We start from the raw sequence: 55,372 nt of genomic DNA, 5'->3' as shown, positions 1-55,372 counted from the left end.
AAAGCCCCCTCCCGAAGGAGAGAGCTTCTGTCAACAATGTCTCGCTACATCAGTCAACGATGTCGCGACACATCACAATGTGCCCAAGGTGGGATTCGAACCCACACACCTTTCGATACTGCATTTTGAGTGCAGCGCGTCTGCCGTTCCGCCACTTGGGCCTTAGCAAAAGCGTTCAAATCAACGCTGTTACAAAGATCACGCTCCAGTTCCTGAATCACTTCCGAACCAGTGCGCGCAACTACTCTACATGCATATAGGCTGTTTTGTGGAACTGAAGCCCGCCTAGGGCTCAATATTCGCAAAATGTGGTGTATTTCACCCCTTTAAAGGAGTTTTTTGTGTCAGAACAGCCGGATACAACCCCCACCTCGCCCGCACGTCGCGTTATTGTTGCCGAGGATGAGACCCTGATCCGCTTGGACATCATGGAAATCCTTCGTGGCGAGGGCTACGACGTGGTGGGTGAAGCAGACAATGGCGAGAAGGCCGTGGAGCTCGCAAAGGAGCTCAAGCCCGATCTGGTCCTCATGGACGTCAAGATGCCCGTCATGGACGGCATCACAGCCGCTGAGATCATCGTCAAGGCCCGCATCGCCCCCGTCGTGCTCCTCACCGCATTCAGCCAGAAGGAACTCGTTGAGCGTGCCCGTGACGCCGGCGCCATGGCCTACGTGGTCAAGCCCTTCACCCCCGCAGATCTGATCCCCGCCCTCGAGATCGCCCTCTCCCGTCACGATGAGATCAAGGCCCTTGAAGAGGAAGTCTCCGACCTCCAGGAACAGTTCGCCACCCGCAAGCTCGTAGAGCGCGCCAAGAGCCTCCTGACCACCAAGATGGGCCTCACCGAGCCCGAGGCCTTCCGCTGGATCCAGAAGACCTCCATGGATCGCCGCCTCAGCATGCGCGAAGTCGCCGAGACCATCATCAACCAGGTCAACTAACTTGATGCGATTCCCCCGACACTGACAGGTGTCAAAAGGGACGGCGTTCGCGGTTGCGGCCGGTGTTAGACCACCAGCTTTTACCGCGAACGCCGTCCCTTTTGCATTTCCCTTAAAGTCCGACGGCGGCACCTACCCAACGCATCAAGCGAAGGGTGGGTGCCGCCGTCGTTCCCTAACGGCCTAGCCAATGCTAGGCGACCGGCCAGGGGCCAATCTTTTCGCGGTTGGCGCGATCGCCACCAACAGCCTTGCCCAGATCTGCGAGGTCGCCGACCTTGTGGACCTTGACCAGGTTGGTGGAACCAGCCTGTCCGGGAGGGGAACCGGCTGCAATAACAACCAGATCTCCCTCATTGACAAGGCCCTTCTCCAACAGCGTGGTGTCAACCTGCTCGGTCATGGCATCCGTGTGGGAAACCATGGGGACCAGAACGGGCTCAATGCCCCAGGCCAGAGCGAGCTGGTTGCGAACACTCTCAACCGGGGTGAACGCCAGGACCGGCTTGGACGGGCGCAGTCGTGACAGGCGGAAAGCCGAGTCGCCGGACTGCGTGAACGTCGCAATGTACTTGGCATCCAACTGCTTAGCGATCTGCACAGCAGCTGCCGTGATGACGCCGCCGCGGGTCTTCGGCTCGGAACCGAGCTTCGGGATCAGCTTCATGCCATCTTCAGCTTCAGCAGCTTCGATGATCCGAGCCATGACCTTGACGGTCTCGATCGGGAACAAGCCAACGCTGGTCTCGCCGGAGAGCATGACTGCATCCGCGCCGTCGAGCACTGCGTTTGCACAGTCAGAAGCCTCTGCGCGGGTGGGGCGCGGGTTCTCAATCATGGATTCCAGAACCTGGGTTGCCACAATGACGGGCTTGGCCCAGCGGCGTGCCATTTCAACACACTTCTTCTGTACCAGCGGGACATCTTCCAGAGGAAGCTCCACGCCCAAGTCACCGCGGGCAACCATGATGGCGTCAAATGCGTCAACAATGGCTTCCAGGTTCTCCACTGCCTGCGGCTTCTCGATCTTGGCGATGACCGGCACGCGGCGGCCTTCTTCATCCATGATCTCGTGAACGCGAGTGATATCGGCTGCATCACGGACGAACGACAGGGCCACAAGGTCCACGCCGCACGCCAGCGCCCAGCGCAGGTCACTCTCATCCTTTTCGCTCAAGGCGGGGACATTCACAGCAACGCCAGGCAAGTTAATGCCCTTGTTGTTGGAGACCTTGCCCGGAACAGTAACTTCGGTAACAACCTTCACGGCGTCTACGGCAGTGGCCCGAACGGACACCTTGCCATCGTCGATCAGCATGATGTCGCCAACCTTGACGTCCTCGGTGAGGGACTTCAAGGTGGTGGAGCAGATGTCCTTGGTACCGGGGACATCCTCGGTGGTGATGGTGAAAACATCGCCCACAGCAAGGGTGTAACCCTCGCCGTTGGCGAAGCGGCCCAAGCGGATCTTGGGACCCTGCAAGTCGGCCATGATGGCTACGGGCTTGCTCAGTGCCTCGGCTGCCTTACGTACGTTGTCGTACGTGTTCTGGTGCACGGCGTAGTCGCCGTGGCTCATATTCATGCGGGCTACGTTTACGCCCGCCTCCAGTACTGCAAGTGTGTTCTCATAGCTGGCGATTGCCGGCCCGAAAGTCGCAACAATTTTTGCGCGTCTCAATGTACCTACCTCATGTGTGGTTTTCAGCAGAAATCTTTGGTGACCTCGTAACAGCCTATCGCTTTGACGCTAGACACTCATAGCTGAATCGCTAGATGAGACAGGAGCAGGCAGGAACGTCTCCCCCATCAGGTGTTTATCGACGGCGGCCGCGCACGCACGCCCCTCGGCAATAGCCCAAACAATCAGCGACTGGCCGCGCCCGGCATCGCCAGCCACAAACACACCTTCACGGTCCGTCATGTAGTAACCATCACGGTTAATATTTGAGCGAGCATCCAACGTCACAGGCAGCTGGTGCACCAGTTCGGCAGATTCCGGCCCGGTGAACCCCATAGCCAGGAGCACTAGGTCTGCGGCGATGACGCGTTCGGTGCCTTCCTTGGGAACCCTGCGGCCACCAACAAATTCAGTCTCGGCAATCTTGATCCCGGTCAGGACACCGTTCTCGCCCAAGAACTCCACGGTGGAAGCCAGGTACGTCCGCTCGCCACCCTCCTCATGGGCGCTAGCCACTTCAAAGAGGTTGGGGAACGTGGGCCACGGCTGCTTGGCAGAGCGCTCAAGCGGCGGCTGAGCACCGATGGCCAGGGTGGTCACCGACGCGGCCTGCTGACGGTGTGCCGTACCAATGCAGTCAGCACCGGTATCGCCACCACCAAGAATCACCACGTGCTTGCCGCGCGCATCGATCTGCTCGATCTGTACATCTCCTGCCACAGCCTTGTTGCCCTGCACTAGGTAATCCATGGCGACATGGACCCCCTTCAGCGCACGGCCCGGAATGGGCAGCTCACGCGGGACTGTCGCACCAATGCACACCACGACGGCGTCATAGCGTCGGCGGAGCTCGTCCCACCCCAAGTCCTTGCCAATCTCGATACCGGTGCGGAAGCGCGTTCCCTCGGCCTCCATTTGTGCCACGCGGCGGTCCACGCTCTCCTTCTCCAACTTGAAGTCGGGGATGCCGTAGCGCAGCAGGCCACCAATCCGGTCATCACGCTCATAGACGGCAACAGTGTGCCCCGTACGGGTCAGCTGCTGGGCGGCTGCCAGCCCTGCCGGACCAGAACCTACGACGGCGACAGTCTTACCTGTGAGGCGGGCCGGGGGCAGCGGGTGGACCCAATCCTGGTTGAAGGCTTCATCAATGATGGAGACCTCCACCTGCTTGATGGTCACAGCAGGCTGATTGATGCCCAGCACACAGGAGCTTTCGCACGGTGCCGGGCAGAGACGTCCCGTGAACTCGGGGAAGTTGTTCGTGGCGTGCAGGCGCTCAATGGCCTCTTGGCCCTTATCGCGCCAGGTGAGGTCGTTCCATTCGGGGATGAGGTTTCCCAGCGGGCAGCCCTGGTGGCAGAACGGCACACCGCAGTCCATGCAGCGCCCCGCTTGAGACTTCAGCACACCCTTTTCCTGGGCTTCATAGACTTCCTTCCAGTCCATGATGCGGACGGGAACGGGACGGCGGGTCTGAGTGATGCGTTCGCGAGTGTTTAAGAAACCGTGCGGATCAGCCACCGGTGACCTCCAAAATTTTCTGCCAGACAGTTGCGCCATCCGGGTCTTCGCCCAACTCGGCTGCTGCCAAGCGGGTTTCCAAAACTGCTGCGTAATCGCGCGGCAGCACCTTCGTTATACGTGCCACAGTGCCGGGGAAATCGGCCAGCAAAGCTGCTGCCGTTTCTGATTCAGTCTCATCAAGGTGGCGTTGCAACAGTGCACGGACCAGGTCTTGATCCACAGCGTCGAGCGCCAAAAGCGTCAGTTCCCCGGAGTCCAGAGACACCTTGTTCACCTGGCTGGGCTCCAAGTCCAGCACGTACGCCGTACCGCCGGACATGCCGGCGCCAAAGTTACGTCCCGTAGGACCAAGGATCAGCGTGCGGCCACCTGTCATGTACTCACAACCGTGATCGCCGATGCCTTCAACCACAGCTGTGGCTCCGGAGTTACGGACCAGGAACCGCTCCCCCACAAGACCGCGCAGGAACATTTCACCGCTCGTGGCCCCGTAGCCAATCACGTTGCCGGCAATGACGTTCTCGGCAGCAACAAAGGGACTACTGCGGTCCGGGCGGACAGTGATCCGGCCACCGGAGAGACCCTTTCCAACATAGTCATTGGCATCGCCTAGCAAGCGCAGCGTGATACCGGCTGGCAAGAACGCACCCAATGACTGGCCGGCCTGACCTGTCAACGTCACATCAATGGTGTCAGGACCGAGCACGTCAATGCCGAACTGCTTGGTCACATGGTGGCCCAGAAGCGTCCCCACGGAACGATCCGTGTTGATGACAGGGACGCTAATCTTCACCGGCGCCCTGTCACTAAACGCCTCTGCGGACATGGTGATCAGCTGCTGGTCAAAGTGCTTTTCCAGCTCATGGTTTTGGTCCACCAGGTGGCGCACAGGTGCCTCGGCAGGAACACCGGCATCGGACAGGATAGGACTCAAGTCCAGGCCCGCCGTTTTCCAGTGATTCACCGCAGCCTTGAGATCAAGGACACTGGACTGCCCGATGGCCTCTTCGAGGCTGCGGAAACCAAGCTCGGCGAGCAATTCGCGGACTTCTTCGGCAAGGAACTCGAAGAAGTTGACCACAAACTCGGGCTTGCCTGTGAAGCGCTGGCGAAGTTCCGGATTCTGCGTGGCAACACCCACGGGGCAGGTATCCAGGTGGCAGACACGCATCATGACACAGCCGGACACCACCAACGGAGCCGTAGCGAAACCATACTCCTCGGCACCGAGCAACGCGGCGATGATGACGTCACGGCCCGTCTTGAGCTGACCATCGACCTGCACAACAACCCGCTCGCGCAGACCGTTCAGGCGCAATGTCTGCTGCGTCTCTGCCAAACCAAGCTCCCACGGCATGCCGGCATGCTTAAGGGAGTTCAGCGGGCTGGCGCCAGTTCCGCCGTCGTGTCCTGAAACCAGAACGACGTCGGCCTTGGCCTTGGTCACGCCGGAGGCCACGGTGCCAATCCCCATCTCGGAGACAAGCTTGACGTGAACACGGGCACTCGGGTTGGCACGCTTGCAGTCGTAAATCAGCTGCGCCAAGTCCTCAATGGAGTAAATATCGTGGTGCGGGGGCGGGGAGATCAAGCCAACACCAGGGGTGGAGTGACGCGTCTCAGCGATCCACGGGTACACCTTCTTGGCCATGAGCTGGCCACCCTCGCCGGGCTTGGCGCCTTGCGCCATCTTGATCTGGATATCTTCGGCGTTGGTCAGGTACAAGCTGGTGACGCCGAAGCGGCCCGAGGCAACCTGCTTGATGGCGCTGCGACGCTCCGGATCCAGCAGGCGCTCAACATCCTCGCCACCTTCACCGGTGTTGGACTTGGCGCCCAATCGGTTCATGGCGATGGCCAGGGTCTGGTGTGCTTCCTGGGAAATGGAACCGTAGCTCATGGCGCCCGTGGAGAAGCGCTTGACAATGCTGCTGACCGATTCCACCTCGTTCAGCGGCACCGGCGGGCGCACACCTTCCTTGAAGGTGAGCAGACCGCGGAAGGTCATGAGCTTGTTGGACTGCTCATCGACGCCCTCGGTGTACTTCTTGAAAATGTCGTAACGGCGTTCGCGGGTGGCGTGCTGGAGACGGAACACGGTGTCCGGGTTGAACAGGTGCGGTTCGCCATCACGGCGCCACTGGTATTCGCCGCCGCCCAGGAGCGGGCGGTGCGGAACGTCTACGCCGTCTACGGGGTAGGCCAGAATGTGGCGAGCCGAAACTTCCTTGGCAATGACATCCAAGCCAACGCCGCCCAGCTGGGTCACGGTCCCGGTGAAGTACGTGTTCACCACATCCTGCGACAGGCCCAGAGCCTCAAAGGTCTGTGCGCCGCAGTAAGAGGACACGGTGGAGATGCCCATCTTGGACATGATCTTCAGAACACCCTTGCCAAGACCCTTGATCAGGTTCTTCACGCCTTCTTGGGGCGTAACGCCTGTGACGTCCTCATTGCGGATGAGTTCTTCCACGGTTTCCATGGCCAGGTACGGGTTCACCGCGGCGGCACCATAGCCAACCAGCACGGCCACGTGATGAACCTCGCGTACGTCACCTGCTTCCACAACCAAGGAAACCTTGGTGCGGTTGGCGCTGCGCAACAGGTGATGGTGCACGGCGCTGAGCAACAGCAGTGACGGGATGGGAGCCCAAACAGCTGAGGAATCCCTATCGGAAAGCACAATGTACTGCACGCCACGGTTGATGGCACCGGAGATCTGCTCACCGATTTCGGAGAGCCGGGCACGCAAGGCGAGCTCACCGCCGTCGACCTTGTACAGTCCGCGGACCTTCATGGAGATCTTCTCGCCACCGGAACCATCGGCCGCAATGGGGGTTTCCATGTTGGCGATCTTGGCCAGGTCGTCGTTGTCGATGACGGGGAAGTTCAGCGCCAGCTGGGGCGCGGTGACCTTGTTGCGAGAGAGCAAGTTGCCCTGCGGGCCGATGGTGGTGTGCAGCGAGGTGACGAGCTCCTCGCGGATGGCATCCAACGGAGGGTTCGTGACCTGGGCGAACTGCTGCACAAAGTAATCAAACAACAGGCGAGGACGTTGCGAGAGCACGGCCACGGGGGTGTCAGTTCCCATGGCACCCAGCGGCTCGGCGCCAGTCTTGGCCATGGGACCCAACATGATCTTGAGCTCTTCAGTGGTGTAGCCAAACGTGCGCTGGCGGTGCAGCACAGACGAGCTGGTGTGGATGACGTGCTCGCGCTCGGGCAGATCAGCGAGCTGAATGGTGTTTTCCTTGGCCCAGCGCTCGTACGGCGCAGCCGCAGCCACCTCTGCCTTGACCTGCTCATCGCTGATGAGCTGGCCTTTGTCCGTGTCAAGCAAGAACATGGTGCCAGGCGATACGCGGCCCTTTTGCACGATGGTTGCCGGGTCCAAGTCCAGGACGCCAACCTCGGAAGCCAAAACGACCAGGCCGTCATCGGTAACCCAGAATCGGGCAGGGCGCAGACCATTGCGGTCCAAGGTGGCGCCCACTAGGTTGCCGTCGGTGAAGGACACTGCTGCGGGGCCATCCCACGGTTCCATCATGAGCGAGTGGTATTCGTAGAACGCCTTGCGCGCCGGTGCCATCGTGGCGTGATTTTCCCAGGCCTCGGGGATCATCATCATGACGGCCTCGGTGATGGGGCGGCCGGAGAGCCACAGCAGCTCCGCTACCTCATCGAAGGAAGCCGAGTCAGAGGCTCCGGGGGTGCAGATCGGGAACAACTCTTCGGGGGTATCGCCCAGCAGCGGGTGAGACATGGTGGACTGGCGGGCGCGCATCCAGTTGCGGTTGCCCTTGACCGTGTTGATCTCACCGTTGTGGGCAATGGCGCGGAACGGCTGAGCCAGCGGCCATGACGGGAACGTGTTCGTGGAGAAGCGTGAGTGCACAATGGCAAGCTTCGTGGTGAAGCGGGGATCGGAGAGGTCCGGGTAGAACGGCTCCACCTGAGCGGTGGTGAGCATGCCCTTGTAGACAATGGTCTTGGAGGAGAATGACGGGAAGTACACGCCGAACTTTTGCTGGGCACGCTTGCGCAAGCGGAAGGCCTTGCCATCAAGGACGTTGGCGCTGAGGATGTCCAGCGGCTGTGCCGGCTCCGTCTCTAAAGCAACAAACAGCTGGCTGAAGTACGGCATGCAGGCCACGGCGCTGGCACCGACTAGGTCACTGACAATGGGCACTTCGCGCCAGCCGAGGACGCGCAGTCCTTCGCTCTCGGCCAGAGCTTCAAGGCCGGACTTTGCTGCTGCCTGCTCAGCGGATTCTGTGGGGAGAAAGGCGGTACCCACGGCGTAGTTGCCTTGTGCTGGCAGTTCGATGCCGGACACGGCGCGGAAGAACTCATCGGGAATCTGCGTCAGGATGCCAGCACCGTCGCCGGTACCTTCGTCAGCGCCAACGGCACCGCGGTGTTCCAGGTTGCGCAGGGCGATAAGCGCCTTCTGCACGATGTCGTGGCCCGGGGTGCCGCGCAGCGTGGCAACGATCGCCAAACCACAGGCGTCTTTCTCAGACTCAGGACGGTAGAGTCCTGCCTGCTCGGGCATGCCGGCAAAGCGAGTGAACGGTGAGATGGCCTGCGGCCGGTGGGAGTCATGTGCTGGGTTCAAAGTCACGACGTGGATGTCCTTCCCATAATTGGGCGTTGGTGGGGACGTCTCTGGCCCGTGCTCCGCGATGCGGATATTCCCAACTCGATGAATAGTGCAAATGCACAATGAACATAGACTTCTTGGGCCGGTTATTCTGTGCAGCGGTTTTTACTATAACTCCGCAGGAATCAGTCAAAACAACAAATCTTACATAATGGACTCACATGCAAGATCAGTAATATTAATTCCGATGCGCATCTCGGTAAAGAGGACAACTATGGCGACTCTGCGGGAACGCATGGTGGTTACCACCGAGTTACAGCCGGTGATGGGCCGGGCACCAGAGCCGTCACTGAGCCGAGCTGCTGGTGCAGGGTTTCGGTGGGCTTGGGGGTTGGCTGCGCTGCCGAGGGCGGGTCCTCGAGCCCAATGAAAAAGGTGGCCCCGAAATATCGGGGCCACCTTCGCTATGGAGCTATATCGATCCAGGGATCAGTTCATCGACGCTTAGTCTATGGGCGCTCAGTTCGCGGACGCCACGTCAGTTCTTAGTGAGCGCCAGAAGCAGCAGCCATGGAATCTAGGAATCCTTGACGGATGCGTCCTTGTCCACAGCTGCATTGCTTGACTCGGGCGTGCTTGGCTCGGGCTTGACCGAATCAGTCTTGCTTGGCTCTACCGTCACAGACTCTGACTTCACCGAGCCGGAGGTACTCAAGTCCTTCGCCGCAGATTCTGTCTCAACAGATTCAGTCCTGGGTGCCACTGTTGTAGCAGGGGCACCCGCCGTAGTGGAAACGGTGGGGGTCTCCGTTACCGGCTTTACCCCCGCTTTACTGGACGATTGCTTCGGGGCTGACGTTCCGGCGTCGTTCTTCACGGCGGCCTTTGCCTCACCTTCTTCAAGGGCGGGCTCGCGGCCGGGGAGGAAGACGGAATCGTCGGACTTACCGCGACGCAGCATTCCAATCACGATGAACGCCACCAGCGCAACCACGAAGACGATGATGCTTGTCCACACGTTCAGGCGGGCAGTGATACCGAAGAAGGTGATCTGCTCGGCGGTGTCAATGCGGAGCATTTCAATCCAAACGCGGCCGGCTGTGTAAATCATGGCGTAGAGCAGGAAGAGGCGTCCGTTGCGCAGCTTCAACTTTCGGTCCAGCAGGAGCAATACCGCAACGCCGGCCAGGTTCCAGAGGCACTCGTACAAGAACGTGGGGTGGAAGAGGGTATCGGGGCTGAAGCCCACCGGAACGAATTCCGGTGAAACGCTCAGGCCCCACGGCTGCGTGGTAGGCCCGCCGAACAGTTCCTGGTTGAAGTAGTTGCCCCAGCGACCAATGGCCTGAGCCAGCAGAATACCGGGAGCAGCGGCGTCAATGAAGGCCGAAATCTTCACATTTGCACGGCGGCAACCAATCCAGGCACCCACCACACCGAGCACTACGGCGCCCCAGATTCCCAGGCCACCCAACCAAAGCTGTGGGATCAGGGAGAGATCGCCGGTGCCGTCGTAGCCCGGGCCAAAGTAGGCGTCGGGCGAGGAGAACACATGGTAAAGCCGACCGCCGATGATGCCGGAGGGGATGGCCCAGATGGCAATGTCCCAGATGGATCCCTCGGGCCCGCCGCGGCGCTTCCACCGGCGGTCCGTCAGCCAGAGGGCCGCCACAATCCCCGCAAGGATACAGAGGGCGTAAGCGTGGATGCGCAACGGGCCAAGGTCAAAGCCGGACCAAGTGGGTGCCGGGATGGACGCCACCACGGCGTTACCCAGAGACTGCTGTACAAGTGTGGAGATCACGAGGTGGCGTTTTCCTTTACGGGTGTGGACGGGGTGTCAAAGCCGGAACTCAATTCCTTGGCCAGCGCACCCACGGCGGGCACACCGCCGTCGCGCAGGGCCGCCACCAGGGCAGTTCCCACAATGACGCCGTCGGCATAGGCTGCAATCTCGCGGACGTGTTCAGGGCGCGAAACGCCCAGACCAACGCAGACATTTGCGGCGCCGGCGTCGTGAGCGGCGGCCACAACGGCCTCAGCAGCGCTGGAGACTGAGCTCCGGGCTCCGGTGACGCCCATGATGGAGACGGCGTAGACAAATCCGCGCGTCGCCGCAACGGTCTTCGCCACTCGCTCGGGGGTGGACGACGGAGCAACCAAGAAGACTCGGTCTAGTCCGTACTTATCCGATGCGGCGAACCATTCGGAGGCCTCGTCAGGAATCAGGTCAGGCGTGATGAGTCCTGCTCCCCCGGCCTCGGCCAAGCGCCGTGAGAACTCATCGACTCCCATGCGCATGACAGGGTTCCAGTACGTCATGACCAAGACGGCAGCATCGGTCTCGGCAGTAATGGCTGCCACCACGTCGAAGACGTCCCCAACATGGAAGCCGTTGTCCAGAGCCTGGGTGGTGGCTGCCTGAATAACGGAACCATCCATGACCGGATCCGAATACGGGATACCGATCTCAATGATGTCGGCGCCATTGCGAGCCACAGCAATGGCGGCGTCGATGGAGGTCTGCTTATCCGGGAAACCCGCGGGCAGGTAGGCGATCAAGGCCTTGCGGCCGGCAGCCTTGGCGCGTTCAATGGCCGCCTGAGACTTGCTGATGTACGTCACAGGAGCGTCGGGGCCGCTAGTGCTTTCACTCATTGCTGGCATCCTCTGCATTGATATCCATGGCTTCTTGACCCTGGGCTTTTTCGCCCTGCGCCTTTTCGTGCTCTACACCTGCGCCGTGGGCGGCACCCTTGGCACTGCGGGTGGAGAGCATGGTGCCCTTGACGTTGCCGTCCTCATCCAGCAGACCGAACCAGTCAGCCGCTGTCTGGACGTCCTTATCGCCGCGCCCTGAGAGGTTCACGATGATCACCACGTCTTCGGGCTTTTCTGCATCAGCTGTGAGGCGCTGACCAATCTTCAAAGCACCGGCGAGTGCGTGAGAGGACTCAATGGCCGGGATGATGCCTTCCGTGCGGCACAAGAGTTTGAACGCATCCATGGCTTCAACATCTGTGATGGCCTCGTAGCTAACCCGGCCAAGATCAGCCAAGTAGGCGTGTTCCGGGCCAACACCCGGGTAATCCAAGCCGGCAGAGATGGAGTGTGACTCAATGGTCTGGCCATCTTCGTCCTGCATCAGGTAGGAACGTGCGCCGTGGAGCACGCCCGGGCGGCCCAGCGTGATGGTGGCCGCGTGGCGGCCCGTCTCAACGCCGTCGCCAGCGGCTTCAAAGCCATAGATCTTCACAGCAGCGTCATCCAAGAAACCGTGGAACAAGCCGATGGCGTTGGAGCCACCACCAATGCACGCGCACACGGCGTCGGGCAAGCGGCCAATCTGATCGATGATCTGACCGCGGGCCTCTTCACCAATCACTTCATGGAAGAAGCGCACCATGGCGGGGAATGGGTGCGCGCCGGAAACGGTGCCGAGCACGTAGTGGGTGTTCTCAACGTTCGCAACCCAGTCACGCAGGGCGTCGTTGATGGCGTCCTTGAGGGTCTGGGAACCGTTGGTCACCGGCACCACTGTGGCACCTAGCAGCTGCATACGCGCCACATTGAGCGCCTGGCGGCGGCAATCTTCTGCACCCATGTAGACAACACATTCAAGACCCAACAGGGCTGCAGCGGTTGCACTGGCAACACCGTGCTGACCGGCACCGGTCTCGGCAATGATGCGGGTCTTACCCATGCGCTTGGCCAGTAAAGCCTGACCCAAAACGTTGTTGATCTTGTGCGAGCCGGTGTGGTTGAGGTCTTCACGCTTAAGGAAGATCCGGGCACCACCAGCGTGCTCGCTGAAACGTTTGGCTTCTGTCAACAATGACGGGCGGCCCGAGTAGTTCTTGTTCAATTCCGCAATCTGCGCCAGGAATTCCGGATCGATTTTTGCTTTTTCGAACGTCTCTTCAATTTCATCTAGAGCCGCGATGAGCGATTCAGGCATCCAACGGCCGCCGTAGCTGCCAAAATACGGACCGGGAGCGTGCCGCAGCGAATGCTCCGGTGCTGAGCCTTCGGGGACCGAGCCCTGCAGGAATGCTGTTGCCGGATCCACCATGTCAGCGGGATCCTGTGACGAAGCTGCTGGCGCTTGAGCCATCAGTTCCACCGTCCTATTCTAAGAATAATTGTGCACTGAAAGTCGTTGGTGCTGGCGGCCGGTACGCTATGCGCTCAGACCGCAGCCATACAGGCAAACGGGCCCGCCCTGCGCGGACGGGCCGCAAAACTAACGGGTGCTGATGACCTTGGCCCCAGCTTTTTTGAACTCCGCGATCCGCTCCCGAGGAGTGGAATCCGTCACGAGCGCCTCGCCCACCAAAATGGCGTGGGCACCGTGCGCTGCATAATGTTCGACGTCGGACACGTCGCGGACACCTGATTCGGCCACCACGATCGGCCCATTGACAATGTTCCCGTGGGGAATACCGCCGGACAGTGCGGCGAAAACGCCGCGGTCCACATCGAGGGTTTTCAAGTTGCGCACGTTGATGCCAATGATCTTTGCATCAACTGCCACGGCCCGCTCAATTTCCTCTGCGGTGTGCGTCTCCACCACGGCGTTCATGCCCAGCTGGTGGGTCAGCGCCAAGTAGCTGCGCAATTCTTCATCGCTCAGGGCCGCCACAATGAGCAGCACCAGGTCCGCACCGTGGGCTCGGGCTTCCCAGATCATGTACTCATCACAGGTGAAGTCCTTGCGGAGCACAGGGATATGCACAGCGGCACGCACGGCATCGAGATCGGCCAAGGATCCGCCAAAGCGGCGCTCCTCCGTCAACACACTGATGATGCTGGCGCCGCCATCCTGGTACAAGGTAGCCAGAGCAGCCGGATCAGAAATCCCAGCCAGATCACCCTTTGAGGGGCTACGGCGTTTGACCTCGGAGATCACCTGCAACTCCGGGCGCACAGCCTTGTCACCACCGAGGGCAATCCAAGCGTCAAGCGCCGGAGCCACATGCTTCACGCGCTCTTGCAACTGCTCCAGGCTCACACGCTCTTGGCGTGCGCGGAGGTCTTCCCGAACACCGTCAATGATGTCCAGCAGAACACTCATTGCTAGTGGCCGTTGTTCTGCAGCTTGCTTCCGCCAACACCGTAACCGGCGGCCTTCAAGACCGGGCCCAGGATGACGCCAACAGCAATGACAGCCACGCCGATCCAGAACACCAAGGTGGCCTCTGCGCCAATGACGAAGGCAATGCACGCTACAAGGGCGCCAACCAGCATGACGAGGACGCTACTCCAGGCTGCCGGACTGTTTCCATGGCCCAGTTCTACGCTGTGGTCGACGTTCTCGTACACGGATACTGCTGCAGACGGCTTGTTGCTCATGGTAAATCTCCCTATTTAACGCGGATACTAAAAATACATTCTGCCATTAGTTGCCCGCGGAATCCCAAAGCTGGACAACCCGCGGACTTGTGCCGTGATTAGGCCGTAGGGTCCTCGCCACGGCTGAGCTGATCCCAGCTGTCGATCTCGTCAACTGGCTCGGTTGACTTCGCTGCGGATGGATCCTTTGCAGCGTCATATTTGGTACGAACGGTCCATGACCGACCAAGCCAGAACACCAGTACCGCTCCGATCGCCAAGATGGCAGCGGCAACAGCCGCCAGGATCGGGAACACTGTAGCTGTGGCCTGCGAGGGGGCACCTTCGATCCCGGTGGCCGCACCCACCTCAGACATTGCGGCAGTGACGGGATCTGCCACGATGGCCAGCGCCAACGCGATCACCCCCACTGCGCTGAGGAACACCACTGTTGAGGTGATGAACCGGGCAACACGTCCGGTGATGGTGATGGCCAGAGCACCTGCAAGCGCCACCAATGCCAGCGCGGAGACAGCCACGGCAGCTTTACTTCCGGGGATATCCAGATCGGTCTGGGCCACTTCACCCTGGGCAATGGCCACATGAATCCACGTTTGCGTGGTGGTGCCGAAGACAGCCAGTGCTGTGATGATCAGCAAAAGCACCAGAGTCGATTTACGCTTCCAGGCCGGCACCTTCTTGGCAGTGGTGTGGGGCTTGGCCGGGTCAAGAGCCGGCGGCTGCGGGTTCACGGATTCGGAACTGACGGGTTGCGGGAGGACGGGCTTGGGCGTCACTGCGTCGGAGCTCATAGCGCCTCCCCCATGCTCTCGTCCAGAGTGCGTAATGACGCTGCGGCGTAGACGGCCCGCAGGGGTGCTGCGGCCTTGTTCACCGTTTCCATGGCTTCGCTTTCATTGACTGAGTCCGCCACGATCCCGCCACCGGCCTGGACATAGGCCTTGCCGCCGCGCAGCAACGCTGAGCGGATGGCGATCGCCATGTCCATGTCACCGGCGAAGTCGATGTAGCCCACCACACCGCCGTAGACACCGCGACGGATGGGTTCCAATTCATCCAGCAGGCTCAGGGCTCTGGGTTTGGGAGCACCGGAGAGGGTGCCAGCTGGGAAGGTTGCGGCCAAGACATCGTAGGCGTTCTTGTCCGGGCTCAAGGTGCCTACCACTGTAGAGACCAGGTGCATGATGTGGCTGAACCGCTCAATTTCCATGAACTGGGTGACATCCACGGTTCCCGGGACGCAGACCTTGGAGAGGTCATTGCGGGACAAATCCACCAGCATGAGATGTTCGGAGCGTTCCTTCTCATCGGCGAGAAGGTCCTTGGCCAGCCATTTATCGTCTTCGGTGGTGGCCCCACGGGGGCGGGATCCTGCAATGGGGTGGGTGATGACTTCGCTGCCCAGAACGCTGACCAGCGCCTCGGGTGAAGAACCAACAATGGAATACGGTTCACCGTTGGCATCTTCAAAGCTGAACAGGTACATATACGGGCTGGGGTTGGTGTTACGCAGAACCCGGTACACATCAAGCGCGCTGGCCTCGCAGACCATTTCAAAGCGGCGCGAGACCACCACTTGGAAGACCTCGCCATCAACAATGGCTTCCTTGGCTATATCCAGGGCTTTGAGGTACTCATTGCGATCCCACTGTTCGGCAACGCTATCGGCAAAGCTGGCGGCAGGCACTTCAATAACCGACATGGGCTGGGCGACAGGCTGGCGCAACTGGTTCACCATGGCATGGATGCGGCTGACGGCATCATGCCAGGCCCCATCGACGTTCTCATCGGTGCCGTTGGCGTTGATGGCGTTAGCAATCAACAGCACGGTGCCTTCATTGTTGTCGTGGACAGCCATGTCGGCAATGAGGTTCAGGGCAAGCTCGGGCAAGTCCAGATCATCTGGCGGCGGTGTGGGCAGCTTCTCCCAGTGGCGCACCGATTCCCAACCGACAAAGCCAACCAGGCCAGAGGTAAAGGGCGGCAGTCCGGCAAACCGCTCCGTGGCCAAGAGCTTCAGCGTCGCCTCCATGGCGGCCACCGGGTTCCCACTCAAGGGCACGCCTACGGGAGGAGTTCCCTGCCAGATGGCCCCGCCATCGTGCGTGGTCAAGGTTGCGCTGGAACGCACACCAATGAAGGAATAGCGGGACCAAACCCCGCCCACGGCAGCGGATTCCATCAAGAAGGTGCCGGGGGCCTCGGCGGCCAGGGCGCGGTAGAGGCCGATGGGCGTTTGCGCGTCGGCCAAGACCTTCAAATGCACGGGGATGACCCGGCGGGTGCGGGCCAGTTCACGGAATTCCGTCAGGGAGGGGCTGATGACACCTAGATCTTGCATGAAATGTTTGGCTTTCTTGACTCAAGCGGACGGATGAAGCAACTTCTTGCTGGCTTAGTTGCGCTGGGGGCTAGTCGCGCTGGCCAACCACGGCGTGCAGCCCGCGGCCATCAAAGCAGGTGCGCGTGCCGGTGTGACAGGCGGCGCCCACCTGGTCCACGGTGATGAGAAGCGCGTCGCCGTCACAGTCCAGCGCTACAGACTTCACATATTGGACGTGCCCGGAGGTATCACCCTTGCGCCAGTATTCCTGCCGTGAACGGGAGTAGAAGGTAACGCGGCCCGAGGTCAGGGTGCGACGCAAGGCCTCATTGTCCATCCAGCCAAGCATCAACACTTCCTGGCTGTCGAACTGCTGGATGATGGCGGCAACCAGGCCGGCCCCATCATGCTTGAGCAAGGCGGCGACTTCTGCCGACAATTCTGCACCCTTTTCAGGCATGGGCGCGGCGGACGAGGACTGGGGATCTGGACTTTGCTGCATCACAGCCAATTCTAGTGCCTCAAACCCTTGACAAGGGTCATTGCGGCACGGCGTCACGGCGGGAGGCGCGCGGTGGCGCTAAGCCACTGGCGGAAGTTCACGGTGCGGCATGGCCAATTATGAATGCGGGAGCCAAATTGCGGCGGTTCACAATGCCATCCGGGGCCAATACATGCTAATTTCACAAGTGATGCAATTTGTAGAACCATCCCGCGAAGTACTTGCCGAGACCCTGCTGGCCGCCGGTCCGGGAGCACCCACGCTCTGTGAAGGATGGCTAACCCAGGATTTGGCCGCTCACCTCTACCTGCGCGAACACAATCCGCGCGTTGGGCTTGGCTTAGTCCTGAAGCCTTGGCGGAAGGCAACGGAGCGTGCCACTGCAGAATTGGCTGACAGATCCAAGACTCCTGAAACGTTTGCTGCCCTCGTGGAGAAGTTCCGAGCAGGCCCACCCAAGTTGTCACCCTTTGCGCTGAAGTCAGTGGAGCAGCTCGCCAACCTGACCGAATTCTTCATCCATACCGAAGACGTCCGCCGCGCCTCGGACCGCTGGGCCCCGCGGACCCTGGACCCGGGCTATTCGGAGGCGCTCTGGGCGGAATTGCTCAAGCGCGCAGCCTTGATGTACCGCGGCGTGGATCTGGGCATTGTGCTGGTGAACCCGGCAGGCCCTCGCCATGTTGCCAAGCGCGCGCCAGTTTCGGTGGCGATCATTGGCGATCCCGGCGAACTCTTGATGCATGCCAACGGACGCACGGGCCACGCTCTTGTCACCTTCGAAGGCCAGCCGGACGCCGTCGCACTTCTGCGCACCGCAGACGTGGGACTCTGACTCCCGCCGCTTCTAAAGTTTTGACGCATGGTGGGCCCGCGCCGTTTCCCGGCTTGGGCCCACAAGTGTATGGCAGTGCTAGAAACTGCGGTGGTAGCCGAGCTCATCACCGCTGCGATTGGCGGCCTTGACGTCAGCCGTTGGGTCCGACTTGGACCGTGTGCAACTGGGCGTACCGTCCGGACCTTGCCAGAAGTTCCTCATGGGTTCCGATCTCCACAATTTGCCCCTGTTCCAGGACCACGATCCGATCAGCTTGCCTGATGGTGGAGAGCCTATGAGCGACGACGAGGGTGGTACGCCCCTGCATCAGACGACCAAGTGCGACCTTGACGAGTTGCTCCGATTCCGGGTCCAGTGCGCTGGTGGCCTCATCCAGAAGCAAGATGCGCGGGTCACGCACAAGTGCCCGAGCAATCGCGAGGCGTTGACGCTGCCCTCCCGAAAGACGCGCACCCCGCTCTCCGACGATAGTGTCCCAGCCGTCGGGCTGAGACAGGACGAAATCAAGGACATTGGCATCCTGCAAAGCTAAACGGATGCGCTCATCGTCGAGGTGCGGAAGGCCATAGGCAATGTTGTCGCGGATGGTGCCCTCAAACAGGACGGACTCCTGAGGCACCACAGAAACGAAGCGGCGGACTGTTCGCATATCCAAGAGCTGCATATCAACACCGTCCAGCAAGATGCGCCCCTTGGTGGGGCGAACGAATCCAAGAACCAGATTCAGCAACGTTGACTTACCCGAACCGGACGATCCAACAAAGGCTACCGTCTCCCCAGCACGGATATCCAGGTCAAGTTCATGGACGGCGTCCACCTCGGAATCGGCATACCGCTGACTCACCCCATCCAGCCGCATGTTCCCGAGAACTTCTTCGACCGGCTGCTTACCTTCGTTCTGTTCAATGTCTGGATCCTGAAGCACCTCTGCAATGGAACGCACCGACTCAAGACCACGGGCTCCCACCGGAATCAGCATGAGCAGTTGAGTCAATCCCTGCGTCAGCAAAGCGAAGTAGGCTGACAGCATCACGACCTGACCGGGGGTGATCGGCAGGAATCCCGTGAGTGAGAATACTGCGGCCAACATAAGGCAACCCACCCCTAGCAGTTGCATCGCCACCCAAGAGATCGATGCAACGTGGCCGTTGAGCATATCCAGATGAAGTCCGGCACGGCGGACACCGGCAGCACTACTGGAGACCCGGGTAACCGCGGTCTTTTCCAGGCCATGTGCCCGTGTCACAGGAATCAGTGACGCCATTTCGCCAACCCGAGCCGCAAAGCCTTCAATCTCCAGACGGAACGTCTCATTGCGCGAACGTGATCGGTTGCGCATCCCAAAGCGAATACCGATCGCAATCGGCACGGTGAGGGCATAGACCGGCAGGAACTGGGGCACAGCTATTGCTGTCATCGTAATGGCCCCCGTCATGACCATGACCGCGGACAACAGTGGGTGAGTCACCTGTTGAAGCATCAACTCGACGTTCTCGACATCACGTACCACTTTGGTCTGCACAATCGAGGAGTTCATCCGAGTGTGATACCCGATCGACAAGCTCTGCAAACGGGCAGCCAGAACATTTCGAAGCTCGGACCCGGTGTCGCGGACTACTGTCATGAAATTGCGGGTGTAAATAATGTGGTTCGGATAATTCTGGATCAGCAGCACCGCGGCAAGAAGACTCCACCACAGCACCGATTGCACCGGCCCACCAACGGTCACGATGTCAATAATCGCCGCAGTGATCACCGGAAGGAACCACAGGGGGACTTCCTTCAGAGCAAAGGCAAGAACTGCCGCGGCCATCCGCTTGGGGCGTCTGGACAAGAGTCCAAGTACGGATCTGATCGGAGAGGCACCGTTGACGACGGAAACCGGACGGGAAAGCGCTTTCTTTGGCATGGGACTACTCTAGCAAGTGAAGTGCGCACCGCCATGGTCACACTGCAATCGTGGGCTTAACGAAATTGTGGGCCCGCACCGATTCTCGGCGCAGACCCACACGTGTATTGCGGTGTTAGCAAACTGCGGTTCTAGCGGACCTCGTACCCCGCAGCGCGAATCGCGGCCTTGACATCGGCAATGGCACTGTCCGGTCCGAAATGGAACACAGACGCGGCCAGCACAGCGTTGGCACCCGCGGCGACGGCCGGAGGGAAATGCTCCGGCTTACCCGCACCGCCTGAGGCAATGATGGGGATGTGCACGGCCGCGCGGACCAAACGGATCAGCTCCAGATCGAAGCCTTCCTTGGTGCCATCGGCGTCAATTGAGTTCAGCAGGATCTCCCCCACACCACGATCGGCAGCCTCCCTGGCCCACTCGATCGCATCAATGCCTGTGCCCTTGCGCCCGCCATGAGTGGTCACTTCAAAGCCCGACGGCGTGATCCCGCCCTGCGTGCGGCGCGCATCTACGCTCAGCACCAGAACCTGTGAGCCGAAGCGCTGGGTGATCTCATCTATGACGGCCGGACGGGCAATGGCCGCGGTGTTGATCGACGCTTTGTCCGCGCCATAGCGCAGGAGCTTATCGACGTCGGACACCTCGCGGACGCCACCACCCACCGTGAGGGGGATGAAGATCTGCTCGGCGGCACGGGAGACCACATCAAAGGTGGTCTCCCTGTTGCCGGAGGATGCAGTGACGTCAAGGAACGTCAACTCATCCGCCCCAGCGCGATCGTACCGCTGTGCGAGCTCAACGGGATCCCCGGCGTCGCGCAGGTTTTGGAACTTGACGCCCTTGACCACGCGGCCGGCGTCAACGTCCAGGCAAGGGATGACTCGGATGGCAACACTCATGGCATGTACCTTCTGTGACTGAAGTTATGGGACGGCGCTGGGAATGGACTAGATCCGGCAGGCGTGAATGTTGCTGACCAAGATGGCGCGGGCGCCCAGATCGTAGAGTTCATCCATGATGCGGTTGGTATCCTTGGCCAAAACCATGGACCTCACGGCAACCCAATCGGTGTCACGCAACGGCGATACGGTGGGTGATTCCAGGCCGGGAGTCAGCGCCGTGGCACGGTCCAGAACCGTCTTGGGGGCATCGTAGTCAAGGAGCACGTACTGGCGTGCAACCAAGACGCTGTGCAGGCGGCGGATCAGAACTTCCAGGCCGGGAGGCGGGGTGACGCCGCGGCGGCCAATGAGCAGCGCCTCAGAGCTCAGAATGGGCTCACCGAAGATTTCCATGCCAGCAGCCTTGAGGGTGCTGCCGGTTTCTACGACATCAGCAATGGCATCGGCAACGCCCAAGCGTACCGAGGATTCCACGGCGCCGTCGAGGCGGACCACCGAGGCGTTAATGCCCAGCTCGGCGAGGTATTCACGCAACAGGCCGTCGTAGCTGGTAGCAAGGCGCTTACCTTCAAGCTCGGCGGCGCTAGCAAAGTCACCTACGGGGCCGGCAAAGCGGAACGTGGATTTGGCAAAGCCCAGGGGCAATAGCTCCTCGGCATCAACCTGAGCATCCATGAGCAGGTCGCGGCCGGTGATGCCAACATCCAGGGTGCCTGCGCCAACGTAAACGGCAATGTCGCGGGGACGGAGGAAGAAGAATTCAACGTTGTTCTCGGGGTCAACCATGACCAGTTCGCGGGAGTCGCGGCGCTGACGGTAGCCAGCCTCCGCCAACATCGCCGAAGCGGCTTCGGACAGGGATCCCTTGTTGGGGACGGCAACACGCAGCATGTAAATCAATTCTTTCAGGTAGTTTCAAGCGAAAAGGTTGTTGGCAAGGATTTCAATGCCTTATTACTTCATTCAGGGGTCGGTCACAGCAGCCACGGCATGTGGCTAGAGATGCTTGTAAACGTCCTGAAGGGTCAACCCTTTAGCGATCATCATGACCTGCAGGTGGTAGAACAGCTGGGAAATCTCCTCAGCGCAGTCAGCTTCCGATTCGTACTCGGCAGCCATCCACACTTCAGCGGCTTCCTCAACCACTTTCTTGCCGATACCGTGGACGCCGGAATCAAGTTCGGCGACGGTACGGGAGCCAGCGGGCCGGGCTGCGGCTTTCGCACTGAGCTCATCAAAAAGGGATTCGAAGGTCTTCACGCAGTCCACCTTACTGGGTTTGGTACGTGTTCGCGGATTTTGAGACGGCCGAAGTCCAGCATGCGGACACTGCTGGCGGTTGGCAGCACTGACGCCGCGTGCCCGTCAAGGTGCAGCTGCGGGGCGTCGATACTTCGTTGATGCGCAGAACCCGCGGCATGTTCGGCGCATAAACTCTCCTGCGTAGGACCCAGTACCAGTTCGGCGCATGACCTCACAGAGACGGCCAGCCACTGTAGCCACGGACCCTATGCACACAACCCAGTCCGAGCTCCGCGCATAACCCCACAGAGCCGGCTTTCCACTGTAGCCACGCACCTTATGCGCACAACCCGCGGCAAGCTCGGCGCGTAAACACTCCTGCGTAGAACCCAGTCCCAGTTCGGCGCATAAACCCACAGAGCCGGCCATCCACCGTAGCCACTGACCTTATGCGCAGAACCCAGTCCGAGCTCGGCGCATAAACACCCCAAGTGGTTGGCAGCTCAGAAGACGCGCGCAGTTAAGCGGTAACGGTGCGCCACTCCAAGAGTGGCGCACCGTTGCCGCGTAACCAGACACAGCTTCAAAGTGCCAAGGTCAGCCAAATGCCCAGGGCTGCCAAGGTCAACGTACCGGGCAGGCTAAACGCCCAGGCCTGCCAGCGTCAGCGCGGTGGCCAGCGCGGCCGTGACAGCCTCGTGTCCCTTGTCCTCCACCGAGCCCGGCAACCCGGCGCGGGCAATGCCTTGTTCTTCGGTATCGCAGGTCAACACACCGAAGCCCACGGGGACGCCAGTGCGAGTGCTGACATCGGTCAAGCCCATGGTGGCAGCCTGGCACACGTACTCAAAGTGCGGCGTCCCGCCACGGATAACCACGCCGAGGGCCACGACGGCGTCAAACTTCGGCGCCAGACGGGCCGCCGCAACGGGCAGTTCGAAGCTGCCGGGGACCCGGACAACCACAGGGTTTTCAATGCCGGCCTCGGCTGCACCTCGCAAGGCACCTGCCAACAATCCGTCCATAATTTCTGTGTGCCAGCTGGCGGCAATGATGGCTAGCTTCAGCCCCGCCGCCTGTGACTTTTCTGCCGGGTCAAATCCAATAACAGGTGCTCCGTGGCCGCTCATACTGTGGGTCCTTCCGTTGTGTCACTGATGGTGTGGGTTGCTACTGCGCTCTGCGAAGCGCTTGAATCGTCCAGCGTGAGCGCATGGTGCATGCGGTCCCGCTTGGTCTCCAGATAACGAAGGTTCTCGGTCCGGGCTGGGATCATGGCGGGCACCATGGCCACTACCTCGATGCCGCGGCTGGCCAGATCGGCTTCCTTCAGGGGATTGTTGCTCAGCAGCGCTATGCGAGTGAGCCCCAAGGCGGCCAGAATACCCGCAGCCGCCGAGTAGTCGCGCGCGTCAACAGGCAAGCCCAACTGCTCGTTGGCTTCCACCGTGTCAGCTCCGGACTCTTGCAAGCTGTAGGCGCGGATCTTGTTGGCGAGCCCAATCCCCCGGCCCTCATGCCCGCGCAGGTACACCAAGGTGCCGCCGCGGCGGTGTATTTCTTCCAGAGCGTGGTCCAGTTGTTCGCCGCAATCGCAACGGTAGGAGCCAAACACGTCTCCTGTGAGGCATTCCGAGTGCAGCCGCACCAGAGGTACGCCTGCCTCGACAGGGAGCGCGTCCCCGAGCTCATCTGCCGCTGACTCGCCAGTTACAGATTCGCCCGGGGCGCTGAGGCTGAGATGCTCAGCACCGGTGCCTGCATCAATCCACGCTTGAACGGAAAACGTCCCAAAGCGGGTTGGCAGGGCAACTACCGGCCCTCCGGTGACTAGGCATTCCTCAGACATGGTCGCCCTCAGCAGTTACGCGAACATCAGCTTCCGGCGTCGAAGCGCCCAGAGCAGCAGTGTCCAGAGCCGCAAGATAAGACACCAGCTCTGCAATGGAAATCAAGACCAGAGAGTTGTCGTCGGCAAATTGGCGCAGACCCTGCAGGCGCACCATTTCACCGCTGTCATCGACCACTTCGGCAATGACACCCACGGGCTCGCAGCCTGCCAGTTTGCACAGTTCGACGGCAGCCTCCGTATGCCCAGGGCGCTGGCGCACTCCCCCAGCAACGGCCCGCAGCGGGAAGATGTGGCCGGGGCGTGTAATGGACGCCGATGTGGACAGCGGGTCCGCCAAGACGCGCGCCGTCAGTGACCTGTCAGTAGCGCTGATACCGGTCGACATGCCGTCTGCTGCATCGCAGCTAACGGTGTAGGCAGTGCCTTTGGCATCCTGATTGACAGCAACCATGGGCGGGAGAGCCAAAGCGTCCGCATGGTTATCATCCATGGGAATGCAAATGACGCCGGAGCTGTAACGAATGGTCCACCCCATCAGGGCGGGGGTGCTGTGCTGGGCGGCGAAGATGATATCGCCTTCGTTTTCCCGGTCCTCGTCATCCACCACTATTACGGCCTCACCACGCGCCATCGCCGCAATGGCGAGTGGAACAGGATCAAGAATGGTACTCATGACGCACCGTCCGTAGACGTCGGAACCTGGACCGGGGCCTGAGAATCGGCCACAGCACGGAATTCCAGCAGCCGGGCGGTGTATTTGGCCAGCACGTCAACCTCCAAGTTGACGGCACCGCCGGGTACCTTCTCGCCCAAGCCGGTGTTGGCTAGTGTGACCGGAATCAGCCCCACCTCAAACCACTGTTCGGGTTCGGCGGCAGGACTCACCGCCGTCACTGTCAGCGAAACACCATCAATAGCAATGGAGCCCTTCTCGGCAACATAGCGGGAGAGCTCTGCCGGGATCGAGAAACGTAGCCGCTCCCAGTTGCCGAGGTCTTCCCGCTCCAGCAGTGCACCGGTGCCATCCACATGGCCTTGGACCACGTGTCCGTCGAGTCGCCCGCCAGCAGGCACGCAGCGTTCCAGGTTGACCAAATCTCCGGTGACGAGACCGCCGGTGGTGGTCCGTGTCAGGGTCTCGCCCATGACATCCATCTCGATGGTGTCCCCCACCAGCCGGGTGGCCGTCAGGCACACACCGTTGACGGCCAGGGATCCGCCCAATTCCAGACCGTCCAGCTGCGCACCGGCTTCAAGAACCAGTACGGCGCTGCCTGATTCGGGTGCGTTCAACAGGTTCAGGACTATGCCCCGGCCCGCAATAATTCCAGTAAACATGTCAGTTTCCTTGCTCGCTGGCGGGCACCTTGGCCGGCATCAGCGTCAATTTCAAGTCCGGACCCAACAGTTCCACGGGTCCGGTTGTGGTGGCATCCCATTCCCAGCGCTGTGCCTGAGCAAGCGTGCCGATCCCCAGATCGGTCAGGGCGGGAATGCCGGATCCCAGAAGGGTTGGGGCCAGGTAGACCACTAGTTCATCAACCAGCCCTTGGGCGAGGAACGCGGCATTAATGAGCGCGCCACCTTCAATCATGAGGTGGCCCACCCCGCGGCCGTGGAGTTCACGCACGACGGCGGCAGGATCGTGAGTGTGTAGGGCCAGGAAGTCGTCATCACCTAAGCGGTCCGGGCTACTTGGGGTGCCTTGGACGCCCCTCACGGCGGCGTCCGCCGGGATCTCACGCATGCCCATGACCACTCGCAGCGGTTGTTGTGCCGCGTCTGAGTCATCGGCTGCCCGAGCTGTCAGGCGCGGGTTATCGGCCATGACGGTTCCGGTCCCCACCACAATGGCGTCCACCCGGGCCCGCAATTCATGCGAGTCCTGCCGTGAAGCCTGTGAAGTGATCCACTGGCTGGTGCCGTCAACGGCGGCTATCCGGCCGTCAACGGTCTGAGCGAGTCGCGCCGTGATGAACGGACGGTTTTCCCGGACAGCAACGAACCAGCGGCGGTTGAGGTCCTCTGCTTCTGCGGCCATGAGCCCCATGCGTACGTTGATGCCTTCATTGCGGAGGATTTGCGCCCCACCGGCAGCCGGCATGTGCGGGTCCGCTACGGCATAGACCACGTTGCCGATCCCAGCATCCAAGATGGCCTGGGTACATGGACCTGTGCGGCCAACATGACTGCACGGTTCCAGGGTCACAATGAGGGTTGCAGCAGAGAGGTCCCGCTTGACGCCCGTGCCGAGCAGCCTGTTGATGACGTCAGCCTCGGCATGGGCCGTGCCAGCCCCCCGGTGATGGCCAATGGCCAAAAACGTTCCGTCGGCGTCAATGATGACAGCACCCACCAGCGGGTTGGAGCTGCGCACGCCCTGACGGGCTGCAGAGAGCGCCGTTTCCATGCCCAGAATCTCCGCGGAGGTGAAGTGTTCGGGCTCATTCTTGAAGGAATCATCATCTATTGTGCCGAAGTTCATTTTGTGGCCTCTCTCTTGCTCGCCGTGTTGCTCACAGTGATGTCAGGGAACGTTGCGTCCACTGACACTTTCCGGGCTACGGCATCTGTGGTGCGCCGCACCCTCCACCATACGAAGAAACCAACCAAAGTGAATGCACCGTAGAAGACATACATGAAGGCGGAGGCGTAATATCCGGCGCTGAAAAGCAGCGGCACGCCTACCAGATCCACGGCGACCCAGATCAGCCAGAACTCCACCCAGCCCTTGGCCATGCCGTAAGTGGCCAGCAGCGAACCCATGAAGATCCAGGCGTCGGCCCATACCGGTTCGTAAGAACCTAGGGCTGTGAAAATGGGGGTGAGGATGGCCGTACCACCGACCATGGCCGCCACCAGGAGCCACCGTACCCGGGCTCCAGCCCAGCGAGGCTCAACGGCATCGCCTACGTGAGCGCCGTCGTCGTTCTTCTGGTGGCGGGTCTGATTCCAGCGCTGCCAGCCATAAATAGAGACGGCGATGAACATGATTTGGCGGCCGGCTTGACCCAGCAAATTCACGTGATCGGCCGAGCCGAAGACCGAGCCCATGAAGACGGTGAAGAGCAGTGCGTTGCCTATGATGCCCACCGGCCACGCCCAGATTTTACGGCGCATGCCGCCGAGGGCGCTGGCGAGCCCAAAAAGATTGCCTATGACTTCGCGCCAGAGGAGGAACCCGCCGCCGGCGAATTCTAGTTTGGCGTCAAAGAGCCATCGCAGAAAGTCCATCGTTACCTTGCCCTTTCGAGACCGCGATGGCTCCGGGGGGTAACGTACGGACAAGGCGCGCAGGGTACAAGGATGTCGATGGATTTCTTGCTTGCCTCCACCACACCCCTGACCTGACGGCCAAGACTGTATCGTGCTTCTCCCATCCAGACTTTAACTGTCGGTTCCGGAATTTCACCAGATCAACCGTGCGCTGCCAGGCTGTTGCCAGCTGGCTGCGCGCGGGTCGCGGACTATAACCGCCGGTTCGGAATTACACCGACCCCGGAGCACGTGCTACTGCATTTGCGCACCCGCGGTTGCGGGCGACTTTTTCTTATTATGACACTTTTTATGGTGCCAAGCTTCATGGATAGACAAGTGCGGGCGCACCGGGTTTATTCCCTGCACGCCCGCACTCTATGACCAGCAGTTAGCCGAAGGCCAGCTGGCCCTTGGCGCGCAGGGACTCGATGGCCTCCGCAGGCGATGCCTTGCCATACACGGCGGAGCCGGCGACGAACACGTTAGCGCCGGCCTCGGCTGCGCGGGTGATGGTTTCCTCGGTGATACCGCCGTCAACCTGGATGGCGACATTGACTCCGCTACCCTCAATGGCCGCACGGGCGCGTCGGATCTTGGGCAACGTCACGTCCAAAAATGCCTGCCCGCCAAAGCCAGGCTCCACAGTCATGATGAGCAACATGTCGAGCTCTTCGAGCATGTCCAAATAAGGTTCGACGGCGGTTGCCGGGCGCAGCGCCATGCCCGCCTTCGCGCCCCTCGCCCGCAGTTCCCGAGCCAGTTTAATGGGGGCATCTGATGCTTCGACATGGAACGTAACAGAGTCCAGGCCGGCATCGGCATAGAGCGGTGCCCAGCGGTCCACCTCGGCGATCATCAGGTGTGCATCCAACGGGACGGGGCTGACCTGCTGAATCCGTTCCACCACGGGCAGTCCGATGGTCAGGTTCGGCACAAAGCGGTTATCCATGACGTCAACGTGAACGGCGTCGGCATTGGAAATCCGGGCAAGTTCCGCTTGTAGATTCACAAAGTCAGCGGAGAGGATGCTGGGGTTGATGCAGCATGCAAGGGGTGGGCGGCTCACGGACGTTACCTCATCTATTCTGCGGAGACTACTAAGCGGGGACTCAGCGGGGACTATTGAACGGGTGGCGGTAGTGCTAGTTCTTGCGGATCAGCGCCAAGAACATGGCATCGCTCTGGTGAATGTGGGGCCACAGCTGAGCCATCATCCGGTGCCCGGAAACGGCGGAGGTGGTGTTGCCGGCTTCCACAGATCCGCTGAGGCTGACAGCGTCAAGGGCGGCACCGGCATCGATCAGTTCCAGCTCCGGGCGCTTACGCATGGCGTCTTCCACCACGGCGATGGTCTCGGCAATATGGGGGGAACAGGTCACGTAGGCCACCACTCCCCCGGGCTTGACGGCGTCCAGGGCCGAGGTGAGCAGCTCACGCTGCAGCGGGCCCAGCTCGGTGACATCGGAGAGCTTCCGGCGCCAGCGCGACTCGGGCCGGCGGCGCAGGGCTCCCAGACCGGTGCACGGGGCATCGACCAGGATCCGGTCAAAGGCGTTGGGATGTTCCTTGCCAATGTCACGGCCGTCGCCGGTGCGTACCGTCCAGCTGTCCTGCGGGACGGCGGCCAGTGCCTGGGAAACGAGCTTGGCGCGGTGCGGAGCAGGCTCGTTGGCCAGCAACCAGGCGTCCTGCTCGGCGGCGAGAGCAGCCAGGAGGGCTGCCTTGCCACCGGGGCCGGCGCACAGATCGAGCCAGCGCTCCTCGCCGTCGGCCTTCTCGGTTGAAATCATCACGGCCGCCAAGGCACGGGCCACCAGCTGGGAGCCGGCATCCTGAACGCGGACGCTGCCATCACGGACGCTGTCCAGGCGGCCCAGATCGCCTCCGGATGAGAGCGCCGAATCGGCCACGAGCTCGCCCGGGGTGAAGCCGGCGTCGAACGCTTCGGAGAGATCACCCAGGCCGGGCAGGGCGACAAGGTTGACCACGGGGGCGGCGTTGTCGGCTTCCAGCAGGGCCGTGATCTCGGAGACGTCGCGGCCGTGAGCCACCAGTGCCTGGCGCATCGCGCGGACAATCCACTCGGGGTGTGCGTGCTCGATGGAGGCAATCTTGACCTCGTCGCTCATGCCTTCGGTGAGCTGCTCCAGCCACTGCGGCAGTTCCTTGGCGGCAACCTTGCGCAGCACGGCGTTGACCAGACCCGACGGTCCGGCGCCAATGACGGCGCGGGCCAAGCCAACGGTCTGATCCAAGGCGGCGTGGGTGGGAACGCGCATGGCCATGAGCTGGTGGGCACCAATGCGCAGCGCGTCCAGGATGGCAGGGTCCAACTCGCTGAGCGGGCGGTCAACGCAGGTGGCCAAAATGGCGTCATAGGTGCCCTGCGCACGCAGAGCACCGTACGTCAGTTCGGTGGCGAAACCGGCGTCACGGCGGTCCAATCCATGCTTGCGGATGCGGGCCGGCAGCACCAGGTTGGCGTAGGCGTCATCGGCTGAGACGGCGCGGAGCACCTCAAAGGCCACCAACCGTGCGGGGTCGGCCACGCGGGTGCGCTGGCCGGGTGCTGTCTCGGTCTTGTTGCGGCCGGTGCTGCGGTTACGTTCGCGCCCGGAATCATCACGACGCCGAACTCCGCCACCCTGGCTGTTGCTTTGGCTGCTCTGGTGGCTGGAACGCCCGCCTTGCTCGCTGGTCATTCAAACACCACATCTTCCTTGTTGCCCAGGCCGCGGGCCCAGTCTGTTGCCTTCATAAGTTTTTTGCCTGCAGGCTGCACGTCAACGAGTTCCACCGCGTGCGATCCGGTACCCACCAAGACGTTTTTCCCGGTGACAAGCAGCTGCCCGGGGGCCAGCTCACTCACGTCCGGACGCATCAGCACCGGTCCGAGCTTGAAACGCTGTCCGGCCAGCATGGTCCAGGCTCCGGGTTCGCTGGTGACGCCTCGGATGCGGCGGTTGATGGCCAAGGCGGGTTCGCCCCAGGCCACGTGGCCGTCCTCGAGTGTGAGCTTGGGTGCCAGCGTGATCTCACCTTGTTGGGGAACTCCGCTCAGGGCGCCAGCGCCGAGCCCGTCAATGGTCTGTGCCAACAAGATTGCTCCGCTGTGCGAGAGCCGTTCCAGCAAGGCGGCACTGGTGTCAGTAGGCCGAATCGACTCGGTCATGGTGCCGTAGACAGGGCCGGTGTCCAGCCCTTTTTCGAGCAGGAACGTGGAGGCGCCGGTGATCTGATCGCCATTAATGACCGAGTGTTGCACGGGTGCCGCGCCGCGCCAGGCGGGCAGGAGCGAGAAGTGCAGGTTGATCCAGCCGTGAGTGGGCAGTGTCAGCGCGGATGCCGGGATCAAGGCGCCGTAGGCAACAATGGCAGCCACCTCAGGTGCGGCTGCGGCGATGGCCGCGGCAGCCTCGGCGTCGATCTTGTCAGCCTTAATGACCGGTAGGCCTAGTTCCTGTGCGCGGGCGGCAACGGGCGACGGCGTCATGACCCTTTTGCGGCCCAACGGCGCGTCAGGGCGCGTCAGGACGGCGACAATCTCATGCCCTGCCTCACGGAGGATTTCTAGGGACGGTAACGCTACGGCGGGGGTTCCGGCAAAGAGGACCCTCATTGGGCGGCTCCAGCACCAGCAGCAGAGGAGCCACCAAAGGCGGAGCCCACGGTCTTGGCGCGCTTGGCAACTGTTTCGTCAGTGACCTCGTGGTAGTTGGCCATGCGAATGGCCCGGAGCGCGTCTTTGCGGTCCTCGCCGTCCAGGCGGTCTACGTAGAGCTTGCCGTTGAGGTGATCTGTTTCGTGCTGGAAACACTTGGCCAAGGTGCCGGTGGCTTCCATATCCAACGGCTTACCATGCACGTCAACACCGGTGATGCGCACCCAGCGGTGGCGGGCCACGGTGTAACCTAGCCCGGGCACAGAGAGGCAGCCTTCGGGCTCACCGGGGGCAAAATCGTCGCTGGCCACCAGCACAGGATTGATGATGTGACCATCGTGGCCATCCACGGAGTATGTGAAGATGCGCTTGTTGACGCCAATCTGGGGTGCAGCCAGGCCGGCACCGCGCACATCACGCATGGTCTCATGCATGTCATCAACCAGTTTGGCCAGCTCAGGGCCAAATTCGCTCACTTCCTCGGCAACTGTTCTCAGGACAGGGTCGCCGATGATGCGAATGCTCAGGATGGCCATGGGAGGGCACCTCACTTTGGAATTGACGCAGGCCGAATCAGGCCTATGGAACTGCATTGGGACAAGTCTAGTTGGCGGTTACTGCCCGGGAGGCGCAATATCGAGCAAAGGAGTGCCTGCTTCGGCCGCGTCCAATGAGGTTTGCCACACTCGCCGCAATGAAGCGAACTTGAACCAGTGTGCTTTGAGGACCTGCGGGTTGGCCTGCAGGGTACGGACTTCTGTTTCGCCAATCGCCACCCCGAGCAGGATGGGGTCTTGACCGTATTTCCACGCCTCCCAAGTGCCGGCGGCCTCATCAACAATGGATTCTTCGGCCTTCATGCCGGCCACCAGCTGCATGACCACCTTGGCATCCAGACTCTTGACCTGACCATTGCGGTCGGTGCCCTTGGTCTTGTAGTCGATGATGCACAGGCGCCCGCCAATGGTCGCCACGAGGTCCAAGGTCCCGGCATAGCCCAGAGTTTCATTCCAAACGGTGATTTCAGGGCGTAACGGCTGGACTTTGTATTCACTCCACCAGTGGTCAAAGCGCAGCGCAAAGTTCTCTTCGCCGTTTTCAGCCAGCGCCTCCTTGGCCTCTGCCAGCTGATGAGGCATATCCAAGGCGCGCAGGGCTACCTGCTCACAGTAGTTATGAACGCGATCGCCACGAGCCGCCGCGGCATCGCGGAACTGTTCAGCAGCGTTGGAGCTGTCCCGAACCACGGTGCGCAGTTGGCCCGGATTTCCCACCGCGGAGCTCAGGTCGGGGTGTTTTGAGACGGCTGTTGCCGCCATGTAGCCAATCCATCCCTCCAAGGAGGTGGACTGCTGCCCAATAACTGTGGTGATGGAGGGGACCTTGGGCGGGTCCTGCAGGGAACGGGCGTACATGCGCCCTAATTCTGTGCTGTGTGCCAAAGCTGGAGCTGTCATGCCTCTACTATTCCACTTCCGTCCCACACCGCGGCTGCTCTGGGCCGCGGGCTGTGGACAAGTTGTTCCGGGACTCAAACTGTTGAGAAATGAAAAATGCCGGAACCCTAAGGATTCCGGCATTTCTCTCTTGGAGTGGTCGACGAGATTCGAACTCGCGACATCCACCTTGGCAAGGTGGTGCTCTACCAGCTGAGCTACGACCACAGGTACTACACACTTCATACTTCGAATGAATGCTGATATTTCATTCGTGGGCGATACTGGGTTCGAACCAGTGACCTCTTCCGTGTCAGGGAAGCGCGCTACCGCTGCGCCAATCGCCCATAGTTTTCATTTTCATGAAACTTTGGTCTCTTGCATGGAACTGCCGGAACCGTAAAGGATTCCGGCAGTCACACAACAATCCGAGTGGTCGACGAGATTCGAACTCGCGACATCCACCTTGGCAAGGTGGTGCTCTACCAGCTGAGCTACGACCACATGTACTACATACAACAAATGAACGCTGGAGTTCATTCGTGGGCGATACTGGGTTCGAACCAGTGACCTCTTCCGTGTCAGGGAAGCGCGCTACCGCTGCGCCAATCGCCCAAGGCATCCCGCTGTACTATACAGCAACATACTCTGGATCAGCCATGGAGGTGGGAACGGGATTCGAACCCGTGTGCACGGATTTGCAGTCCGTTGCCTCGCCTCTCGGCCACCCCACCGTGAATACTGAACAATGTAATGCGAGTGGTCGACGAGATTCGAACTCGCGACATCCACCTTGGCAAGGTGGTGCTCTACCAGCTGAGCTACGACCACATGAGCTTCATTTTGTACCGTTTGCGTTTCCGCTTCGGTAGTCCGTGTTGCTGCGGTGAAAACATTACATGAGCAGAATCCCAAACACCAAATCGAACACTCCCCCGAAGCTGCTTGGGCCACACAAAAGGTCGCGGTTCGTTGAATTGGCGCGGATCTCGCCTGCATTATTCGAATTACAAGGGTGTCATTTGGCGCCCATTCTGGACGATTTTGGCTCATTTTGGGCCTTTGTGGAAGAAATTGCGCCTGAGGCCCTCGTCACATCGCAGCTCATCTGGCGCAGCCTCCGCGCCTCCTTGGCTCCGCTGCCAGTCTCATGAATTACGACGCCGGCCACTCCCCTCACGTCTATCCGCCCGGATTCCAGCGGCGCGGGCTGGGAAACGCCACGTCTTCGCTTCTCATTGCCAACTCTGCCCGCTCACGATTCCAACGGCCACGGGCGGCAGCCATATGCGTCATGACCGGACCCTCTAGAGGCGCCGTCCGTGACCCGGCCGCCGTCGACCCTTATTCGAAGACAGCGATTATGAGTAGGGGAAAGTTTGAGCTATTGTTTTCAACGCACCAACCACCACACACCCAATGGGTGCGTGTCATGGATTGGGCGATTGGCGCAGTGGTAGCGCGTTCCGTTCACACCGGAGAGGTCGCTGGTTCGAACCCAGTATCGCCCACCAAGTAAAAAGCCCTCCTGACCAGCACAAACGCTGATCACGAGGGCTTTTTCGTGCCCTGTTGCGGGGCGAGGATCGGCGGCTTACCGCAGCTGGACAGCCGCTCACGCCGACTAAGATCTGGTGCATGACTGAAAAAGTAGTAACACGCCCCGGAACGAAACTGATGCTGATCGGCGGTTCGATCATGGTGTTGGGGCTTGCCGGACTCATGGCAACCCCTCTTGTTCCTGGCAGTTCAGAGAATACCGCTGTGCTCGTGGCGCTGCTGCTGGCGGTGGTGGGCGGCGGCGCAGTCTGTCTGATGGGCACCATCAAGCGCCTCATCCACACGTTCAAGACCAACAGCTTCCTGGGAACCCGGCCTAAAGACTGGAGCAACCCTCAGGACTAACCGAGCGCCGCCCCGAGCCGCGCAGCCGCCCGTCAGACGCAAGTCCCACGAGTAACGCCGCCCCTAGTAGCCCAGAATCCCGGCTTTCGGCCCTGCACCAGCCTCGAGTGTCCACATAACGTACGTTTTCGGGCCAGAAACGGCTCCAAACGTACATTAAGTGGACACTCGAGGTGATTAGAGGCGGTAAATCGACCGTCACTCCGCCTCGCCGAACCATCGAGCCACGCAACCACCCGTCAGACGTAGCTTCCACGAGTCACGCCGCCCTCCAGACGCAGGACCCACGAGTAACGCCGCCCTCCAGACGCAGGACCCACGAGTAACGCCGCCCCTAGTAGCCCAGAATCCCGGCTTTCGGCCCTGCACCAGCCTCGAGTGTCCACTTAACGTACGTTTTCGGGCCAGAAACGGCTCCAACCGTACGTTAAGTGGACACTCAAGGTGATTAGAGGCGGCAAATCGACCCGTAGCCTGCCCGGATCGTGTCAGCTGTCGGCAAAAATGCCGGAAATATCGTTGACAACGTGAGCGCAGACACTAGGCTAAGAAAAGTTGGGGCGCCAATGGCCCCAGGAGCGAAGGGAGGTGTCTGTTGTCTATTTTTGACGATATCAAGGGCAAGGCCGAAGGACTGATCAACGGTAACGAAGATGCCATCAAGGGTGGCATCGAGAAGGCCGGTGACTTTGTTGACGGGAAGACCGGCGACAAGTTCAAGGATCAGGTGGACGGAGTCCAGCAAGCCGCGTCAAACTTTATCGATGGCGCAGGCAACAAGTAGCCTGACCCCTTCGCCCTGTTGAATGGCGTCAAAGAAGGCCCCGGTACCGTCGAGAGACGGCACCGGGGCCTTTCGCGTTTCCGCAAGCAAGGCTAAAAGAAGGTAGCGAAGAGCCGCACCTACCCCGGAGCCAGCTACGTAAAGCTCAGGGCCAAGCAGGGGTCAAGCAACGCGAGGTCAAGCGAGGGCCAAGCAAGGGTCAAGCAAGGCAAGGAGCCTCCGTCAGCCAACAGGCTGGCGGTCTCCGATTTCCTGGGCCTCACGGGCCAGGGCAGTCAGACGCGAGACGGCTCGGAAGTATTTCTTCTGGTAGCCACCTGTCATCATTTCAGGGGTGAACAGTTGGTCCAAGGGAACTCCACTGGCCAGGATGGGCACATCCTTGTCGTACAACCTATCGGCCAGCACCACAAAGCGCAGAGCCACCGATTGTTCGGTGATGGTGTGGACGTTGCGCCACACCGCCGCGTCGATGTCGGAGAGCATCTGCCGGTAGCGAGAGGGGTGCACGCCTGCCAGGTGGTCCACCAGGACACTGAAATCATCAACGGCCACCGTGCTCCCAGCGAAGTCCCGGCGCATCCGCGCATCAAGGTCGCTGTTGGCAACAGGCTCCGGGGGTGTGGGCAGCCCGCGGTGGCGGAAGTCCTCGCCATCAATATGCAGGATCTCAAACTGGTCAGCCAATACCTGGATTTCCCGCTTGAAATCAACGGCAGCAAAACGCCCATCACCCAAAGAGCCCGGCAGCGTGTTGGAGGTAGCGGCAAGCCTGACGCCGGCGTCGGCCAATTCACGCATGAGGCGGGACATCAAGACGGTGTCTCCCGGGTCATCGAGTTCAAACTCGTCAATGCACACCAGCTTGTAGGAGCTAAGTGCCTCCACTGTCTTGCGGAACGACAGCGCGCCCACCAGATTGGTGTACTCCACAAAAGTACCGATGGCTTTAGGGCCTTCAACCTCATGCCACAACGATGACAAGAGGTGGGTCTTGCCGACGCCGAATCCACCGTCAAGGTAAATTCCGGCACGCCCGGTGCTGTTGGCCTTGGCTTTGGCCTTGCCGCCGAACAATTTCCGCAATCCTCCACCGGCCTGCTTCTTCGCCGAACTCTTGGCGAAATCCTGGAGCAGCGTCACAGCCTCAGACTGCGAGGGTTGTGAAGGATCCGGACGGTAGCTGCCGAAGGATACGTCGCCAAATCGCGGCGATGGGACGAAGCCCGCCAGCAGTTCATCCACTGAAACCGCTGGGCGGCGCGTGGAAAGTTGCTCAACCTGTACCAAGAAACATTTCCGATCATCAAGAATTTTTGAACGGGCCATCAAATGTAGCCCACACATCACTTCCCTAAGAATACCCACGGCATATTGCGTTGCGTTAACGAAAGGAAGCTTTGGGGGTCTCTGGTGGTTACGCTGATTGAGAGGTTCAGCTGCTGCCCACTCGTGAGGCGGCAGGCCAATCTTCCCCTCACTGCTGGAGGAAACGGCCCGGAATTCCCGGACGGCACCAGCTCTGAGTGTCGACATAAGAGATAGGGGCATCATGCCAGTTGCAGTAGAAACAAACGAGAAGTTCGCCGCATACGCCCATCCGGAGCGCTTGGTCTCCACCAAATGGCTGGCCGAAGCCTTGGCCGACGGCGCAGCAACGGACGGGCGCATCGTGGTGGTTGAATCCGATGAGGACGTGCTCCTGTACGAAACCGGTCACATTCCCGGTTCCGTCAAAATTGACTGGCACACGGACCTGAACGACGACGTAACTCGCGACTACATTGACGGCGCGGCTTTTGCGCTGCTCGCCCAGGCCAAGGGCATCTCCCGTGATTCCACAGTTATTGTGTACGGGGACAAGTCCAACTGGTGGGCCGCCTATGCACTCTGGGTCTTCACCCTGTTCGGTCACGAAGATGTTCGCCTGCTCGACGGCGGCCGCGACAAGTGGATTGCCGAAGGCCGCGAGCTCACCACTGAGGCCACCGCAGTGACGCCGTCCTCCGAGTACCCGGTGGTGGAGCGCAACGACGCCCCCATCCGCGCTTACAAGGAAGACGTCCTGGCGCACCTGGGCAAGCCGCTCATCGATGTCCGTTCCACCGAGGAATACACGGGTGAACGCACCCACATGCCGGCCTACCCCCAGGAAGGCACGCTGCGTGGCGGTCACATCCCCACCGCCGCCTCCATCCCGTGGGCCCGCGCCGCCGCCGACGACGGCAGCTACCGCACACGCGAAGAACTCGAGGCACTGTACCTGGGCGAAGCCGGATTGGTTCCCGGCGATGACGTGGTTGCTTACTGCCGCATCGGCGAGCGATCCAGCCACACGTGGTTCGCACTGAAGTACCTGCTGGGCTTCGAGACCGTTCGCAACTACGACGGTTCCTGGACCGAGTGGGGCAACGCCGTTCGCGTTCCCATCGCCGTGGGCACCGAGCGCGGCGAACTCCCCACCTCGGCCAACTAACCTCCACGTTTTACACCCAACAGAAAAGAAACGTACGCTTTAGTCGATGACTACTTCACAAGCCCTTCCAACTGCATTGGCCGAGATCGTCAAGGATTTCCAGGAACTGACGGAACGGGACCGGCTCACACTGCTGCTGGACTTCTCCAAGTCGCTGCCCCCCTTACCGGACCGGCTCAAGGATCACCCCGAGCTCCTCGAGCAGGTGGTGGAATGCCAGTCGCCACTGTTTTTGACCGTGGAGTCAGAAAAGACGGACGACGGCGAGGTGGTGCGTCTGTTCTTCCAGGCACCGCCCGAGGCCCCCACCACGCGCGGCTTCGCCTCGGTTTTGCTTGAGGGCCTTGACGGTTTGACCGCCGCAGAGATCCTCGCCGTACCGGATGATATGCCCGAACAGTTGGGACTGACTCGCGCTATTTCACCGCTGCGCATGCGCGGCATGTCCGCCATGCTGGGTCGCGTCAAGCGCAAGATCAATGGTGGGCTGCGCCCGGCCGCTTAGGCTGGGCCGTCGCGGCTAGACAGTTTGAGCTGGACCGCTTGGCCTTGCGTTGTTGCTTCAAGGCCCCGTTTCCCTGACACACCACGTCGGAGAGGCGGGGCTTTGTGCTGCGATAATGGAAGCCATGGCCAAGAAAAGCACTGCCGCGGGCACCGGCACTCCGGCAACAGTCGCCCTCACTAAATCTGGTATTAGTTTTACCGCTCACCCCTATGACCACGATCCCAGTAACACCAACTACGGCATCGAGGCCGCCACAGTGTTGGGGATCGAGCCGGCCCGGGTGTTCAAGACCCTCATGACGGATGTGGCGGGAACTCTGACCGTTGCTATTGTGCCTGTGAGTGGAACCCTGGATCTGAAGGCCTTGGCACAAGCGTTGGGTCATAAGAAGGCCGCCATGGCGGACCCCGCTGCTGCACAACGCCGCACCGGCTATGTCCTAGGGGGCATCTCGCCCATCGGCCAGCGCCAGCCCTCCCCCACCGTGCTGGATGAATCTGCGCTGGACCACCAGACCATTCTGGTTTCCGGTGGCCGCCGCGGCTTCGACATTGAGCTCGCCCCGAGGGATCTGATCACCATTACCAAGGCCACAACGGCAAAAATCGGTAGCCCAACGCGCCCCTAGCAAGCTGCGCTGCTGCCCACCTCGCTGCGCCGCTAGACGTTACTGGTTACTGGTATCCAACGCAACGGTCCAAACTACTCGGCAGACCTAACTGCGGGGCAGACTGTGCTGACCCAAGCGGGGTGCCAGCCAGGTTTCCACGACGCTTTCCCACCGCTCCGGGTCCACGTTCCATTCCTTCGTGTGCCGGGCCTTGGAGAACGGTTCAAAAGTCACCATTTCGGGATTCCGCTTTGCCAGTTCCGCGGTGGGTTCATAAGGCACAAAGTCATCGTCAATGCTGTGCAGAATCAAGGACGGCGTCCGCAACTCCACGGCTCGTGTCACCCAATCCATGCTCTTGAGATCCACGGGCGCAGCCAAGCCCGTGATCCGCCGCCCCAGCGGGTGCGTGAGCATCACTGCGCCATACTGACCAATGAAGTTCGGGATGCGGTTCAGCTGCGCCTGATGTGCCAAGACGTTAACCCAGTTGATGACGGGAGCATCCAACACGAGCGCCAGAACATGTTTGCGGTTCCGGGCCACATCCGCTGTTTGCAAGCTGATGGCCCCGCCCATGGAGTTGCCAAACAGCACCACATCCTTGGCGCCGTGGGCAATGGCGTACTCAATAGCTACCTCAACATCGGCCCACTCGGTGACCCCCAACCCATACCGGCCGTCCCGTGCGGCGGGGGCATCGCCGTCGTTCCTATAAGAAATCAAGAGGGCATTCATACCCAGACGGTGAGCGGTGGGGACCGCGCGCAGACCCTCGCTACGGGTGGCGCCACGGCCGTGCACCATGATGGCCCACGTGGCTCCGGGTGATTGGGCCGGCAACAGCCAAGCGGGGGCGGGACCGTCGGGAAGATTGAGGGTTACGTCCTCGAACGCCAGCCCCATTTCCTCGGGATGGGAGTAGAGATTGCCGGACCACCAACCGGCCGTGGCGGTCCGCAGCTCGCCGCCGTGGACGGAGAGGACCTCGCGGGTGACGCTGCCTTCGCGCGGGACGTAGGAGAGGATCCGGCCAATTACCGCGTGGGCGGCACTGTTGTTGAAGAACAGCCCGTAGGTGCCTTCAATGATGGTATCCGGGGTGGCTTCGAGCACGATCTGCAGTGTGGGACCGTCGGAGATGACGGCCAGGACGGCCACATCGTCAGCGCGCTGCTTCTCCGGCGTCACGATGCGTCGGGCAAAGTAGGCGGCCAGGGCTGATGTTGCCGTCACCACTACTACGGCGGAGGCCCCGGCTGCGGCGGCACCGAGGGCACCCCACTTGAGCCAGGGATTGGACTGCTGCGAAGAGGTAGCCATGCCACCATTGTGCCCACTGCCCGGCGGCCCGTCGAGCGGCACACCGGGGACATTCGTAACTTTCTTCGCACAACTTTGAGCCCTGCCATTGTTTATGGTGCATGGACGCCTAAGCTGGTGCAATGAGCGAGACAATCATCATTCTGACCGAAGAACCCCTGACGTCCACGGACGTAGCGAATATCACGAACCTTTATGAACCGGGGGACGATGTGGAGCTGGTGCTGCTGGTGCCGGCGGACACGCATCGGAACCTCTTCGTGGACGTGATCGACCAACTGACCATGCTTGATGTGCCCGGCGCCCTGCGTGAATTCCGCGAGAAGCCGGATGCCGACACGGTCCAAACCGAGGCTGCGCAAACCCTTGCCACCTCCTTGGCAGTGCTCGCAGACGCGGGCGTTACGGCAACAGGCGCTGTTGCCGAGGGCGACGCCGTTGCCTCCTTGGTTGCCAAGGTCACCGAAGCTGATGCCCGGCAAGCAGTGGTGATTACCCGCCCGCATGCCGTGGCCGACACCTTCCGCCAGGACTGGGCTCATCAGGCACAACGCAAGCTGGGGCTGCCGGTTTTGCATTTGTACTCGGATTCGGGATTTATTGGCGACTCCTGAACGTTGACATGAATATGAACAGTTCTGAGAATTCCGCCGTGCCCGTTGCCCCCGCCGTTGTCAAGAGTGATGCGCAGTGGCGTGAAGAACTCACCCCGGCCGAGTATCAGGTGCTGCGCCAAGCCGGCACCGAACGTCCCTTTACCGGGGAGTACTGGGACTCCATGCAGGAAGGCGTGTACGAATGCCGTGCCTGCGGCGCTGAACTTTTCACGTCCAAGGAAAAGTTCTCCTCGCACTGCGGCTGGCCGTCCTTCTTTGCGCCGTTGGCAGACGGCTCTGTGCGGTACCTGCACGATAAATCTCTGGGGATGGAACGCATCGAGGTGCGCTGCATGTCCTGTGATTCGCACCTGGGTCACTTGTTCAAGGGTGAAGGCTACGACACACCAACGGATGAACGCTTCTGCATTAATTCCATCTCCATGACCTTGCGTGAGGGCCCACGGGAACTGTCGCCAGAAGCGCCCTAAAGCCACCGAGACCAAGAGTCTCTTATGCTCAGGCCGTTTTTGCATTAGCCTTGCTATTCCATTGCTACGCTCGGATTTAATCTCACCGGTTTTCATCCGGTACCCGACGAGCCAAGGACGCCGGCCATGACCCTCATGATGGACAGCAGCAACGCCACCAGCACTTTCAACTATGCCGACGTGGCCAAGAGCCCTGCGTGGCTTGCGCTGAAAGCGGCCGCCACGGATTTGCAGCAGTTGCAGATCAAGGACGGTTCCGTGCCGGTGGCGGGCGATCACGGCACCGCAACGGCACTGATCGCCACCATCACCGCGTCCATGGACGCCCTGGCCCCGCACTTCCCGCATGACGCCCGCTATTTGGAGCTGGCCGTGGCCGACTTCAACAACTGGGTCGCGGCGGGCCTGGGCGTCCCTGACTTCCTGGATTCCCTGTTGGCGTTCAACCCGCAGGAGAACCGCATCGACGGACTGGGGCATTTGGTGGTGTTCCCTATGTACACGCAGAACGGCTCCACGTCCCGATTCGTGGAGGCCGTGCTGGTGGAAACCCTCTGGCCAGAATTCATTGGCGAGCTGGAAGCTGGCAGCTACTCCAACAAGCTCTTTGTTCCGCTTCGCTTCATAGATTTCACCCCTGGTTATGACAGCAACTCCGCCGTCCTGTTCCCGGAAAGCGTCTCTGTCCGAGAAACCCCCACCTTCACCTGGGGGGCCATTTTCCAGGACCGCGAGGCAGCCCGGTTCCGCCGCGTGGTCCAGGCGGCCGCTGAGGTGACCCGGCTGGAATTGCCAGCGGATGCCGTCGAACTTCTGGAGAACCAATCCCTGACGCAGGAAACGTTCATCATGTGGGACCTCATCCATGACAGGACCCACATGCGCGGCGATTTGCCGTTTGACCCGTTCATGATCAAGCAGCGCATGCCGTACTTCCTGTATTCGCTGGAGGAACTGCGCTGCGATCTCACTGCCTACCGCGAATCGGTGGCCGTGGAGGCTGATTTGAGCGCCTCCCCCGAGGCTCGCAAGCACGCCAAACTGGTCCAATATGCTGTCATTTTTGACAGGATTTTCCGTTTTGCCATCACCGGAACGCGCGTTCGAAACTACGACGGGCTGGGAGGGCAGTTGCTGTTTGCGTGGCTGCACCAGCACCATGTTCTGCACTGGACCGACACCAAGTTGACCATTGACTGGGCAGAGGTGCCGGCAGTAGTGATCGCGCTGGGACATGAAATCGAGGAGCTGTACTGGCGCTCGATCGACCGGCCCAAGCTGGCACATTGGCTGGCCGCGTATGAGCTGGTCTCGGCCACGCTTACCCCGAACCCGGCATCCACCTGGGCGAAGGGTCCTGCTGCGCTGCCCTTGGCGGCGCCGCTGCGCGAGATCACCGATCAGGTCATGGATGATGAATTCCCGCTCTCCATGTTCTACGAAGCGCTGGATAAGAAGATGCGCGCCGTCATCAATTCCACGGCTGGCATGACCGGCACCAGCGCCGCTTAGGTGGGTAGTGTTGGTGGCATGAACAGTCCTTTGGTAGTGATCGCCGGCGGCAGCAGTGCCGCCGGTGTCGCTGTGGCTCGCGCCCTGCTTGGCGCTGGTATGCGTGTGCTGAGTGTAGGGTCCGACGCCGGACGGATCCGGGCGGCGGCCGAACTCACCCCCGGTGCCGTCCCCCTGGTGTGCAATTTGGCCGATCCCGACGACGTGGCCGATCTGGTGGCCGACATCCACGAGGGCTTCGGGCCCGTGGACGGCCTGATCCATCTGGTGGGCGGTTGGCGAGGCGGGAAGGGGATCACGGGTCAAAGCGACGCCGATTGGGATTTCCTGCACACCACCGTGTTGACCACGCTGCGCACCACGAGCCGGGCGTTCTACGACGATCTGGCGGCCTCACCTGTGGGCCGGCTGGCCATTGTCTCCTCCACTACCGTGACCGCCCCAGGCGCTGGTGACGCCAACTACGCCTCGATCAAGGCGGCGGCGGAAACATGGCTGCGCTCGGTGGCTGCTGGTTTCGCGGCTGGGACCGGTTCCGAGTCTGGAGCAGGGACAGCGGCCGGCGTAGGGTCCACGGAAGGTGGGGCGGCCGGCGTCGTACTTGTGGTGAAAGCTCTGCTCGATGATGCCATGCGCGCCCGCTCCCCCGAACGCCGCTTCCCCGGATTCACTGACGTCTCCGTACTTGGGGCGGCCGTGGCGGAGCTCTTCAGCACACCAGGTGCGCAGCTCAACGGTGCACGCATTATTCTTGACAGCAACTCATAACCTGAAAGGCATCGTGAACTTCGACGCACAACTCCATGACCCCTCTGTGAGCAGTTTCGCCTCAGATAACTACTCCGGCATCCACCCGGAAGTCCTTGAAGCCCTGGTCGCAGCCAATGGTGGGCACCAGACGGCGTACGGCGAGGATGTGTACACCGCCCGGCTGCGCGAGGAGATGAGCACACTCTTCGGAAAAGAAGTGGACGTGTTCCCCGTGTTTAACGGCACGGGCGCCAATGTGGTGGGTCTGCAGTCGTTGCTGCCGCGCTGGGGTGCTGTGGTGTGCGCGGCCACGGCCCACATCAACAACGACGAAAATGGTGCCCCGGAGCGCGTGGGCGGGATGAAACTGCTCAGCGTCCCTACCCCCGATGGCAAACTCACCCCGGAACTCATCGACATGGAAGCGTGGGGTTTTGGTGACGAGCACCGCGCCCAGCCGCTGGCCGTGTCCATCACGCAGACCACCGAACTGGGCACCTGCTACACCCCGGAGGAAGTCCGCGCCATCTGCGATCACGCCCATTCCTTGGGCATGAAGGTCCACATGGATGGTGCCCGGTTGGCGAATGCGGCTGCCTACTTGGGTGTTCCGGTGCGCGAATTCACCTCCGATGCCGGCGTTGACGTGCTGTCTTTTGGTGGGACCAAGAACGGCATCATGTTTGGCGAAGTCATTGTGGCGCTGAACCCGACCGCGGCCGACGGACTCATTTACCTGCGCAAGATGAACATGCAGCTGGCCTCCAAGATGCGCTTCATTTCAGCCCAGGTGCTGGCGCTGCTCCGCGATGATCTCTGGCTGCGTTCGGCTGGCCATGCCAACGCCATGGCGGCGAAGCTGCGGGCTGCTGTGGAGGATTTGCCAGGTGTGCAGTGCACCCAGGCCACCGAATCCAACGGAATCTTCGCCATTCTGCCCGAGGGCGTGGCTGACCGGCTGCGCCAGGACTTCAAGTTCTACGACTGGGATCCGGCGGCACGAGAAGTTCGCTGGATGTGTTCCTTCGACACCACAGAAGCGGACATTGACATGTTTGCAGCTGCAGTTCGTAAGGAACTTCAGGGCTAGCAGCGGTCCTTGTTGGCGCGCTGGACTGGTGCAGCTGCACCCGTCCGGCGCGTCAGAACCGGCCGATCCGGCGCGCCTTCCTCACTTTGACCCCCTCCGGTCGTAGCCTGCAGATGTGAGCCACGATCTCCAGCTACCTGCTGACTTCAAAGAAGCCTTGGCCGGATTGCGCGCTGCCCCGCATCGCAGTGAGCTGACGCTAACGGAAGTACCGGCTCCCGTCCGGCTGGCCCCTTATCGCGTAGCCCTTGGTGCCGAAGTCCTCGTAGAGGGCGAGGAACTGGCCACGGGCCGCTTCATCCTTTTACATGACCCCGACGGCTCCGATCTCTGGGGCGGCACCTTCCGGATTGTCACGTACATTCGGGCGCAGCTCGAGCCAGACATTGGCAACGACTCCCTACTGGGCAACGTTGCCTGGGCGTGGCTGGTCGAATCCCTCGAAGAGCACCGCGCCCGGTACAGCAACGCCGGCGGTACTGCCACACGCATCCTCTCGGAATCGTACGGCTCACTGGCATCTCGACCGGATTCCATTGACATTGAGTTACGAGCCTCATGGACACCCGAGGGCCGGGACATGAGTGCGCACTTGGATGCCTGGGTGGACATCGTGTGCACCTTTACGGGCCTGCCTCCAGTGCCCGACGGCGTGACCTTGCTGCCACAACGACGCCCTAGAAACAACGGCTAAACACATCGCGGACAGTGTCAGGGCCCACCCCAATTGAGCATTAAAGGGCTTTCCTTCGCCATTCGGTAGACTAAGAGCATCATGACCAATGCAGATTCAAGCACACACAGCCGCGCCAGGGCCAAAATGTCTACAACACATCAAGGCCGCAGATCCACCACCGCAGGGCTAGAGGACACCTCTCCCTCCGGTTCGGCATCCGGCACAAGCACAGATCTGGCCCCCACACCACTGACGTCGGTGGTGATTGACGGCGTTCGTCTGGAACTGGGCGATTTGCCTGACTTAGTGAATCTGGACATGCCCCGCGACGGGATTCCCGCCGTCGTCGATACTGAGCCGGCCCTGAAGCGATGCGCTGCAGCCCTTGAAGCAGGCACCGGCCCGGCCGCCGTTGATACTGAACGTGCCTCCGGTTTCCGCTACGGCCAACGCGCCATGCTGGTACAGATCCGCCGTGAAGGTGCCGGAACGTGGCTTATTGACCCCGAAGCGTTCCCAGATTTGAAGATCATTGACGAGGCCTTGCGCGGCGTCGAGTGGATTCTGCACGCCGCCAGCCAGGACCTGCCCTGCCTGTCAGGCGTCGGCATGTGGCCGGATAAGTTGTTTGACACTGAGCTTGCCGCCCGCCTCGCCGGGCTTCCTCGCGTAGGACTGGGCGCCGTGGTGGAGTCCCTTTTGGGCTTCCATCTGGCCAAAGAGCATTCCGCAGCTGACTGGTCCACCCGCCCACTTCCCGAACCGTGGTTACGTTACGCGGCACTCGATGTCGAAGTTCTGGTGGATCTTGAGGAAGAACTTCTGGCCCTGTTGGAGCAGGACGGCAAACTTGATTTCGCCGCCCAGGAATTCCAACACTTGATGGACGCTGGCGTGCCCGCGCCCCGCGTCGATCCGTGGCGGCGCACCTCCGGATCTCACACCATCCGCAGCCGCGTCCAGCTCGCAGCTGTTCGCGAACTGTGGCAGACCCGCGAGAAGCTCGCCGAGCACCGTGATATTGCACCGGGGAGGCTGATCCCTGACTCAGCCATCATTGCCGCCGCCAAGGGCATGCCCGCCACGGTTCCGGCACTATTGGCGCTCTCCGGCTTCCATGGCCGCTCAGCCAAGCGCGACGCACCCAAGTGGCTGCATGCGATCCAGACCGGCAAGAACAGCACGGATCTGCCACCCCTGCAGGTCTCCAACAACACTCCCCCGCCGCCGCGCGTCTGGGCCGAGCGTGATCCGGTGGCAGCAGCACGTTTCGCCACGGCCCGGACCAAGATGACAGAACTCGCCGAGGAATTGAACATCCCGTCTGAGAACATTCTGACCCCGGATCACCTGCGCCGCGTGTGCTGGCGTCCGCCGTCGACCATCACAGTGGAGAGCATCTCCGAGGCCTTGGCTGAACTGGGTGCCCGAAACTGGCAGATTGAAAAGACGGCGGCTCTCCTGGTCGATTCCATGAACAACCCCGAGCCGCTAGCACCGCGAGAAGTAATCACACCTAGCGATAGTTAGAACCCGCACCTCCAACCCCTCGAGCGGTGAGTAGTGAGCAATGTTTGCGATAAACATTGCTCACTACTCACCGCTCGAGGTGGTTTAAGGCTGCGCCGGGTCACAATCACGCCATTTTGACCTCTAAGTTACTGACGAGTAACATGAGTTGCGACACACTCTCCACCGCTAGGCTGGGCTGGAGTGAACACCATTGAACGCAACCAAGGAGTTAGACGTGAGCCAAAATCGGCAGATCAGGGACGTGGTCTTTGTTGACGGCGTCCGCACCCCCTTTGGCCGCGCCGGGGAAAAGGGCATCTACGCCAACACCCGCGCCGACGACCTGGTGGTCAAGTGCATCCGCGAGCTCATGCGCCGCAACCCTTCCCTCCCCGCCGAACGCATTGACGAAGTGGCTATTGCCGCCACCACGCAGACCGGAGATCAGGGCCTGACCATTGGGCGCACCGCCGCCCTCTTGGCTGGCCTGCCGCAGTCCGTGCCCGGATTTGCCATCGACAGGATGTGCGCTGGCGCCATGACAGCGGTGACAACGACGGCGTCGGGCATTGGCTTTGGCGCTTATGACGTGGTCATCGCCGGCGGCGTGGAGCACATGGGCCACCACCCAATGGGCGCCGGAGCCGATCCGAACCCCCGCTTCATGTCCGAGCGCATTGTGGATCCGGCCGCCCTGAACATGGGTAACACAGCCGAAAACCTCCACGATCGCTTCCCCGCCATCACCAAGGATCGCACCGATGCGTACGCCGTGGCCAGCCAAAACAAGCTCGCCGCCGCCTACGCCAAGGAACAGATCCAGCCCGATCTGGTTCCCGTTGCTACGCTCAAGCCGGGTGCTGGCTGGACCGTCAACACCGTGGATGAGCCGCCTCGCCCCGGCACCACGGTTGAAGATTTGGCAGCGCTTCGCACTCCCTTCCGCGCCCATGGCCGGGTCAGCGCCGGCAATGCCGCTGGACTGAACGACGGCGCCACGGCGGCCCTTTTGGCTTCTGCCGAGGCTGCCGCTGAGCTCGGTTTGCCCGTCAAAATGCGTCTTGTCAGCTACGCGTTTGCCGGTGTCGCCCCGGAGGTCATGGGTATTGGGCCCGTCCCCGCCACCGAGAAGGCACTTCGTTTGGCTGGGCTCAGCATCGAGGATATTGGCCTGTTCGAAATCAATGAAGCCTTCGCCGTGCAGGTGCTGTCCTTCCTTGACCACTTTGGCATCTCCGACGACGACCCTCGCGTTAACCGCTATGGTGGCGCCATCGCCGTGGGCCACCCTTTGGCCTCCTCCGGCGTGCGCCTCATGAACCAGTTGGCCCGGCAGTTCGAAGAAGACCACTCCGTGCAGTACGGCATCACCACCATGTGCATTGGCTTGGGCATGGGCGCCACCGTCATCTGGGAAAACCCGCACTTTGTCCCCAGCCCTGAAACCACCTCCACTGCCGCCGAAACGTCTACCTCCACTGAAGGGAGCGCAGCATGAGCGCCCAGGACTTCACCAAACTCGCAGCCATGTTCCCGGATGAGGTTGTGACGCACTCGTATGTGCAGGACATTGCTCTTCCTGGCGTGGACGGCGCGCCGAGCGCCGGAACCTTTGCCTTGATTACGCTGGACAACGGCCTGGACCATCGCCGTCCCACCACGCTGGGTCCCAATACCCTCGTTGAATTGGGTACCACACTGGAGGCCCAGCGTGAGCGGGCCGCTCGGGGTGAGATTCTCGGCGTGGGCGTCACCGGCAAGCCGTTCTTCCTGGTGGCTGGCGCAGATCTTTCTGCCGTCAAGAGCCTCAAGGATCCCGAAGCCGCACTCTGGATGGCGCAACTGGGACACGATGTCTATTCCACGCTCAATGACTTGGGTGTTCCAAGCTTTGTCTTCATCAACGGATTGGCTCTGGGTGGCGGGCTTGAGATTGCGCTCAACGCCAATTACCGCACAGTTTCCACTGGTGCCGGCGCACTGGCTCTGCCCGAGGCGTTCCTCGGTCTGGTGCCAGGCTGGGGCGGCGTGTATCTGCTCCCCCGCCTGATCGGCCCGGCCAACGCCGTACAGGTCATGATTGAGAATGCGCTGAGCAACAACCGCACCCTGAGCGGCCCGGCAGCCTACAAGCTCGGCATTACCGACGCCTTGTTTGAGCCCGCTGATTTTGTGGAGCAGTCCCTGAAGTGGGCGGCCCGCGTTCTAGCCGGCGCCGAAAGCGTCAGCCGCCCCAACGCGGTGAGCGAACCGCTGAGCGAGGAAAACAGCGCAGCTTGGGATGCCGCCGTCGTGCGCGCTAAGACGTTTGTGGAGGCCAAGACCTCCAATGCCGCCCCGGCTCCGGCCAAGGTGATTGAGCTGCTGGAAAAGGGCAAACACTTTACGAAGACGGAATCCTTCGCGGCCGAGGATGCGGCGCTGGCCGAGCTCATGGGCACGCCGCAGTTCAAGGACACCGTCTACGCGTTTCTGGATCTGGTGCAGAAGCGGGCCAAGAAGCCGGCCGGTGCACCGGACCCGAAGCTGGCGCGCCCCGTCACGAAGGTCGGCGTGGTGGGCGCGGGACTCATGGCCGGGCAGTTTGCGCTGCTGTTTGCCCGCCAGCTCAAGGTGCCGGTGGTCATGACTGACATTGATGCGGCACGGGTGGAGAAGGGTGTTTCCTACGTGCACGGCGAGGTGGATAAACTGCTCGCCAAGGGGCGGATCAGCCAGGACGCCGCGAACCGCACGAAGGCGCTCGTGACAGGCTCCGTCTCCAAGGACGTGTTTGCCGACGCCGACTTCGTAATCGAGGCCGTGTTTGAGGAACTCAACGTCAAGAAGGCAGTGTTCGCCGAGGTGGAGGCCATTGTCTCCCCCGAGTGCATCCTCGCCACCAACACCTCCTCGCTGTCCGTCACAGCCATGGCCGAAGACTTGAAGCACCCTGAACGACTGGTGGGCTTCCACTTCTTCAACCCTGTGGCCGTCATGCCACTGCTGGAAATTGTTCGCGCTCCCAAGACCGACGACGCCGTGCTCGCCACAGCCTTTGCCACGGCCAAGGCCCTGCGCAAGACGGCGGTATTGGTCAAGGATGCGGCCGCGTTTGTGGTGAACCGGGTGCTATTGCGCCTCATGGCCGAGGTGTCCAAGGCGTTTGACGAGGGCACCGACGCTCACACGGCCGACACGGCCCTACGCCCCATGGGCCTGCCCATGACCCCGTTCACCCTGCTGGCCATGGTGGGCATTCCGGTGGCTCAGCATGTCACCGAATCACTCCACACGGCCTTTGGCGACCGCTTCCATGTCTCTGCTAATCAGCAGGCCCTCATCGATGGCGGCAAGAAGGGGTTGTGGGAGACCGCGGCCGATGGCTCCGTGTCCATTCCCGCGGACACTCTGGCCCTGCTGAGCTTTGGCAACACTCCCTCCACGGGTGAGGAGCTGCTGCGCAAGACGCAGGACGCACTGGCGGAGGAGATTGGCCTCATGCTCGCAGAAGGTGTTGTTGCCGGGCCCGAGGACATTGACCTCTGCATGATCCTTGGTGCTGGCTGGCCCATGCATTTGGGTGGCATCACCCCGTATCTGGACCGCGTTGGCGCTTCCCAGCGCGTCAATGGGAGGCCGTTCCACGCCGCTTCCTAGTCCTCCTGCGCACGACGACGGGCCCGCACCTTGTTGCTAAGGTGCGGGCCCGCGCGTCGTTCCGGGAAGACCGGAACTCTGGGCTCGATGGGGCGATGGAAGGGTTCCTCGTCTTGAACATGGCGCGGCTCCACAGCTAGCGGTGTTACCACCACCGTGACACAGACTCCAAATAACCACCATCGACAAGGCTCCCGGCTACCGTTGACAGGTGTTCAAACCTCGCAAACTCCAAGACGACATCAGTATGCGGCTCTTGGTCCCCAATGACGCAGCCGCGCTGACCACTGCCCTTGCGCGCAACCGCGACCACCTTGCCTATTGGGAACCATCCCGCCCACAGGAGTACTACACGCAGGAATGGCAGGCTACAGATATTGCCAGCCGGCTTGCCGACCATGCGACCGGAACCGCCCATCCCTTTGCTTTGGTTGCAGGCGATGCCATAGTGGGCCGATTCAACTTAGCCGGGATAGTGCGTGGCCCCTTCCAGACCAGCATTCTGAGCTATTGGGTGGATGGTAGATATACGGGCCGGGGACTGGCCTGTGCCGCTGTCCAGGCCATCATCGAATCAGCACGTGCAGATCTGGGCCTGCACCGGATTGAAGCCAGTACTCTCCTGGACAATGCCGGCTCACAGCGGGTGCTGCTGAAATCAGGATTCCAACAAATTGGTATGGCCCCGCAATATCTGAAAATTGCCGGCAAATGGCAGGATCACAATCTCTACCAGATGCTCTTGCATAGCTAAGGCATCGGTTGAAAGTACTTGCCCGCGCTGCCTGCCTTGGACAGGTTCACCAGACAATGAAAAATCACGGGAGGCGTGCCCGTTTGGCTTTCTTTCAGCTTCAACTGAAAGAATGGGGCCATGACTGTTGAGCCTTCTCTGACCCGCCGTTCAGCCCTCCGCGCCACCACTGCAGCCTCCGGCGCGGCCTGCGCCCTAGCATTGGCGGGGTGTGCGCCTGCCGGAAACGCGGCAGCTGGCAAAGGCAAAACTTCTGATGCCATCCCCACGGGTGGCACCCCGCATCAGGTAGGCAAGCTGGCCGATCTGCCCGTCGGAGGCACTGCTGGGGCCACGGCCGGGGACGTTGAAGTGGTCCTGTTCCGCCAGGACGAAACCACCGTTTTGGCCTACACCGACATCTGCACACACGCTGGCTGCAAGGTGGCACCGCACGGAGAAGACTTCAAGTGCCCTTGCCATGGCTCTGTTTTCAAGGGCAGCGACGGCACTGTGGTCTCTGGACCGGCCAAAGCTGCCCTCCCCCGCTTCGCCGCAGCCATCGACGGCGAATGGATCACCGTTTCCATCTAGTGGCGACACTTTGCTCCTGCGGGCGGTTAATCTCGAATGGGACGCCACTGATGAAGTGGCGTCCCATTCGATGTTAATGAAGCGCAGGCGCAAACACCTTAGAACAAAGCGACCTTCGGCGTCCGCGGGAAAATCTGATCCAGCTCCGCCAAATCTTCGGCCGTGGGCTTCCAGCTGGCGGCCGCAGCATTTTGGCTCACTTGCTCAGGCTTCGTGGCCCCAGCAATGACACTGGCCACGGCAGGTTGTGCTGCCAGCCAGGAAAACGCCACCTGAACCCCGGTCAGCTCACGGGCCACAGCGAACGCGCTAAATGCGGCAAACTGGTCTTGATCGGCGTCGGTCACCAGGTTCTGGCGCGTATGGGAGAGCCGGCTACCGGAGGGAACCACACCATTTTTGTACTTACCCGTCAACAAACCGTTGGCCAGCGGGAAGTACGGCATGACACCCAAGCCGAACGCCTCCGCTGCCGGAGTCACTTCCTGCTCCGCACGACGATCCAAGAGGTTGTAGTGATTCTGGCTCGCCACAAACCGCTCGGTGCCTAGCGCGCGCGCAGTATGTTCGGCGTCAGCGATCTGCCAGCCAGCCAAATTTGAATGGCCAATGTAGCGAACCATACCGGCCTGAACCAGTGAATCCAGCGCCGAAAGCGTCTCCGCCATGGGCGTGAGCCCATCCGGGGTGTGATAGTAAAACAAGTCCAAATAATCGGTATTGAGCCGGCGCAGCGATGCCTCAACCGACTGCAGAATGTACGTCCGCGAACCGCGATGGCCCCAATCCGCCCCGTTGGCACCCTGGGTATCCATGCCGAATTTTGTGGCCACAACAACGTCGGCACGGTGCGTGCCCAGCGCCTTGCCCAGGATAGTTTCACTGAGCCCAGGCGTCATGCCATAAACATCAGCCACATCAAAGTGCGTGATGCCCGCGTCCAATGCGGCATGCACGACGGCGTTGCTTCCCTCTTGCGTTTGTGTCGCCGTCCCACTGCGGCCCAGGTTGTTACACCCGAGGCCCACAGTGGAAACGGTCAGTCCGGAACGGCCTACTGCTCGGTATTCAATCATGGTTCCACTGTACCGAAAACTTGCATCCGGCCGTTCAGAGCGGGAACCAAGTGTCCGCTACAGGCTGAAGTGGGTGGTGCCTGTGGGGCTGTGTTTGGCCCGAAGTGCCGCTACATCACCGATGGGTCCGGTAGCCACAGTCAGCTTCGTGAAGTCGAGCTTTTCCTCGCGGATGCACACCTTCACATTGGCCACGGCGCGGGCCGCGTCCGGAGCCACAATGTACACGTTGAGCTTGCCGAGACCGTGACCGGCCGCTGTGAATTCCATCTTTTCCAACACTCCGCTGCCACGCCATGCCAAGTGGGCTGTCAAGGATTCCTTCACCCGGAAGGCCAAGTGTTTGTCGCGGTCCGAGACCCGATCGTTCTTCAACGCGAACTGAGCCACCACCAAGAACTGATCATCCCGGGCCAACGGTGCAAAGCCGTCGGCAACACTCTGTTCGGAGAATGCCGCCAGCATGCCTTCTGCCTCTTCGAGGCTCGCTACCGCGACCTCTTTTGAGGTGCTCACATGTCCCACTGTGCCGTGGTTGACGACGAAGAAAATCTCCGGCGCGACTACCACTTCATTCTCTTCGGCCCCTTCGTTGTCTTCGCCTCCCCCAGCGTCAACCCACGCTTCGCGGAAGAGCAAAGCTCCGGCGTCGTCCTTCTTAAACATGCGCACAATGTTGGGGTCGAGGCCGGCCAAAATGGTCTCATTGATGAACTCGCTGCTGTTATCGCTCATACTGATCGCGACGTCCTTCCTAGGGTGAACCAGGCCGCATCGCGACCGTCGAATGGGGCATTGGCGCCGGCCACTGCCGTAACGAGCTCCGCGCAGGAGGATTCCATGCGGACGGCAAGCTCGTCGGGGTAGGCCAGTTCAATGCGGTGCTGGGCAAATTCGTCTTCATCGTCCACATAGAGCCCGCGGGCCGCCGTGCGAACCACGTCCAGATCCATGTCAATCATGTGGAATTCGATCACGTTGGGGCGAATGCGGCGCCACTGCAGGTCAATGGCCAAATCTATGTACAACTCAACCTTTTCAGGATGCGCCTCATCATAGAAGGTGGCCACCCAATCACCCGTGAAGGGGATCAGCAAGACCGCGTCGGACTCGGTGTACAGGGCTGCGCCGGGACGCGAAATGAACTCGTTGGTGCCCTGAAATATCCAGTGCCCAAACTCATCGGTGCCCAGATAGTGGCCCGGCACCACCCAGTGCGCAGTACCGTCGTACTTGCGGTTGCGGGCCACCACCAGATCACCAACGCGCGGGACATCCACCGCATCCGGCGCTGCAACAGCTGAATCTTGCACAGCCGTCACAGGATCGGCAGCTGACCTGTGCGCGGGGCGGGCTGGCCTGGCAGAGGCCGGGCAAACGGAACCTTCGTGCCAAGGACCTGTTCGACGACGTCCTGCGCCACTCGCTGCGCCGTCAGACCAACACGTTCCAGAACCTGACCTCGAGTGCCGTGGTCCAGGAATTCTACGGGCAGACCAACCTCATTTAGCGCAGTATCGATGCCAGCAGCCCGCAGTTCCTGACGGATTCGGGAGCCCACACCACCGGCACGCACGCCATCTTCAACCACAATGACGATTCGGTGCTGGGAGGCCAGCTGAACGATTGAACGCGGAACGGGCATGACCCAGCGCGGATCTACCACGGTAGAGCTGATGCCCTGGGCACCAATGCGGTTGGCAACGTCCAGGCACAGTTCGCTCATGGCCCCGACGCTGACAATCAGAACATCTGTCTGCGGGTCCGCACCGGCACCGGGCATCTCGTGCTGGGAGCGGGCCAGGACGTCAACGCCGTCGTACAAGCGCTCGAGGGCCACAATTTCCGGCCCGACATTGCCTTTGGAATACCGCACCACACTGGGGGCATCGGAAATGGCAACTGCTTCGCGGAGTTCCTCGCGCAGGCGCTCGGCATCACGCGGAGCGGCCAAGTGCAGCCCAGGAACAATCTGCAGCATGGACATATCCCACATGCCGTGGTGACTGGGACCGTCTGGCCCGGTCACACCGGCGCGGTCCAGCACAATGGTGACCCCGGCCTTGTGCAGGGCAACATCCATGAGCAGCTGATCGAAGGCTCGGTTGAGGAACGTGGCGTAAATGGCCACCACAGGATGCAGGCCACCGAAGGCCATCCCGGCCGCCATGGTTACGGCGTGCTGTTCGGCGATACCCACATCAATGACGCGTTCGGGGTACTTTTGCGCAAATCCAGCCAATCCCATGGGCAGCAACATGGCACCGGTAATGGCCACAATGTCATCGCGTTCCTCGGCGATCGTGGTGATTTCCTCACCAAAAACGCTCGTCCAGGACTTACCGCTGGCCGCTTCTACAGCACGGCCCGTCTCGGGATTAATGACCCCGACAGCGTGGAACTGATCGTCTTCATCAGCACGGGCGGGCGCATAGCCGCGGCCCTTTTCCGTGAACGCGTGCACAATGACGGGCCCACCGTAGTTCTTGGCCAGCTGCAGAGCCGTCTCCATGGCCTTCTCGTCGTGGCCGTCAACCGGACCCACGTACTTCATGCCGAGATCGTCAAAGAGTCCCTGGGGTGCCCACCAGTCTTTGACGCCCTTCTTGGCGGCGTGCAAGCTCTTATACACAAAGCGGCCGGCAGCGTTGCCTTCTTGAAGGCGCTTCTTGCCCCAATACATGGACGCTTCGTACTTCCTGTGGGTCCGCACGTGATCAATGGCAGGGCGCAGCGACGCCAGGTAATCTGCAACGCCACCCACTGTGGGAGCGTAGGAACGTCCGTTGTCATTGACAACGATGACAACTTTACGGTCCTTGTCAGCAGCAATGTTGTTAATGGCTTCCCACGTCATGCCGCCGGTCAGGGCGCCGTCGCCAATGACGGCCACCACGTAACGATCATTTTCGCCCCGGAGCTGGTGTGCACGGGCAATGCCGTCGGCCCAGGACAATGACGAGGAAGCGTGTGAGCTCTGCACAATGTCATGCTCAGACTCGGCACGTTCCGGGTACCCGGACAGCCCGCCTTGCTGACGCAGGGTGGAAAAATCGTGCCGGCC

General features: G+C 61.1%; 50 protein-coding genes, 8 tRNA genes and 1 riboswitch (1 of these 59 running past the window's edge). Of the genes, 19 read left to right on the top strand and 39 right to left on the bottom strand.

Going from position 1 to position 55,372, the window contains the following annotated elements; all coding sequences use genetic code 11:
* Positions 1–80: 80 nt before the first annotated feature.
* A tRNA-Leu gene (locus CXQ93_RS17295) sits at positions 81–161 on the bottom strand.
* Positions 162–341: 180 nt separating this feature from the next.
* Between CXQ93_RS17295 and CXQ93_RS17290 the strand changes: the two genes are divergently transcribed.
* A complete protein-coding gene (locus CXQ93_RS17290; protein ID WP_104111652.1) occupies positions 342–944 on the top strand; it encodes an ANTAR domain-containing response regulator in 603 nt (200 codons plus the stop codon).
* A 193-nt stretch (positions 945–1,137) separates the two neighbouring features.
* Here the strand turns inward: CXQ93_RS17290 and pyk are convergent, their stop codons facing one another.
* The 11 genes from pyk to hisI all read right to left on the bottom strand — a co-directional run bounded on the left by pyk (position 1,138) and on the right by hisI (position 16,890).
* Entirely contained in the window at positions 1,138–2,625 is a 1,488-nt protein-coding gene (pyk, locus tag CXQ93_RS17285) for a pyruvate kinase (RefSeq protein WP_104111651.1), read from the bottom strand.
* Between the two features lie 69 nt (positions 2,626–2,694).
* Positions 2,695–4,149, bottom strand: coding sequence for a glutamate synthase subunit beta (locus CXQ93_RS17280; RefSeq protein ID WP_104111650.1), 1,455 nt, complete (start codon positions 4,147–4,149; stop codon positions 2,695–2,697).
* On the bottom strand, positions 4,142–8,707 hold the full coding sequence (gene gltB / locus CXQ93_RS17275) for a glutamate synthase large subunit (RefSeq protein ID WP_104111669.1): 4,566 nt from the start codon (positions 8,705–8,707) through the stop codon (positions 4,142–4,144). The genes CXQ93_RS17280 and gltB overlap by 8 nt, the downstream gene beginning before the upstream one ends.
* Before the next feature lie 625 nt (positions 8,708–9,332).
* On the bottom strand, positions 9,333–10,559 hold the full coding sequence (gene lgt / locus CXQ93_RS17270) for a prolipoprotein diacylglyceryl transferase (protein WP_374953422.1): 1,227 nt from the start codon (positions 10,557–10,559) through the stop codon (positions 9,333–9,335).
* On the bottom strand, positions 10,556–11,413 hold the full coding sequence (trpA, locus tag CXQ93_RS17265; protein WP_104111649.1) for a tryptophan synthase subunit alpha: 858 nt from the start codon (positions 11,411–11,413) through the stop codon (positions 10,556–10,558). The genes lgt and trpA overlap by 4 nt, the downstream gene beginning before the upstream one ends.
* Positions 11,406–12,869 (bottom strand): tryptophan synthase subunit beta, encoded by a 1,464-nt coding sequence (gene trpB / locus CXQ93_RS17260; RefSeq protein WP_104111667.1) that lies wholly within the window; start codon positions 12,867–12,869, stop codon positions 11,406–11,408. The genes trpA and trpB overlap by 8 nt, the downstream gene beginning before the upstream one ends.
* Before the next feature lie 129 nt (positions 12,870–12,998).
* Complete coding sequence (gene trpC, locus CXQ93_RS17255) at positions 12,999–13,829, bottom strand: indole-3-glycerol phosphate synthase TrpC (RefSeq protein WP_104111648.1); 831 nt, start codon at positions 13,827–13,829, stop codon at positions 12,999–13,001.
* Positions 13,830–13,831: 2 nt separating this feature from the next.
* Complete coding sequence (locus CXQ93_RS17250; protein WP_104111647.1) at positions 13,832–14,107, bottom strand: HGxxPAAW family protein; 276 nt, start codon at positions 14,105–14,107, stop codon at positions 13,832–13,834.
* A 98-nt stretch (positions 14,108–14,205) separates the two neighbouring features.
* Positions 14,206–14,898 (bottom strand): Trp biosynthesis-associated membrane protein, encoded by a 693-nt coding sequence (locus tag CXQ93_RS17245; protein WP_104111646.1) that lies wholly within the window; start codon positions 14,896–14,898, stop codon positions 14,206–14,208.
* A complete protein-coding gene (locus CXQ93_RS17240; protein ID WP_104111645.1) occupies positions 14,895–16,448 on the bottom strand; it encodes an anthranilate synthase component I in 1,554 nt (517 codons plus the stop codon). The genes CXQ93_RS17245 and CXQ93_RS17240 overlap by 4 nt, the downstream gene beginning before the upstream one ends.
* A 70-nt stretch (positions 16,449–16,518) precedes the next feature.
* A complete protein-coding gene (gene hisI / locus CXQ93_RS17235) occupies positions 16,519–16,890 on the bottom strand; it encodes a phosphoribosyl-AMP cyclohydrolase (protein ID WP_256939888.1) in 372 nt (123 codons plus the stop codon).
* A 232-nt stretch (positions 16,891–17,122) separates the two neighbouring features.
* Here hisI and CXQ93_RS17230 point away from each other — a divergent pair, with 232 nt between their 5' ends.
* Positions 17,123–17,767: a TIGR03085 family metal-binding protein gene (locus tag CXQ93_RS17230; protein WP_104111666.1), complete on the top strand. Its 645-nt coding sequence runs from the start codon at positions 17,123–17,125 to the stop codon at positions 17,765–17,767.
* A 133-nt stretch (positions 17,768–17,900) separates the two neighbouring features.
* Here CXQ93_RS17230 and CXQ93_RS17225 read toward each other — a convergent pair whose 3' ends face one another.
* From CXQ93_RS17225 to CXQ93_RS17130, 21 genes are all read right to left on the bottom strand, one after another.
* Entirely contained in the window at positions 17,901–19,679 is a 1,779-nt protein-coding gene (locus CXQ93_RS17225) for an ABC transporter ATP-binding protein (RefSeq protein ID WP_104111643.1), read from the bottom strand.
* A 131-nt stretch (positions 19,680–19,810) separates the two neighbouring features.
* Positions 19,811–20,581: an imidazole glycerol phosphate synthase subunit HisF gene (gene hisF / locus CXQ93_RS17220; RefSeq protein ID WP_104111642.1), complete on the bottom strand. Its 771-nt coding sequence runs from the start codon at positions 20,579–20,581 to the stop codon at positions 19,811–19,813.
* 48 nt (positions 20,582–20,629) lie between these two features.
* Complete coding sequence (hisG, locus tag CXQ93_RS17215) at positions 20,630–21,475, bottom strand: ATP phosphoribosyltransferase (protein WP_104111641.1); 846 nt, start codon at positions 21,473–21,475, stop codon at positions 20,630–20,632.
* A 105-nt stretch (positions 21,476–21,580) separates the two neighbouring features.
* Positions 21,581–21,844: a phosphoribosyl-ATP diphosphatase gene (locus tag CXQ93_RS17210; RefSeq protein WP_062289973.1), complete on the bottom strand. Its 264-nt coding sequence runs from the start codon at positions 21,842–21,844 to the stop codon at positions 21,581–21,583.
* 623 nt (positions 21,845–22,467) lie between these two features.
* Positions 22,468–22,956 (bottom strand): 6,7-dimethyl-8-ribityllumazine synthase, encoded by a 489-nt coding sequence (gene ribH / locus CXQ93_RS17205; protein ID WP_104111640.1) that lies wholly within the window; start codon positions 22,954–22,956, stop codon positions 22,468–22,470.
* Positions 22,953–23,675, bottom strand: coding sequence for a GTP cyclohydrolase II (locus CXQ93_RS20720; protein WP_181036201.1), 723 nt, complete (start codon positions 23,673–23,675; stop codon positions 22,953–22,955). The genes ribH and CXQ93_RS20720 overlap by 4 nt, the downstream gene beginning before the upstream one ends.
* On the bottom strand, positions 23,668–24,351 hold the full coding sequence (ribB, locus tag CXQ93_RS20715) for a 3,4-dihydroxy-2-butanone-4-phosphate synthase (RefSeq protein ID WP_181036200.1): 684 nt from the start codon (positions 24,349–24,351) through the stop codon (positions 23,668–23,670). The genes CXQ93_RS20720 and ribB overlap by 8 nt, the downstream gene beginning before the upstream one ends.
* Complete coding sequence (locus CXQ93_RS17195) at positions 24,348–25,016, bottom strand: riboflavin synthase (RefSeq protein WP_104111639.1); 669 nt, start codon at positions 25,014–25,016, stop codon at positions 24,348–24,350. Before CXQ93_RS17195 ends, ribB begins: the two co-directional genes overlap by 4 nt.
* Before the next feature lies 1 nt (position 25,017).
* On the bottom strand, positions 25,018–26,163 hold the full coding sequence (gene ribD, locus CXQ93_RS17190) for a bifunctional diaminohydroxyphosphoribosylaminopyrimidine deaminase/5-amino-6-(5-phosphoribosylamino)uracil reductase RibD (protein ID WP_104111638.1): 1,146 nt from the start codon (positions 26,161–26,163) through the stop codon (positions 25,018–25,020).
* On the bottom strand, positions 26,160–26,912 hold the full coding sequence (gene pnuC / locus CXQ93_RS17185; protein WP_104111637.1) for a nicotinamide riboside transporter PnuC: 753 nt from the start codon (positions 26,910–26,912) through the stop codon (positions 26,160–26,162). The genes ribD and pnuC overlap by 4 nt, the downstream gene beginning before the upstream one ends.
* A gap of 130 nt (positions 26,913–27,042) precedes the next feature.
* A riboswitch (FMN riboswitch) is annotated at positions 27,043–27,188 on the bottom strand.
* Positions 27,189–27,324: 136 nt separating this feature from the next.
* Positions 27,325–28,002, bottom strand: a complete 678-nt coding sequence (rpe, locus tag CXQ93_RS17180) for a ribulose-phosphate 3-epimerase (protein WP_104111636.1) — start codon at positions 28,000–28,002, stop codon at positions 27,325–27,327.
* A 76-nt stretch (positions 28,003–28,078) separates the two neighbouring features.
* Positions 28,079–29,638, bottom strand: a complete 1,560-nt coding sequence (locus CXQ93_RS17175) for an RsmB/NOP family class I SAM-dependent RNA methyltransferase (RefSeq protein ID WP_104111635.1) — start codon at positions 29,636–29,638, stop codon at positions 28,079–28,081.
* Positions 29,635–30,555: a methionyl-tRNA formyltransferase gene (fmt, locus tag CXQ93_RS17170; protein ID WP_104111634.1), complete on the bottom strand. Its 921-nt coding sequence runs from the start codon at positions 30,553–30,555 to the stop codon at positions 29,635–29,637. Before fmt ends, CXQ93_RS17175 begins: the two co-directional genes overlap by 4 nt.
* Positions 30,552–31,133, bottom strand: a complete 582-nt coding sequence (def, locus tag CXQ93_RS17165; RefSeq protein WP_104111633.1) for a peptide deformylase — start codon at positions 31,131–31,133, stop codon at positions 30,552–30,554. The genes fmt and def overlap by 4 nt, the downstream gene beginning before the upstream one ends.
* 78 nt (positions 31,134–31,211) lie before the next feature.
* Complete coding sequence (locus CXQ93_RS17160) at positions 31,212–32,054, bottom strand: cytochrome (protein WP_104111632.1); 843 nt, start codon at positions 32,052–32,054, stop codon at positions 31,212–31,214.
* A gap of 131 nt (positions 32,055–32,185) precedes the next feature.
* A tRNA-Gly gene (locus CXQ93_RS17155) sits at positions 32,186–32,261 on the bottom strand.
* Positions 32,262–32,308: 47 nt separating this feature from the next.
* Positions 32,309–32,380: transfer RNA gene (locus tag CXQ93_RS17150), tRNA-Val, on the bottom strand.
* An 84-nt stretch (positions 32,381–32,464) separates the two neighbouring features.
* Positions 32,465–32,537: transfer RNA gene (locus CXQ93_RS17145), tRNA-Gly, on the bottom strand.
* A gap of 39 nt (positions 32,538–32,576) precedes the next feature.
* Positions 32,577–32,648 (bottom strand) — tRNA-Val (locus tag CXQ93_RS17140).
* Between the two features lie 45 nt (positions 32,649–32,693).
* Positions 32,694–32,767: transfer RNA gene (locus CXQ93_RS17135), tRNA-Cys, on the bottom strand.
* A gap of 24 nt (positions 32,768–32,791) precedes the next feature.
* A tRNA-Gly gene (locus CXQ93_RS17130) sits at positions 32,792–32,864 on the bottom strand.
* Between the two features lie 608 nt (positions 32,865–33,472).
* Between CXQ93_RS17130 and CXQ93_RS17125 the strand changes: the two genes are divergently transcribed.
* The 3 genes from CXQ93_RS17125 to CXQ93_RS17115 all read left to right on the top strand — a co-directional run bounded on the left by CXQ93_RS17125 (position 33,473) and on the right by CXQ93_RS17115 (position 34,722).
* A tRNA-Val gene (locus CXQ93_RS17125) sits at positions 33,473–33,547 on the top strand.
* Between the two features lie 124 nt (positions 33,548–33,671).
* On the top strand, positions 33,672–33,938 hold the full coding sequence (locus CXQ93_RS17120) for a hypothetical protein (RefSeq protein WP_146073248.1): 267 nt from the start codon (positions 33,672–33,674) through the stop codon (positions 33,936–33,938).
* A gap of 595 nt (positions 33,939–34,533) precedes the next feature.
* Positions 34,534–34,722: an antitoxin gene (locus CXQ93_RS17115; RefSeq protein WP_104111630.1), complete on the top strand. Its 189-nt coding sequence runs from the start codon at positions 34,534–34,536 to the stop codon at positions 34,720–34,722.
* 222 nt (positions 34,723–34,944) lie between these two features.
* Here the strand turns inward: CXQ93_RS17115 and zapE are convergent, their stop codons facing one another.
* Positions 34,945–36,012: a cell division protein ZapE gene (gene zapE, locus CXQ93_RS17110; protein WP_104111665.1), complete on the bottom strand. Its 1,068-nt coding sequence runs from the start codon at positions 36,010–36,012 to the stop codon at positions 34,945–34,947.
* 262 nt (positions 36,013–36,274) lie between these two features.
* Between zapE and CXQ93_RS17105 the strand changes: the two genes are divergently transcribed.
* The 3 genes from CXQ93_RS17105 (at position 36,275) to ybaK (ending at position 38,334) form a co-directional block, all read left to right on the top strand.
* A complete protein-coding gene (locus CXQ93_RS17105) occupies positions 36,275–37,198 on the top strand; it encodes a sulfurtransferase (protein ID WP_104111629.1) in 924 nt (307 codons plus the stop codon).
* A gap of 46 nt (positions 37,199–37,244) precedes the next feature.
* Positions 37,245–37,703, top strand: coding sequence for a SufE family protein (locus CXQ93_RS17100; RefSeq protein ID WP_104111628.1), 459 nt, complete (start codon positions 37,245–37,247; stop codon positions 37,701–37,703).
* 124 nt (positions 37,704–37,827) lie between these two features.
* Positions 37,828–38,334 carry a Cys-tRNA(Pro) deacylase gene (gene ybaK, locus CXQ93_RS17095; protein WP_104111627.1) on the top strand — a complete coding sequence of 169 codons (507 nt, stop codon included), beginning with the start codon at positions 37,828–37,830 and terminating at the stop codon, positions 38,332–38,334.
* A gap of 87 nt (positions 38,335–38,421) precedes the next feature.
* Here ybaK and CXQ93_RS17090 read toward each other — a convergent pair whose 3' ends face one another.
* A complete protein-coding gene (locus CXQ93_RS17090; protein WP_104111626.1) occupies positions 38,422–39,639 on the bottom strand; it encodes a S9 family peptidase in 1,218 nt (405 codons plus the stop codon).
* Positions 39,640–39,761: 122 nt separating this feature from the next.
* On the opposite strand from CXQ93_RS17090, the gene CXQ93_RS17085 reads away from it, so the two are divergent.
* From CXQ93_RS17085 to CXQ93_RS17035, 11 genes are all read left to right on the top strand, one after another.
* Positions 39,762–40,253, top strand: coding sequence for a hypothetical protein (locus CXQ93_RS17085; protein WP_104111625.1), 492 nt, complete (start codon positions 39,762–39,764; stop codon positions 40,251–40,253).
* 14 nt (positions 40,254–40,267) lie between these two features.
* Complete coding sequence (msrB, locus tag CXQ93_RS17080) at positions 40,268–40,726, top strand: peptide-methionine (R)-S-oxide reductase MsrB (RefSeq protein ID WP_104111624.1); 459 nt, start codon at positions 40,268–40,270, stop codon at positions 40,724–40,726.
* 138 nt (positions 40,727–40,864) lie between these two features.
* Positions 40,865–42,238 carry a DUF6421 family protein gene (locus CXQ93_RS17075; protein WP_104111664.1) on the top strand — a complete coding sequence of 458 codons (1,374 nt, stop codon included), beginning with the start codon at positions 40,865–40,867 and terminating at the stop codon, positions 42,236–42,238.
* Positions 42,239–42,256: 18 nt separating this feature from the next.
* Complete coding sequence (locus CXQ93_RS17070) at positions 42,257–43,006, top strand: SDR family oxidoreductase (protein ID WP_104111663.1); 750 nt, start codon at positions 42,257–42,259, stop codon at positions 43,004–43,006.
* A complete protein-coding gene (locus CXQ93_RS17065; RefSeq protein WP_258069090.1) occupies positions 42,990–44,078 on the top strand; it encodes a low specificity L-threonine aldolase in 1,089 nt (362 codons plus the stop codon). The genes CXQ93_RS17070 and CXQ93_RS17065 overlap by 17 nt, the downstream gene beginning before the upstream one ends.
* 115 nt (positions 44,079–44,193) lie before the next feature.
* Entirely contained in the window at positions 44,194–44,772 is a 579-nt protein-coding gene (locus tag CXQ93_RS17060) for a DUF3000 domain-containing protein (protein WP_104111623.1), read from the top strand.
* A 126-nt stretch (positions 44,773–44,898) separates the two neighbouring features.
* Positions 44,899–46,284, top strand: coding sequence for an HRDC domain-containing protein (locus CXQ93_RS17055; RefSeq protein WP_104111661.1), 1,386 nt, complete (start codon positions 44,899–44,901; stop codon positions 46,282–46,284).
* 217 nt (positions 46,285–46,501) lie between these two features.
* Positions 46,502–47,764 (top strand): acetyl-CoA C-acyltransferase, encoded by a 1,263-nt coding sequence (locus tag CXQ93_RS17050; protein WP_104111622.1) that lies wholly within the window; start codon positions 46,502–46,504, stop codon positions 47,762–47,764.
* Complete coding sequence (locus CXQ93_RS17045) at positions 47,761–49,905, top strand: 3-hydroxyacyl-CoA dehydrogenase NAD-binding domain-containing protein (RefSeq protein ID WP_104111621.1); 2,145 nt, start codon at positions 47,761–47,763, stop codon at positions 49,903–49,905. Before CXQ93_RS17050 ends, CXQ93_RS17045 begins: the two co-directional genes overlap by 4 nt.
* A gap of 211 nt (positions 49,906–50,116) precedes the next feature.
* Entirely contained in the window at positions 50,117–50,659 is a 543-nt protein-coding gene (locus CXQ93_RS17040; RefSeq protein WP_258069089.1) for a GNAT family N-acetyltransferase, read from the top strand.
* A 120-nt stretch (positions 50,660–50,779) separates the two neighbouring features.
* Positions 50,780–51,232 carry a Rieske (2Fe-2S) protein gene (locus CXQ93_RS17035; RefSeq protein WP_104111619.1) on the top strand — a complete coding sequence of 151 codons (453 nt, stop codon included), beginning with the start codon at positions 50,780–50,782 and terminating at the stop codon, positions 51,230–51,232.
* 98 nt (positions 51,233–51,330) lie between these two features.
* Here CXQ93_RS17035 and CXQ93_RS17030 read toward each other — a convergent pair whose 3' ends face one another.
* The 4 genes in view from CXQ93_RS17030 to dxs are tightly spaced (at most 57 nt apart) and all read right to left on the bottom strand, a layout consistent with a single transcriptional unit that may run on beyond the window.
* Positions 51,331–52,308 carry an aldo/keto reductase gene (locus CXQ93_RS17030; RefSeq protein ID WP_104111618.1) on the bottom strand — a complete coding sequence of 326 codons (978 nt, stop codon included), beginning with the start codon at positions 52,306–52,308 and terminating at the stop codon, positions 51,331–51,333.
* Positions 52,309–52,365: 57 nt separating this feature from the next.
* A complete protein-coding gene (locus tag CXQ93_RS17025) occupies positions 52,366–53,043 on the bottom strand; it encodes a hypothetical protein (protein WP_104111617.1) in 678 nt (225 codons plus the stop codon).
* The gene (locus tag CXQ93_RS17020; protein ID WP_181036199.1) at positions 53,040–53,621 is read right to left on the bottom strand and encodes a DUF402 domain-containing protein; all 582 of its coding nucleotides are present in this window, start codon (positions 53,619–53,621) and stop codon (positions 53,040–53,042) included. The genes CXQ93_RS17025 and CXQ93_RS17020 overlap by 4 nt, the downstream gene beginning before the upstream one ends.
* Before the next feature lie 5 nt (positions 53,622–53,626).
* Positions 53,627–55,372: the 3' portion of a 1-deoxy-D-xylulose-5-phosphate synthase gene (dxs, locus tag CXQ93_RS17015; RefSeq protein WP_104111616.1), read on the bottom strand. 246 nt of this gene lie beyond the right edge of the window; 1,746 of the gene's 1,992 nt are visible here — the last part of the coding sequence; its start codon lies off the right edge, out of view — the gene reads right to left on this strand; it ends in the stop codon at positions 53,627–53,629.

It is taken from the genome of Arthrobacter sp. N199823, assembly GCF_002929705.1.
Taxonomy (GTDB): domain Bacteria; phylum Actinomycetota; class Actinomycetes; order Actinomycetales; family Micrococcaceae; genus Specibacter.
This window is presented reverse-complemented; position numbering and strand designations above follow the sequence as displayed.

Bases quoted from the DNA above. Each gene is read 5' to 3' on its own strand.
- ribB (WP_181036200.1), bottom strand. From the start codon at position 24,351: ATGAGTACCATTCTTGATCCTGTTCCACTCGCCATTGCGGCGATGGCG.
- ribD (WP_104111638.1), bottom strand. From the start codon at position 26,163: ATGAACTTCGGCACAATAGATGATGATTCCTTCAAGAATGAGCCCGAA.
- msrB (WP_104111624.1), top strand. From the start codon at position 40,268: ATGAACAGTTCTGAGAATTCCGCCGTGCCCGTTGCCCCCGCCGTTGTC.
- trpC (WP_104111648.1), bottom strand. From the start codon at position 13,829: ATGAGTGTTCTGCTGGACATCATTGACGGTGTTCGGGAAGACCTCCGC.
- ribH (WP_104111640.1), bottom strand. From the start codon at position 22,956: ATGAGCGGCCACGGAGCACCTGTTATTGGATTTGACCCGGCAGAAAAG.
- CXQ93_RS17035 (WP_104111619.1), top strand. From the start codon at position 50,780: ATGACTGTTGAGCCTTCTCTGACCCGCCGTTCAGCCCTCCGCGCCACC.
- CXQ93_RS17105 (WP_104111629.1), top strand. From the start codon at position 36,275: ATGCCAGTTGCAGTAGAAACAAACGAGAAGTTCGCCGCATACGCCCAT.
- def (WP_104111633.1), bottom strand. From the start codon at position 31,133: ATGGCCATCCTGAGCATTCGCATCATCGGCGACCCTGTCCTGAGAACA.
- trpB (WP_104111667.1), bottom strand. From the start codon at position 12,869: ATGGCTCAAGCGCCAGCAGCTTCGTCACAGGATCCCGCTGACATGGTG.
- gltB (WP_104111669.1), bottom strand. From the start codon at position 8,707: ATGCCCGAGCAGGCAGGACTCTACCGTCCTGAGTCTGAGAAAGACGCC.
- CXQ93_RS17225 (WP_104111643.1), bottom strand. From the start codon at position 19,679: ATGCCAAAGAAAGCGCTTTCCCGTCCGGTTTCCGTCGTCAACGGTGCC.
- CXQ93_RS17100 (WP_104111628.1), top strand. From the start codon at position 37,245: ATGACTACTTCACAAGCCCTTCCAACTGCATTGGCCGAGATCGTCAAG.
- hisI (WP_256939888.1), bottom strand. From the start codon at position 16,890: ATGCCTGAAAAGGGTGCAGAATTGTCGGCAGAAGTCGCCGCCTTGCTC.
- trpA (WP_104111649.1), bottom strand. From the start codon at position 11,413: ATGAGTGAAAGCACTAGCGGCCCCGACGCTCCTGTGACGTACATCAGC.
- pnuC (WP_104111637.1), bottom strand. From the start codon at position 26,912: ATGGACTTTCTGCGATGGCTCTTTGACGCCAAACTAGAATTCGCCGGC.
- CXQ93_RS20720 (WP_181036201.1), bottom strand. From the start codon at position 23,675: ATGTCTGAGGAATGCCTAGTCACCGGAGGGCCGGTAGTTGCCCTGCCA.
- CXQ93_RS17195 (WP_104111639.1), bottom strand. From the start codon at position 25,016: ATGTTTACTGGAATTATTGCGGGCCGGGGCATAGTCCTGAACCTGTTG.
- CXQ93_RS17045 (WP_104111621.1), top strand. From the start codon at position 47,761: ATGAGCGCCCAGGACTTCACCAAACTCGCAGCCATGTTCCCGGATGAG.
- fmt (WP_104111634.1), bottom strand. From the start codon at position 30,555: ATGAGGGTCCTCTTTGCCGGAACCCCCGCCGTAGCGTTACCGTCCCTA.
- CXQ93_RS17070 (WP_104111663.1), top strand. From the start codon at position 42,257: ATGAACAGTCCTTTGGTAGTGATCGCCGGCGGCAGCAGTGCCGCCGGT.
- CXQ93_RS17075 (WP_104111664.1), top strand. From the start codon at position 40,865: ATGGACAGCAGCAACGCCACCAGCACTTTCAACTATGCCGACGTGGCC.
- CXQ93_RS17085 (WP_104111625.1), top strand. From the start codon at position 39,762: ATGAGCGAGACAATCATCATTCTGACCGAAGAACCCCTGACGTCCACG.
- CXQ93_RS17025 (WP_104111617.1), bottom strand. From the start codon at position 53,043: ATGAGCGATAACAGCAGCGAGTTCATCAATGAGACCATTTTGGCCGGC.
- CXQ93_RS17055 (WP_104111661.1), top strand. From the start codon at position 44,899: ATGTCTACAACACATCAAGGCCGCAGATCCACCACCGCAGGGCTAGAG.
- CXQ93_RS17250 (WP_104111647.1), bottom strand. From the start codon at position 14,107: ATGAGCAACAAGCCGTCTGCAGCAGTATCCGTGTACGAGAACGTCGAC.
- CXQ93_RS17160 (WP_104111632.1), bottom strand. From the start codon at position 32,054: ATGACAGCTCCAGCTTTGGCACACAGCACAGAATTAGGGCGCATGTAC.
- CXQ93_RS17030 (WP_104111618.1), bottom strand. From the start codon at position 52,308: ATGATTGAATACCGAGCAGTAGGCCGTTCCGGACTGACCGTTTCCACT.
- CXQ93_RS17240 (WP_104111645.1), bottom strand. From the start codon at position 16,448: ATGCAAGATCTAGGTGTCATCAGCCCCTCCCTGACGGAATTCCGTGAA.
- CXQ93_RS17175 (WP_104111635.1), bottom strand. From the start codon at position 29,638: ATGACCAGCGAGCAAGGCGGGCGTTCCAGCCACCAGAGCAGCCAAAGC.
- hisF (WP_104111642.1), bottom strand. From the start codon at position 20,581: ATGAGTGTTGCCATCCGAGTCATCCCTTGCCTGGACGTTGACGCCGGC.
- ybaK (WP_104111627.1), top strand. From the start codon at position 37,828: ATGGCCAAGAAAAGCACTGCCGCGGGCACCGGCACTCCGGCAACAGTC.
- CXQ93_RS17120 (WP_146073248.1), top strand. From the start codon at position 33,672: ATGACTGAAAAAGTAGTAACACGCCCCGGAACGAAACTGATGCTGATC.
- hisG (WP_104111641.1), bottom strand. From the start codon at position 21,475: ATGCTGCGTGTTGCCGTCCCCAACAAGGGATCCCTGTCCGAAGCCGCT.
- CXQ93_RS17090 (WP_104111626.1), bottom strand. From the start codon at position 39,639: ATGGCTACCTCTTCGCAGCAGTCCAATCCCTGGCTCAAGTGGGGTGCC.
- CXQ93_RS17245 (WP_104111646.1), bottom strand. From the start codon at position 14,898: ATGAGCTCCGACGCAGTGACGCCCAAGCCCGTCCTCCCGCAACCCGTC.
- CXQ93_RS17230 (WP_104111666.1), top strand. From the start codon at position 17,123: ATGCAATTTGTAGAACCATCCCGCGAAGTACTTGCCGAGACCCTGCTG.